Below are 40793 nucleotides of genomic sequence, written 5' to 3'. Positions count from 1 at the left end.
CCGGGGTGGGGAACTTCGACGATCAACTCCGGGGAATCTCACTGATCGCCATCACGGCCGCTTCCTCCGGGGTCTTGTTGTAGTCGGTCGGGGTCACGTCAGTTGGTGCCGCCAAGAGCCCTCGGTAGCTGAATTGCCTCACCTGGGGCGCTTCGACAACGAGAGTGGCTGTCCCCCCGCAGGCGGTGTCAAGTGATGGTGCCGCAGCCATCACTTGACTCTGGGCCATCAAGCGGCTGTGTTGAATCGCCGGATAATCCAGGCTCGGCGCACGAACCAGTCTCTCGAGACCGCCCGCCGATCGCGCCTGATTGATGAGCTCCACTATCTGTGTCTCCAGTACAGCGGCGTCGATCAACGGGAGAGCCTTCCCGTGTTTCGTAACGTACTGCGAAACCGAGGCGGCAGTCGGTGTAGGAGTGGGATCCTCCACCGGCGAGACGGTAGGACGAGCGAAGATGAAGGTGGACGTAGGAACTGGCGGGGCCGGCGAGGAGAGCTGAAAGCCGGGGATGATCGCCGCAACGTTGTCCCGCTCGGACCAGACACCCCATCCCAGTGCGACTAGCAGGATGACCGCCCACATCCGCCCCCGTCCACCACGGGCCGGGGGCTTCGGGCCTGACCTGTTCCTCTGGCACTGCACGCAGGTACAGGCAGGCGGATGGTCGTAGTACCAGTTAGGGCGATTGGACATGTGCTAGCCCTGATTCTTCATGTTCCCGTCGCTCCACTGCAAAGTGCCATCTTAAGGACCCAATAGCGTCTCGTTCGGCGTTGATCGCTGAAGCGGGGTGTTCGACGATGCGCAGGCGCCTCGTCTAGCAAGGGCCTATGTCAGGATGGAAGCGGAGTCGCGGAAAGCGGCACGAAGATCCAGGGCTTTTCCCGCGGGACGCGGCCGGCGTGCGACCACATCTGCAACGACACAGGATGTGGGATCTCTTGAAGGGAAGGGGCCAAGCCGCGCGCCTTTGCCGCCTCACTTGAGGCGAAGCACTCCTCGCAGCTAGCTCATCCCGAACCGGAACGGGGTCTACTGTTGCCTTAAATGGGGCTCCCCCTCGTTAGCTCCGGAGGTGATGATAGAATAGGGCAGGCAAAGAAAGGGCATAGGTCTGGTGGCTCCTTCTGTAGGGTATGTGAGGGTCAATGTTGACGTCGAGGGTGTGGCGGTTTCCGAGAAACGTCAAGCTATCTTCGATTATATAGATAAGTTCAACGAGTCGAATGACTATATGACAGGTCGGGAGACACAAACACCCGTAAGTGTCTATAGCGAAAACGTGTCTCTGACGAGTCCTCAGGGCATATTCAAGCCTCAGAATATGAACCATGTTTTGTCCATCAGGACCGGATATCCAAAGGACTCGGACAACCCACAGTACAAGGATCAGGTCAGAATACGCAAGGCACTCTTGAGGGATGACGATCTCGAATACGACTTTCGAGAAGACCCAGATATGGGAGATAATCTGCGGCTTCGTGATGTCTGCATGAGGCGTATACCAGTAATTTGGTTCCTCGGTATGGAACCAGCCAGTAGTCGCGGACCCGTTCGTTATCATGCCATAGTACCGACATACATTGTTGAGTGGAATCCAGACGAGCGAAACGTAAAGCTTTTTCTTGGACCTCGTCGACGAGTTGTACCTCACACTAGAGATCGGCCACCTAGATATAGTAGGGATAGGCCGGTGTATCGACTACCTACTCTACAAGAGCATAAGGACCGCATACGCGAGGTTAAGGTAAGAGATCAGCAGAGACCGTTTCGGGAAAAGCTCTTGAGAGCCTACAAATACAGCTGTGCCATATGTAGGCTTCCAGACCAAAACGTATTAGATGCCTGTCATATCAAACGCTACGAAGATGGCGGTTCGAGTGAAGTATCTAATGGCTTACTATTGTGTAAGAACCATCACGCAGCATTCGATCGTTGGCTGATCGGTATAGATTCACAGTTCGTACTGCATTCCGACCACCTAGACACCAAGGGACATCGGTGGCATGAGGAACTCAAAGAAAAGCACGGTACTCCACTGAACCTACCAAGGTTGACGAGCCAACACCCGAGCCCGGCATTGCTTGGAGAGCGCTTCCTGGAATTCCAAGGAGAGCTTCGGAAGCGCAGCCGCTGACCGATCATGTCTCATGGCTGGTAGCAGACAAGTCGGCAAGTGGAGATACTGTGCTCCCTGGTCTCGGAGAGAGACAGCCAGTCAGCTTGCAGATCCTCGGTGAGGCAATGCAAATGGCGGGCCTTGATGAATACGACCTCTCCGAGGCTTAGAGGAATAATCTCATCCGCTGTTCGAGGATTGGACGGCTGAGGATTCCGGTCATGTTAAGAACCTCGAGGTTGAAGCGATCATCAGGACTGCGCGACCACCATTCTTCCGCGACCCAGCCAAGGTCCTCAGCGGCCGGTTCGGACGAGGGTTCGACCCCGGCCGCTTCCATCCATTTCGTCTCGTTACGAGCGGGCCTAAACGCGCACTCCCGGCGGGTCCGGGCTCTCGTTGGCTGCGAACCAGGTGTCTGGTCGGGCGACACCCGCCAGTTGTTTGACCCCGGTACGACCTAGAGTGATCTGCCGTGGAAACCCCTCTCCGGTCGGCTACCCGTGTCGCTTCGTCGCCTTTGTGGGGAGCGCAGGGATCCGTGCGCAGGTTGCTGGCGGGCCTGTTGGTGCTCCTGATCGCTGTTTCGGGATCCGGGGTGGGAGTATCACCCGCAAGAGCTGACGATGTGCCGGTGCCGGCATGTTCCGACCTCACGGTCGTGTTCGCCCGCGGCTCGGATCAGGTGCTGGCGGCCGGCACCGGTCATGGGGGTATGGCCCAGGCCTATTTCGATCATGTCGATACCCGTCTGCCGGGGTATTCGATCAACAAGTACGAGCTGGGGACTCGAGCCTACGGGGGTTACCGGTATCGGGCTGTCGGGATCTCAGCGATCCTCGATCTGTACCGCACCAACATCATCAGGATCATCTGGTCCTTGATCTGGCGGATCTCCGGTCAGGATGCGGGCAGTTCGTCTTCGGGTAGCGATCTGCTCGAGATCAACCGTTTGGGGGCGGTGGAGTACAGGGACTCCGTTATCGAGGGCATCGGCGAGTTCACCGCGTATCTCGAGGATCGGGGGACCGAGTGCCCTGACGAGGTGTTCTTAGTTGGTGGGTTCTCGCAGGGTGCGCAAGTCATCAGGCGGAGTCTGTTCCTGCTCGGCAAAGGAGAGAGGGATCGCGTCGCCCACGTTGCCCTGTTCAGCGATCCGACCCTGCATCTTCCGGAGGGGGGAAGCGCGGGTTGGGTCGAGGGCTGCCGGCAGGGGATTGCGGGAGCGGTGTCGCCCTGGAGACGTGGAACCGTCGGGTGCTCGACCAGCAACGGACTCCTGAATCTCGATGGGTTGACGTTCCTCAGGGTCGGTCCTCGTGCACCCTACGTTCCGTCCGATATCGAGTCCCGCGTGGGGTCGTGGTGCGAGGGGACGGACGGGGTCTGTACCGGTAGCGTCCTCGACCTGGTCCTCGGCATACATTTCCATGTGGGAACCCGACGCCTCCACGTGCCCATACACAGCGTGTATACGGACAAGTATTTCGACGAGGCGGCGAGCGAAGCCATAACCCGCGTGCTGGAAGCGCCCAAGTAGCAGCGGGGTCCTCGCGGCACACGAACGAAGGGGCTCTCCCGTTCGGGTGTCCTGCCCGACTCATCCCGCGGCTGCGATAAGAATGACGTCACCAAGCCCGAGGAAGTTCACGTCGCCTATTCAGCCAGACGGTCGAGGATCCGCCGATATCGTGCTATCGACTTGGCAAGCCGCTCTTGGAACGCATCATCGGCCCGGCGGTTGTCGATGTGGCTATCGATGGCGTCGCGGACCGCCTGAGACACACTCACACCATCGACCTGAGCGACCATCTCCAGTGCGTCAGCCTGGTCAGCAGGGAGCCGCAACGTCATCGCCTTCTGTGTGTCTGCCATGGGACCCCTCCAGGCGCTCGGTCCGTACCACCCTACCGACCTGGTCGCTATATGCAAGCCACCATGCCACTGAGATACCGAGGGAGGGAGTTTCAGCGGGCCAATCGGGCTCCAAACATCAGATTGTCGTGAGGCGGCGCGATAGCCCGATCCATAGTGCCTCCACCGGTACCTCCTCGCGGACGGCTGACGGCAGATGCATGTGCCGTCTTGCCGGCCTATGAGCCGTGCCGGTTCACGTCCAGGTGGTGACTATGACGGCCATGACGGTGTGGCCGATGATGCCTATGCCTCCGTTGGCGCGGACGATCCACCGTCCCCGGCCTTCGTAGATGGCGTTGACCATGGCTTGGAGGGCTACGAATGCGAATCCGGTCAGCAGGCCCAGGACCAGTCCTTCACCGAACGTGGAGGCGCCTGTGGCGCGGGCGATCATGGCCAGGACGGTCGCCATCACGAAGTAGGCGACGAAGGTGACCACGAAGAAGATGGGCTTGGGTCCGTCGGTTGGGGGTTCGATCCCGGCGCCTTCCATCCATTTCGTGCCCATGACCTTCGGCTGGTACCAGATGGCGGCCAGGCCGAAGAACGCGATGGCCGCGACGATGATTGCCAGCCAGTTCAGTCCGCTGAGTGAGAGCACGGTCCTCCGTTCGTAACGTGCTCGCAGTGTAGGAACGGCCGGGGACAAGAAACCTCGCTGCGCCCGTGACGCGCCGGCGGGCCGTGACGGAGTGCCCCAAGCGCGGTTGGTGCTTTGATACCTGCTTCCACCTTCATAACGTGTGACCGTGCGGCGCAGGACGAAGATCGTGGCGACGATGGGCCCGGCGGTGGCCGACCTGGACGCGGTCCGGGGCCTGGTACAGGCCGGGATGGACGTCGCCCGGCTCAACTTCAGCCACGGCGACCACGAATCCCACATCCGGATGATCAAGTGGATACGCCAGGCCGCCGCGGAGGTGGGCCGCTCCATCGCCATCCTCCAGGACATCCAGGGGCCGAAGACGCGGGTGGGTCACTTCCGGGACGGCTCTGTCGATCTGCCGCAGGGGGCGACCGTCCGCCTCGCAGTGACCGGGGACGAGGGCGGCCCCGACCTGATCCCGGTCGACTATCCACGCTTGCTCGACGACGTGCGCACGGGGGCGCGGGTGGTGATGGCCGACGGCCTGATCGAGGGTCGGGTCACCGGCTCGGACGGCGGGGGGTTGACGGTTCTCCTCGAACGTGGTGGGGAGCTGCTCGACCGCAAGGGGATCGCCTTCCCCGACAGCGACCTCGAGCTCGGGCCGGTCACCGAGAAGGATCGCGTGGATCTCGAGCTGGGCCGGCAACTCGGCGTCGACTACGTGGCCGCCTCGTTCGTCAAGCGGGGCGAGGACATATCGCAGGTGCGCGAGCTGGCCGGCGGCTCCACGCCGGTCATCGCCAAGGTGGAGCTGGCCCTGGCCTATAGCAATCTCGACTCGATCCTGGATCAGGCCGACGGCGTGATGGTGGCCCGCGGTGATCTGGGCGTAGAGTTGCCGCTGCAGACGATCCCCAACGTGCAGGCCGACATCCTGCATCGGACCAACCAGGCCGGGCTCATCTCCATCACCGCCACCGAGATGCTGGAGTCGATGGTCACCGCGTTGCGGCCCAGCCGGGCCGAGGTGACCGACGTGGCCAACGCGGTCGCCTCGGGCACCGACGCCGTGATGCTCTCCGCGGAGACTGCGGTGGGACGCCATCCGGTGCGGGTGGTCGAGGCCATGTCGTCCATCTGTGTGGAGGCCGAGCGCTACCGGGACCAACAGATGACCGGTGCCGATGCCATAGATTTCCTGGAGAGCACCATGACCTTCGCCTCGGCCACCGCCAAGGCGGCCACCGAGGCGGCCCGCAACCTCGGGTTCAGGACCATCGTGGCCTTCACCGAGTCCGGCGGCACGGCCCGCCTGCTGTCGAAGTACCGGCCTTCGGCGGACATCATGGTGTTCGCGCCCAGCGGGAGGATCCGGCGTCGCATGGCCCTTTTCTGGGGAGTCACCCCGATCCGGTTCGAGCCCAGGGCGTCCACCGACCTGATGTTCGCCGCGGCCGAGAAGTACCTCGAGAAGGAGGGGGTGTGCGAGCGCGGCGAGGGGGTGGTGATGATCGCCGGGACGCCTCCCAACACCCAGGCCAAGACCAACCTGGTCAAGCTGCACGTGATCGGCGAGCGCCTGAGAGCATCGTGGAGAGCCGGCAGGCGCGGCCGTCGATGAGGCGCCGGGACAGCGAGCCCCCACGGGCCGGCTCGCGGCCGATGACCCGTACCGGGGTCGGCTACCATGCGACCGCCTCGGCACAGGGTTGCTCAGCACCTTCTGTGGTTCCGGGGCGAGATGGGAGAGGAGCGAGTTGGGCCAGTTGATCGAGGTCGATCACCTACTGCTGGGGGACGTGGCGGTCTTCGACACCGACCGGAGCCTCTCGGGTCAGGAAGGTGAGACGTACCGGAGCGCCGAGGCGGCCGGGCAGGCCGATACCTACCCCGCTCGTCTTGCGGCCGCGCTGTTCGAGGTGACCCCTTCGCTCACCTCGGTCTACGTGTTCTCCAACACTATTTCGGTTCGTCGCTTCGGAGGCTGGACCGATGACCTCTTGGCGGCGATGTCCGACACCATCCGCAACTCGCTCGCCTTCTACGTGGACCACTCCTAGCCGTTTCTCTCGAGAAGCTGCGTGTAGCAGTCGGGGGTCCGGTCGTCCCTACCTACTGTCCAGGTTCGGTGGTTCATCATCCACACCCGAGCCGACGAGAACGCGAAAATCGCGGGAACACGCCCCAACCCGGCGGGCCCATCCCCCAGCCACCACCTCCTTCGGTCCGTGCGCGTTCCGCTATCCCCTGGCGGGTCCGCTCCCGAATTGATCCCGGTTCCGGTTCCCTCGACGTCGAAAGCAAGAAACCGGTGGTGCTTGTGACTGCCGGGCATTATGCGGCGGGTTCGTGACATGTTCAACCCCCTTGTTGGGTGCCGCGCCCGGGACACCTGCCACGGTCACGGGTCGTAGAACACGGTGAACCAAAGATACGGGGCGCTAGGTGGTCGGCTCCTCGCCGGCCTCGCCGTCCACGGCCTCGCCTTCGACGGCCTCGCCTTCCTCGGTCTCGCCTTCCTCCACCGGCACTTCGGCGTTCGGGTCGATGGGCAGGGTGGTGGGGTAGCCGTCCGGGAAGTCGGGATGGGCCGGGCATGGATCCCCGGTGTAGTCCTCCGCATCCTCCGGCAGCTGGCACGGATGGACCTCGAACCGGTGCGCCCAGGGCCGGTAGCGAACCTTCCACTCCTCGTGGGAGGTGGTGCCATCGGTGAAGGAGATGTCCCTCGTGACGTTGACGCTCCATCCGTCAGCGCCCTGCTGGACCTCCATCGCCGGGTCCCAGGGCATGACCTCGGGGTTCGGGACGAACTCGGTGGGATAGGGGACCGGTTCGTAGGGCTCCGACACCCACGCCGTCACCTCCCGATCCGAGTTGTTGCCGTAGAACCTGACGGTGATCGAGGTCCTGGTGTACGACGTCTTGATGACGAGAGGCACATCGGTGTCGTTGCGGAACACCAGGTCGGGCACCGGCCAGCTGACCGTGGCCTCGATGCCCATCGGGTAGCGCGAGAACCAGTAGCTGTGGGGCTTGTGGTCGATGACCTCCAGCCCGGCCCAGAACACCGCGTTGTAGAAGGTGCTGGCGAACTGGCTGACTCCGCCCCCCACCTGGTCTTCGATCTCTCCCCGGATGATGGTGGGAGCGGGCAGGAAGCCCCGTTCCAGGGTTCGCTCGCCGACCGCCTCGTTGAGCGACAGGGTTTCCCCCGGCAAGACGTTGACGTTGTCCATGACATCGGCGAACAGATGGATGTTCTGGACCCTCGGCTGGCAGCAGTTGTGCTTGGTGGTGAACTCGCTGATCAGGCTGATGGGACCCATGGCGGCCAGGTCCTCGGCGGATATCTCGGGCTCCACGCCGGTCTGGAGGGGCAGGGTGGACTGGCGCGACTCCCGCCGGGTCGCCTGGGTGATCGCCCTTATGACCAGATCGACATCCAGGAGAGCGCCCGAGAAGCCGGGAACGTACGTGATCGTCTCCTGGTCGTCGATCAGGATGTAGGCGTTGCGCGGCGGCGCTTCGAACCCCGTCCGGAGGGGGTTCAGATACTCGTTGATCACATCCCGATCGAAGGCGACCCGGAGACCCGGGGCCGGGTCGTTCACGACCTCCGTGGTGAGGGCGCGGCCCAGCTGGCCGACATCGAGATGGAGGGTGGCGGCGGGATCGCTGCGGGTCAGGGTGACCGGTCCCGCCAGCAGCACGGAGGCTTCTGCCAGCGCCGCGTCCACCGCGGCCCTGGGCAGGACGGGTTGCACCTCGACCGTCGGCAACCGCACCGCGTCGGCACGGGGCTGGCCGAGCAGCGCATCGACGATCTGGTTACGCGCCGCGGCCCGATCGATCACGAAGCCGGTTCGGGGGTAGCGGGCCACGGGACCCGAACCGCGGATGTCGACACCTCCCTCGTCCGGTGCCACCAGGGCCGATTCGTAGAGGTCCAGCAGTCCATCGAGCGCCGTCTCGTCGATGGTTCCCGAGATCGACCAGGGCAGGCCGGCCCCCGAATCGTCCCCCCGGCGCCGGAGGTCCTCGAGAATCGCATCCAGCGAGCGGTCCGCCAGCGCCGTGTCGAGCGTGGCGTTCTCATCCAGGTCGAAGCCGATGGCCGCCGGGAGCAGGCTGAAGCTCGACTCGCTCACCTCGATGCGGATCGGGGTGAGCGCCAGACTGTTCTCCAGGTCGGTCAGCGCGGATATCGCTTCCATGCGGGAGGGGTCGAGTCGGGTGGTTGCGGTACCGCCGCTACCCGGTGTGGTGCCGGCGCCGTCCTGGTTCATGATCACGACGACGAGGACCCCCAGAGCGAGGATCGGTACTCCCAGGAAGAGGACTAGACGGCGCGAACCGGACATGGGGACTCATTGCCAACCACCGCGCCGGATGTTACCCGTCATCCGGGCCTTTTCTGGGAATGTCGTCGGGTCCGGACCGCTCCGTGGACCCGGGCTTCAGCACCCGGAGGTGGTCGGGGCGGGCGGCGACCGAGAACCTCACCGGGGATCTCAGCAACTCGCCGTCAGCCTGCGCGGGGAACCCGCCGGGCGCGGACACCTCCACCGAGGTGACGCCGGTCCAGACCTCGAATCCGTCGGCGCCGGATAGCCCCGCGCCGGTGACGATCCGCCGCAGGATCGAGACCAGGCGTCGCCTTGGCAGCTCGCGGGCCACGAGCACGGACAGCGTGCCGGCCTCGTGAGTTCCGAAGCGGACGGGGATGCGCCCGAAGTAGGTGTAGCGGTCGTACAGGCTGACGAACACGGCCACCGCCTCGGCCGACCGGTCCCGTGCCGTCACCTCCAGGTCCGGAGACCGCTCGGAGAACCCCGTCCAGGCGACCGAGGCGGCCGAGCGGGCGTAGTGCAGCCCGGAGAAGCGATACTTGCGATGAGGCTCCTGCTCGGCCCGCTCCACGACGGCGGCGTCGAACCCGGCGCCGCACGAGAACGTGGCCAGCCGGCTCTCCACGCCCGATTCCCCGTGGTCGAGGGTGAGCATGGCGGTCGGCACGGTCTCCACCGGGGGCTGATCGCAGATGAACTCGGTGGCGGCCCGGGGTTTGCGGGGTAGGCCCAGTATCCGGGCGAGCACGTTGGTGGTGCCGGCCGGGATGATCCCGAGAGCGGTGCCGGTCCCGGCCAGGCCGTTGGCGATGTGGTGGACCACGCCGTCCCCGCCCATCGCCACCACCACGTCGAACCGGTCGGCGGCGGCGGCCGCGCTGATCGATCGGGCCTCGGCGGTGCTCTTCGGCCACTCGGTCTCGACCTCGTAGCTCTCCCGGAGCCGGGCGACCACCGATCGGTGGAGCCCGCCGGTGAACCCGGAGGCGGAGGGATTGGTGCACAGCAGGATCCGCGCCATCCGGCCAGGTTAGGAAGTGCTGGAGGGGACGGGGTTGTCGGCGCACGGAAGCTTCGGCCGGCACACCCGTCTCCGGCTGTCGGGCCAACCCGACACCCTTGGTTGCCTCCGGGCGTCCTGACTCGGTGGTTCGTGATCCATACCCGAGACGGCGAGAACGCGAAAATCGCGCGAACGCGGCCCAACCCCGCGGGCCCATCCCCCAGCCACCACCTCCTTTGGTCCGAACGCGGTCCGCTATCCCCCGGCGGGTCCGCTCCCGAATTGATCCCGGTTCCGGTTCCCTCGACGTCGTGAAGCAAGAAACCGGTGGTGTTTGTGACTGCCGGGCAGTATGCGGCGGGTCTGTGACGTGTTCAACCCCCTTGTTCGCGCGAAGGGCCCGTTCCGCCCACGACGGGCGGAGGTCGCGGAACGCGACGATCTGGCTCGAGATGCGGGGAGTTAGGGCCGTATCGCCTGCTTGCCGGCTGGTCGGGAGCGGGTCGCTACCGCGGCTGTGCCGTCCGCGTTGGTATTCTGAGAGGCACAGCCCGATCCCGAGAACGGAAACGCGCGCCCATGGAAGTGATACATCCGGCCGACCTCGACGAGGCCGCCGGTGCGCTTGCCGCCCATCCCGAAGCCGTGCTGCTGGCGGGGGGGACCGACCTGATGGTGGAGGTCAACTTCGACCAGATCCGCCCGGAGACGGTGGTGGCGTTGCGGAGGCTGGATGACATCCAGGACGTCTCCCGGCGCCGCATCGGGGCGGGCGTGACCTTCCGGCGTCTCGAGTCGGGTGACCACAACGCCTTGGCGCAGCTGGCCCGCACCATCGGCTCTCCGCAGATCAGGGCGGCGGGGACCATCGGTGGCAACATCGCCACCGCCAGCCCGGCCGGCGATTCGCTGCCCTTCCTGGCCGGCCTGGACGCCGAGATCGAGCTTCACTCCACATCGGGAACGCGCCGGCTGCCCTGGGACGAGTTCTTCACCGGTGTGAAGCGGACGGCCCGGCGGCCCGACGAGCTGATCACCGCGGCGGTACTACCCGAGGACCTCCCCGACTTCCAGGAGTTCGCCAAGATCGGCCAGCGCAGCGCCATGGTCATCTCCATCGTGGCCGCCTGCGTCTTCAGGTGGCGTGACGGCCGCACCCGCGTGGCGCTCGGCTCCGTGGGCCCCACCCCGATCCGGGCCCGGCGGGCCGAGGAGATGATCTCGGAGGAAGCCGATCCCGGCCCGGCGGCGCTCGAGGAGTTCGCCCGGTTGGTGTCGGAGGAGGTGACTCCGATCACGGATCATCGGGGAACCAGCGACTACCGGCGTCACGCCTCGGGCGTGCTGGCCCGTCGCCTACTCGAAAGGTGCCTGTCGTCATGAGGGTGCAGATGACCGTGAACGGCGAGGCGCGGGTGTGCGATGTGAAGGGCTCCGAGAGCCTGCTGTTCGCCCTCCGCGAGTACCTGCAACTGACCGGCTCCAAGGGGGCCTGCGAGCAGGGGGAGTGCGGATCGTGCTCGGTGATGCTGGACGGAGAGCTGGTGTGTGCCTGCCTGGTCATGGCCGCGGACGCCCACGGGTCGGAGGTGGTGACCGTGGAGGGCCTGGGAGGGTCCGAACTCCATCCCGTGCAGAAGGCCCTGGTGGACTCCGGAGCGGTGCAGTGCGGGTTCTGCACCCCGGGTTTCGTGGTGGCGGCGGCGGCGCTCCTCGAGGAGAACCCGACCCCCTCGTCCGATGAGATGCGCGAGGCCCTGGCCGGCAACATCTGCCGCTGCACCGGTTACGGCGCCATTCTCCGCGGCCTCGAGACGCTGGTGGCGGGCCGATGACCACCCGGGTGAGGACCCGCACCGTCCGGGACGGCGTCGGCGAGTCGACCTCCCGCACCGACGGGATCCCCAAGGTGGACGGCACCTACCTCTACTCGGGCGATCTCTACATGGACCGCATGCTCTTCGGCGCCACCCTCCGGAGCCCCCATCCCAAGGCGAGGATCACCAGGCTGGACATCGGCCCGGCCGTGGCCATGACAGGCGTCCACGCCGTCCTGGTCGGCGACGATGTCCCGGGCCTCAATGCCTTCGGTCTGGAGTCCGCGGACCAGCCGATCCTCGCCACGGATCTGGTCGAGTACTGGGGCCAGGCGGTGGCGGTGGTCGCGGCCGACGATCCCGAGACCGCCCGCCTGGCGGTGGAAGCCATCGAGATCGAGTACGAGGTGCTGGAGCCGCTCACCGACCCGGAGGAGGCCGACCGCCGGGATTCCGTGTTCCACCGGGCCAGGTGCCGGCGAGGCCCCCAGGATGCGTCCGGCGCCGTGGTCGTGGAGGGCTACTACGAGGTGGGGATGCAGGACCAGGCCCCGCTCGGCACCGAGTCCGGCCTGGCGATCCCCGACGGGCAGGGCGGCGTCGATCTCCACATCGCCACCCAGTGGACCCACGTAGACCGCGACCAGATCGTGGCAGGCCTGGGTGTGGACGAGGACACGGTCCGGGTCCACCACGCCGGGGTGGGGGGCGCCTTCGGGGCGCGGGAGGATGTCAGCCTCCAGATCCACCTCTGCCTGCTCGCCCTGTACACGGGGCGGCCCGTGAAGATGGAGTACAGCCGGGCGGAGAGCTTCGTGGGCCACGTCCACCGCCATCCGGCCCAACTCTGGATGCGCCACGAGGCCGACCCCGACGGAACCCTCCGGCGTATCGAGGCGAGGATCATCATCGACGGGGGCGCCTACCGCTCGACCAGCGATTCGGTGGTGGGCAACGCCGTCTACCACGCCGCCGGTCCCTACCGGTGCGACTCGGTGTCGGTGGAGGGGGTGGCAGTGCGGACCAACAACCCGCCCTGCGGTGCCATGCGGGGCTTCGGCGCGGTGCAGGCCTGCTTCGGTCACGAGGCACAGATGGACAAGCTGGCGGATGCGCTCGGCATGGACCGGGTCGAGTTCAGGATCCGCAACGCCGTGGGCCGCGGGGACCCGCTGGCCACCTCCGGGCAGGTGATCGACACCTCGGCGCCGGTCACAGAGATACTGGAGAGGCTCCGCCGCATGCCCTTGCCGGACGAGAACCGCAGCGACGACCCGCGTCTGCTCCCGGGCGGTACCGGTCTGACCACCTCCCGCCCGATGGTGAAACGGGGCGTCGGGTATGCCGTGGGGCTCAAGAACCTCTGCTTCTCCGGAGGCTTCGACGACTACGCGGAGGCCAGGGTCGCCATCACCCCGTTCGGTGTGGAGGTGCACACCGCGGCGGTCGAGGTGGGCCAGGGTCTCGGGATGGCGTGCGCGCAGATCGCCCGCACCGTCCTCGACATAGAGGACGTGGTGGTCTACTACGACGACACCTCCAAGATCGGATCGGCCGGCTCAACCTCGGCCTCCCGCCAGACCCAGATGACCGGGGGAGCGGTCATGGAGGCGGCGCGGATGGCGCGCCGGATCGCCCTGGAGCGGGGCGGGGGCGACGAACTCGACGGCGAGGGAGTCTGGAAGGACGGCATCCTCATCACCCCGATGGAGGACCTGGTCGGACGGGAGAACATCGAGTACCACACCCGGTTCCACCATCCGCAGACGGACGCGCCGGACCGCAACGGCCAGGGCGACATCCACGTGGACTTCGCCTTCGCCGCCCATCGGGCCGTGGTGGATGTGGACCGGGAACTGGGATTGTTCCGGGTGGTGCAGGTCGACACGGTCCAGGACGTGGGGTTCATGATCAACCCCCGGTCGGTGGTGGGCCAGATCGAGGGCGGGACCATGCAGGGGATCGGCCTGGCCACCCTCGAGGAGATCGTGGTGGAGGACGGCGTGATCAAGAACCCGACCTTCACCGACTACCTGCTGCCCACCTTCCTGGACGCGCCGCCTATAGAGATCGAGGTGATCGAGGAACCGAGCTCGTTCGGTCCCTACGGCGCCAAGGGAGTGGGGGAGCCGCCCACCGTCTCCTCAACGGCAGCCGTGGTCGCCGCCATCCGCGACGCCACCGGCCTGGAGCTCAACCGCACCCCCGTCCGTCCCGAACACGTCGCCCTGGCTCCCGGTGGATGATCCGCGGCATCTGTCCGCCACCTGACGAAGCGTGTTGGAGGATTCGCACAGTCTGCGCAATGGGCCGCTCTACAGGTACGTTCGGCGTGACCGGACAGCCCGAGAGGCGCGAAAGCCCCTGGTATCTCTGAAGGACTCTTAGGTACCGCAGAAGGCACCATGGCTTCTAGGTAGGCGGTCAGGCTTGTGGTCTGCTCACGCTTCTACGGGCTCAGGGTGTGGAGATCAGACGGGCTGGACTGTCGCTCCCGTGGATTCCTCGGACGGTTCGGTGGACGGTTCGGTTGGTTGGGGGGTGAAGGGGTTGTTGCCGGGTCCCCACATCTGGGGGCGGGTGGCTACTCCGTGGATGATGGTGGCGGCTTCGGCGCGGGTGGCGGGGCGGTCAGGGCAGAACATGGCGGTGTCGCATTCGCCGATGACCTCGAAGTCGGCCAGCCAGGCCACTCCGGTGGCGTGGGTGCTGGTGGGTTTGACGTCGCTGTAGCGGTCTTGGCGGCCCTGGTGGACAGCTTGCACGTGCCGGTACATGAACGTGCCCATCTGCCCTCTCGTTACCGGATCGGTGGGGCAGAATCGCCAATCGGGATCACCTGGTTCGCCCTCGGTGCATCCCGCGGTGACACCCCGTGATACTGCCCAGCTGATCGCCTGGTCGGAGTAGGCGCCCTCGGAGACGTCGGAGAAAGCCGCAGACCCCGAATATTGGGGGGTGGGTTGTCCGGCTGCTCTCCAGAGGAAGGTGACGAACTGCTGGCGGGTGAGTACCCGGTCGGGACAGAACATGCGGGGACCGCAACCAGCGGTCACTTCGTGGGCGATCATCCACGACACGGCCTGCTCGTACCAGACCCCGGTCGCCACGTCGTCGAACCGCGCCGAAGCCTCGGAGGGTTCGGTTGGTTGCGGTTCGGCTGGTTGGGGCGTGAAGGAGTTGTTGCCGGGTCCCCACATGGCGGGGCGGGTGGCTACTCCGTGGATGATGGCCGCGGCTTCGGCGCGGGTGGCGGGGCGGTCAGGGCAGAACTGGGCGGTGTCGCATTCGCCGATGACCTGGTAGTCGGCCAGCCAGGCCACTCCGGTGGCGTGGGTGCTGGTGGGTTTGACGTCGGTGTAGCGGTCTTGGCGGCCCTGGTGGACAGCTTGCACGTGCCGGTAGAGGAACGTGCCCATTTGCCCTCTCGTTACCGGTTCGGTGGGGCAGAATCGCCAATCGGGATCACCTGGTTCGCCCTCGGTGCATCCCGCGGTGACACCCCGTGATACTGCCCAGCTGATCGCCTGGTCGGAGTAGGCGCCCTCGGAGACGTCGGAGAAAGCCGCAGACCCCGAATATTGGGGGGTGGGTTGTCCGGCTGCTCTCCAGAGGAAGGTGACGAACTGCTGGCGGGTGAGTACCCGGTCGGGACAGAACATGCGGGGACCGCAACCAGCGGTCACTTCGTGGGTGATCATCCACGACACGGCCGCTTCGTACCAGACCCCGGCCGCCACGTCGTCGAACCGCGCCGAGGCCGGCACGGGCTGCGCCACCTCCCCTTCGCCGCCTCCCCCGACAACTCCACCACCGACTCCACCACCGACTCCACCACCGACTCCACCACCGGAGGGCGTGGAGGGCGGAGGCGAGGGGGCGTTGACGGTGAGGGTGAACGTGGCGGTGGCGGCGGTGAGCGTGCCACCGCCGGTGGGGGTGCCGGTGGCGGTGACGGTGATGGTGTGGCTGCCGGACGTGGCGTTGGGCCAGGTGATGACGGCGCCCCAGTTGCCGCTGCGTGCGCTGCCGCTGTAGCTGACGGTGAGCCCGTCGGCGGACAGGGCGAAGCCGCTGGTGGGCGACGCCAGCTTGAGGCCGGCGGGCAGCGTCCCGGTGGCGGCGGTGATGGCGAGCGCGGCGGCGGTGTGGTCGTCGGCGGCGATGACGCCCAGCGGCACGCGCAGCGTCGCGCCCGCGTGGATCGTGATGTCGTCGAGGTCGCACAGCGCGAGCGCGCCCGCGGCGACGGCGGGCTGGGCGGTGTTGTCCACGGGCTGGGCGGCGAAGCTGTCGGCCGGGTTGGCGTCGTCGTCGGCGAGCCTGACGGCGGTTTGCGCCGTGGGCTTGGTGTAGGCGACGGTGATGTCGTCGTCGGTGCAGATCACCCGCTGCTCGAGCCGCAGGATGACCGTGCTGCCGCTGGCGTAGGGGGCGCTGGACAGCCGGATCTCCTGGCGGGCGGCGCCGGCGGGGGTCCGGTGCACGCTGAACGTGTCCGATGACAGGATCCCGCCGAGGGTCGTCCCCACGGCGGTTTTCACGGTCTCGTCGAAGACGACCGTCAGCGTCCTGCCGTCCACTCTCGCGCTCACGAACCTGGGCGCAGCGGCGATGCGCACCTCCTCGTCGGCGAAGGAGTCGACCTCGTCGCCGCTTGAGTCGGCGAGCTTGTCGGCGGTGCCGGTGGTGGTGGGCTTGGTGTAGCTGACCTTGATGTCGGTGTCGGTCTCGACCACCGCGGAGGCCAGCGTGAGCGTTACCACTGCGCCGCTGATCGACGGCGTGCCGGTGAGGCCGACGATCTCCTCGGCGCTGCTTTGCGGGGTCTTCTTGACCGCGAACGCGCTGTTGGCCAGGTTGGCGGCCGCGGCGAGGGTGTGGTCGAAGGTGAGCTCGAGGGCGGTGCCCTCGACGGTGGCCCCCGACAGCGACGGCGGCGTCACGTTGCGGACCGAGGCCCTGGTGAACGCCACCACCTGGTTGTTGGCGGCGTCTCGGAGCCCGCCGCTGGCCGGCGGGCTGTAGCTGAGCCTGCCCAGGGCGGTCTCGCCGGGGGGCCGTGCTGTGACCAGCCTGAGAGTCACCTTGTTGCCGCTGATGCTCACGCTGTTCGTCACGGTGGGCAGCGTCGTGTCGGCGGAGTCTTTGACCAGGAACCGCGATACGGCAGGCACCGAGCTCTCGTCGAGGGACTCGTCGAAGACGATGGTGATCACGTCGTGCTTGACCGACGCGCTCTGAGCCGAGGGCGCGGTGTCGTCGGTGACGGTGGCCTGCTGGTCGGTGAAGTCGGCCACCTCGTTGCCGTTCACGTCGGCGAGCTTGTTGGCGGTGCCCGAAGTAGGCTTGGTGTAGCTCACGGTGACGGCGGTGTCGGTGGCGAGGATCGCCGCGGCCAGCGACAGGGTCACCGTGGCGCCGCTGATCGACGGCGAGCCGGTGAGCGTGGCGGCCGTGGGGGTGCCGCCCTGGGGGGTCCTCTTGACGGCAAACGCGCCGTTGGCCAGGTTGGCGGCGGCGGCGAGCGCCTCTGTGAAAGTGATGACCACCTTGGTGCGGTCGGCGGACACCCGGGCCGACGAGAAGCCGGGCGCGGCGGTGTCGAGTTGGTTGCGCGCGTACTGGTCGGCGAAAGAGGCCGCCTCGTTGCCCGCGGTGTGGTCGCGCAGCGGCTCGGCCCCCTCCGCGGTGGGCTTCGTGTAGCCCACCAGCACCGTGTCGGCGGCGGTGGTGGCCGAGGACAGCGTGAGGGTGACCACGGCGCCGGCCACGCCCACCCCGCCGTCGGCCACCGCGCGCACTGCGCCGTTCACGGTCACCGCGAAGTCGCCCGGCGCGGGCACAGAGCCGGCGTCGAGGGCCTCGTCGAAGGTGATCGCCAGCGTGGCGCCGTTCACCGTCGCCGAGGAGAACACCGGCGCGGCGGTGTCGCGGTCCACGGCCCCGTTCACCTTGTGGCCGGTGTCCTGGCCCAGCCCGTCGTGGGCCAGGTTGGCGGCGGCGCCGGTGGCCGTGGAGGTGATCGACCCGCTGTTGGCGGTGAGGCTGTTGGCGATCACCAGCACGCCTTGCCCCGAGTTGCCCCTGCCGTCTATCTCGATGCCGAAGACCAGCTTGGTGGTGCCCGTGCCGCTCTCATAGGCCGGGAACTTGTCCGGCTTGACCCCCGTGTCGAACCTGATGGTCAGCCGGGGCGTGCCGCCGGTGGTGTCGACGGTGACGGCCTCGCTGAACGTGACCTGCACCAGGATCTTGTCACCGAACTGATAGGTCTGATCAGCGCCCGGGAACGACACGATCTCCACCCGGGTCACGCTGGCGGGGGCGGGCAGGTTGTTGGTCACCGCCACGCCGGAGAAGTTGGCCACGGCCAGGTCGTCGGTGTCGGTCAGGTTCGCGCCCGCGCCCTTGCCGTAGCTGACCGTGGCCGTGTCGCCGTGCAGCACCCGGTGCGCGGCCGACAAGGTGAGGTCCACCTTGGCGGCGTCGCCGGTGCGCAACGACGCGCCGGTCGGCACCCGGTTGCTGGTGCCGACCACGACGGTGAAGTTGGCCGCGTCGCCCACGGTCTTGATGTCCTTGTCGAAGGTGACCGTCACCGTCAGCCCGTCCGTCGACGATGTGGCGGCGCCTGTCGCCACAGCCGGGCGCAGCACCGCGTAGTCGGTGAAGCTGGCGGTCTCATCGCCGTCGCTGTCCTGGAGCGGCCCGTTGGGATCAGAGCCCGCCGCGGTCTTGTCATAGCTCACCGTCACCGCCCCCGCGCCGGGCGCGGAGGCCAGCATGAGGGTCAGGGTGCTGCCGCTGATCGCCACCGCATTCGAGGCCGCCAGGCTCTGGGTCACCGGGTCGGCGTCGCCCACCGTCAGCTTCACCGTGAACGCCCCCGACACCGGCACCGTGCTGGCCAGCGCCTCGTCGAAGGTGATCGCCAGCGACGCCCCGGTCAGCACCGCCTTCGAAGGCGACGGCGCGTCCGACACGGCGTTGGTCACCGGCCACTGCGAGGCCTCCGTGGTGGTCTCGGCTACCTGCGCCGAGTCGGCGTCCTGGAGCCGAGTGCCCGAAATCCAGGAGTAGGCCACCTTGACGGCGTCGCCGGGCTGGATCGTGCCCGCTGGCAGGCGCAGCCCGAGAACGTCCATAAGAGCTTGGGCCGTCGTCGCCAGGGTGGACGTGAGAACGCCGCTGCGCGTCACGTGCGCGATGAAATTGCCGGCGTTGTAGACCCTTGCGGGCATGGTCTTGGTGAACGTGATGGTGATGATGTTGCCGTCCTTGCTCGTGGTGGCCGACACGAACCGGGCCGGGCCGGTGTGGCCCGAGCCCGCGTCCGACCAGTCGCTGTTGCCGACGGCGTTGGTGGCGCGCACCCGCGCCTGGTAGCTGGCGCCCTGCACCAGCCCCGTCACGGTGGCGGTGGTGGCGGTGCCGCTGTGCGCGGGGTCCAGGTCCACCCAGGCGGCGTCCTCGGTGGTGCCGGGCACATTGGTGCGCCGGTACTGCACGCCGTAGCCGGTGATCGCCGAGCCACCCGTCGACGGCGCCGTCCAGCTCACCGTGATCTGGGTGCCGTCGCTGGTCGACACCGTGGGCGCGGCGGGCTTGACGGGCGCCGTGGCGGCGGCGCCGTCGTCGTCGTTCACAGTCACGCTGGCCGATCCGGCGGTGCCGGTGTCGTACGCGCCGCTGGCGGTGATAGCCACGGTGACCGAGCCGTTGGGCTCGTCGGTGGTGTCGGCCTGGGTGGTCACCGCATAGGTCTTGCTGGTCGTGCCCGAAGCGATGGTCACCGTCTTGGCGCCCTCGTCGCCCGACGCCACGAAATCGCTGCCCGCCGCCTCGGTCACCGTCACGTTCACCGTCAGATCGGCGCTGGGCGCGGGGTCGGCGGTGAGGGTGAACTGCGCCGCGGTGCCCTCGGTCACCGCCGACCCGCCGCTGATCGTCACCGTCGGCGTCGTGTCCAAAAGCTGCACCGTCACCTTGCGGCCCGGCGCGTAGCTGACGATCGCGCCCGGGGTGCCGGTCCACCGGTAGTTGCCCGCCACGTCGCCGCCGTCGTTCACCTGGCTGGCGCTGGACAGCGCGAAGGTGTGCGAGTCCACCTTGAGGGTCATGTTGGCCAGCCGCGCGGCGGGGAACGCGTTGTTGACGGTCCAGTGCAGCTTCGAGCCGGTAGGTGTGCCATCTTGGCCGCCCGACGGGCCGGCCCAACGGACCGAGCGCACCGTGTAGTCCGCGCCGCCCAGCGTGAGGCTCGTGTCGCTCAGGCTGCCGTAGTGCCCCGTCGGGGGGCAAATGGGATTGAAGTCGGCGCAGTACCCCCGGGCCTTGTTGCCCGGTTTGGGGCCCACGGTCAGCGTCGCGCACCAGGCGCTGCCCTCCTCGCACGCCGGCGCCGCGGCCACGACCGCGGCCGTCGCCGTGCTGGTGGCCGCCTCGTCGTTGCCGAGGTCGTCCCGGAACGTCACCTTCACCTTGACGGTCTTGCCCGAGTCCGCCGCCGCCAGCACATAGCTCGCCGACGTCGCGCCCGCGATGTTGGTCTCGGTCGTCCCGTCCACCCGGATCCACTGATAGCCGAAGCTCACCCCGGTCAGCCCGTCGGCGTCCGCGATCCCCGCCGTCGCAGCAGTCAAGGTGTTGCCCACCTGCGCGAACCCCGAGATCGTCGGCGCGCCCGTCGCCGCGTTGTTCGCCGCCGCCGACGGGAGCGTGCGGAAGTAATGCCACCTGCTGTGAGAGGTGTAATCGCTTGCTTTGAGCAGGATCCAGTAGTCGGAGTCGGGCATCAGATCGCTGGCGATCGTGCGGGTCCTGTTCGTGGAGATGAACGAGACCGTCACGTCCCGGCTCATGCCGGTCGAGTCGCAGATGGTGAACACGACATCGACATCCTGGGGAAAGGTGAGGGTGATCGACGTCGCGGTCACTACCACCGAGCCGCCCGAGACTTGATCGCCGCCGAAGAACGAGGCCGACCCCGCTGCCGGGCAGCCCATCGGGAGGACACCGGTGGTGTTGGTCACTGATTGGTCGGTGAAGCTGGCGGTCTCGTTGCCGGTGGCGTCGGCGAGCTTGTTGGCGGTGCCCGAGGCGGGCTTGGCGTAGCTGACCTTGACGCCGGTGTCGCCCGCCGCCACCGCATTGGCCAGCGTCAGGGTCACCGTCTTGGCGTCGATGGCCGGCGCCACGCTGCCGCTGAGCGACACGGCCTCCTCGACGCTGCCTCCCGCCGGGGTCTTCTTCACCGCGAACGCGCTGTTGGCCAGGCCCGCCGCCGCGGCCAGGTCCTCGTCGAAGGTGATCACCAGCGACGTGCCGTTCACCGACGCCGACTCGAACGAAGGCGCCGTCGTGTCGCTGGGCGCTGCCGAGTCGGTGGTGCGGATGTAGTGCCAGGCGCCAGAGTTGCCGGAGCTTTGGTTCCTGGTTGACACCCAGTAGTCGGTCTCCGCGGTCAGCGCGTCGCCGCCTTGGTCGAATCCGATCTTGGTGATGGTCGCGGTCGCGCCGGCGCTTACGGTATCGCCCCAAGGGCTGCCGGCAAAGCTGGTCGTGTAGGTGGCCGCGTCGTTCGGGTCCGGGTGGCACAGACGCAGGCTCAGATGGGAGCCGGTGAGCGAAGGGCTGGGCAGCGTATCGACGACGGTGACGGTGATCTGCGAGGCGGTCGAGGTCACTGACTCGATCCATTCCTCTCGCGTCTCCGACGCCGCGGTGCAGCCCGCCGGCAGGGTGGGCTGGGTGTTGTTGGTGACGGATTCCAAGGTGAACCCTGCGGCGGCGTTGCCGGCCGCGTCCAGGATCTCGACATTGCTGCCTCCGGCGATGTATTGCAGCTTGACGGTGTCGCCGACCTCGACGGCCTGTTTGAGGGTGACGGTGACCGTGGTGCCCGACGCGGCGGCGGCATGCGTTCGCGTGCTCGTGTGCGAGGTGCCGTTGATGGTGAGAAAAAAGCGCGATGCGTGGGGCGCGTTGGTGGTGAGGGTCTCGTTGAAGGTGATGACGAGCTGGTCGCCGTTCACGGCGGCGCTCTGGGCGACCGGCGGGGTGCTGTCGGTCTGGGCCGCGGCGGGCGGCGGCGCCAGCGCGGCGATCAGCGCCACGACGGCGAGTGCTGCTGCGGGGCGTCTGGGGGTCATCGGATGCTCCCTCCGAATCCGGCCACCAGCACGACCTGGCGGGGCCAGTCGGTGTTCGGGTCGGCGCCTTCGGGGAGCGGGGTCCACAGACGGAGCCGTCCGGCGATCTCTCCTGCGTCGGGTCCGTAGGCGGCGGCCCGCCAGTCGCCCCGGAAAGCGGCGCCGGCGGGCATCTCGGTGGGCGCGTCCTCCGGTTCGGGGCCGACCTGCAGCAGGCCCGACCAGGCGCCGTCCTCTCCGATGGGTGCGCCTTGGAGCCCGAGCGAGCGCCACCTGAGAGTCGGGCCTTCCAGGGGTTCGAGGCTGTCGGGGTCGAGCGGGACCAGCATCACGTCGGTGATCCGCCCCTCGAGGAGCGGTTCCCCGTCGATCCGGTCGAGCGTGAGGGCCAGGTCGGCGGCCAGGGCGAAGCGGCGCTGGTCCCAGAACAGATGGCCCGCTACCCGCCCGCTCCATCGGGTACCGGCCTCGGGAAGCCCCGGCGCCGGGTCGCCGAAGGACAGGCCGCCCTTGGTGGCGACGATCCGTTCGGGGAACATCCCAACCGGCGCGACCGCCCACCAGCCGTATCCCGAATGCGCCAGCCGCCGGTCGCCCGCCGCCGCGTCAGACAGCGCGAGGGCCACGTCGTGGGTGGCGTCCGGGTTGTCCCGGGGCGGGCAGCCCTCCCGCTGCCAGAGAGCCGGCCCGAGCGCGGGGTGGGCGGGATCGTCCCAGCCGGCCACGGCGTGCTCGGCCCGGTAGACGTAGTCGGCGCCGAACGGGTAGCTGGTGTGGAGGCGCAACTCCCAGCCTTCGGGGCCGGGACGCAGCAGCGCCTTGGTACCGGCCGCGGCCCGGGCCAGCGCCGGCAGCGAACGGTCGTCGGCGATCTGAGCGGCGGCGGCCTGGCGATCTTCCGGGTCGCCACCGGCGTCGAGGGCCTCTCGCACCGTGTCGCCGTCGAGGCCGGCCTCGTCGAAAAGGTCCGCCAGGGACGGCGGCTCCGGCCACTCCGGGGCCGCGGCCGGGTCACCACCCGCGCTCCAGCCCCGCCCCGGGTAGTGGGTCAGATGAGCGGCCGAGACGATCTCGGCGCGGCGCCAGGGCCGACCCTCCGACGCGTCGCCCACCCCGTCGCCGGGCCCGCAACCCTCCACCAGCGGCCCTTCACCGGTCACGGCCCGTCCCGCACCGGGCGGCCCCGCCAAATCCTCGGTGACTGCCACCCGCACCCGCAGCGCCCGCTCCGGCCACGGGATGGCCGGTTCGCCCGCCACCTCCGCCACCACCTCGAAGTCGTAGTCGCCGTACTCGGGCAACCCCGCGACGGTCCGAGAGCGGGCGTCGGGCGGGCTGCGCAGCGGACTGCAGGGAACCGCCCCCGACACCCCCAGACGCAGATGAGCAGGCGTGCGGTAGACGCAGGTGAAGGCGGTGACGCTCTCGGCTAGGGCCTCGTCCACCTCCCAGGTGAGCAACACCCCGTCGGGACCGGCCGCCGCCTCCAGGGCGGTCAGCAGCCGCCGCGACCGGAGCGGCGCGGGGACCCCGTCCACGGTGGCGCCGGTGGCGCCGGTGTCGGCGGTGGCGGGGTCATCGTCGGGCGCCCCGTCGGCTTCGGGGGCCGGTGCTGCCAGCAACTCCGCCAGCACCACGAAGGCCAACACGCCCACCACGGCCACCAAAGCGACAACCGGCGCCACACGAACGGATCGGCCCACCCGCAAACTCACCGCGGCAGGAGATCCCGGTCGGTTGGAACGGCCCCTAAATGGGGGGGGGGTGGCCTCGTTGCTTACATCACCACGACGTCTGCACCCACACATAATATGTGTAGTACGTGTGGAGAATACGCGCCACCTTCGCATAGAGTGAACATTCTATACACACAATCAGCCCGGTTAAGGCCATAGACGGCCTCGACAGCCACGATCAAGAAGCAGATAACGAACACCGGTCAACAGATAATGTAAGAATCTACACCAGACTGCTGGTTCCAAGGGGCTTCAGGAAGTCGCCGATGGCCGGCGGCCATCGACAGTTCGGGTCATCGCGCCCAACCCGGCTAGCGGTGTCCGGTTCCCGGGTCACGTCCAGAGACGGGTTACCCGATCAGCGAGGAATCACGGATCCGCGCCGAGAACCTAGAGGCCGGGCGGGCCTTCCTGGACGCGCCGCCCATAGAGATCAAGGTGATCAAGGAACCGAGTTCGTTCGGTCCCTTCGGCGCCAAGGGAGTGGGGGAGCCGCCCACCGTCTCGTCAACGGCCGCGGTGGTGGCCGCCATCCGCGAAGCCACCGGCCTGGAACTCAGCCGCACCCCTGTCAGGCCCGAACACGTCGCCATGGCGAACCACTGACCACGGGCGAGCGGCGATCGACCGAACTCCCACCGTGATCGCCGCCCGTTGCGGTGCTGGGAGCGGGTTATGTAACAGTTATGACATACTTGTTTCGCACCTATCCCCGTGCAAGAAGTTGACATAACTTCGTCCTCTCAGCTCCCTGACCAGGCGTTTCTCCCCCCGTATCGACAGTGGCTGAGCTGGAGAGGGCTCGCACAGGCAGATGCTGTATTGCCACGTGGGCCTCAAATGTGCGTTGGTTACAGTGTTTTCGGTGACAAGTTTGACAAAACGACGACCGTTCCTGGGCGGCGGTGGGAGAGTGTGCGCTGCGGTGGGGGATTCATAGTTGGTGACCACTGCGCGACGTTCGAGTGCGGTTACTCGCCGCCGCTTCTTGGCGCTGGCGGGAATGGGAGCGGCAGCAGGGATACTCCTACCCGGAGCCGTCGTTGCGCCCGCCGCTGCTCAGCGCGATGGCGTTCGCATTGCTGAGGACCATCTGATCCATCCTCGGGACGTTTGGGCTGCTGACCTGCCGCCAAAGAGGGGCATGTTGGTGGAAGCGCCGGAAGATGTGCGGTTCTTGTTGGTGCACCACAGCGCATCGTCCAATGACTACGAACCGGAGGAGTCCGTCGAGTACCTGCGTAGCTTCTACCGCTACCACAGTCCTCCGAGAGGGGCTGGCCGGACATTGCCTACAACTTCTTGGTAGATCGTTACGGGCAGGTTTTCGAGGGAAGGCAGGGGAGCATCGATTCGCCGGTGCGGGGTGATGCGACCCGCGGGAGCCAGGGCTTTGCCCTGCTCACGTGCTTCATCGGCGACCACAGCGAGGTCGCCCCCACCGAAGAGGCCCAGGCCGCCATGGTTGCTCTCCTGGCCGGGCGGCGGGTGAGTGTCCCGGGTCTCGCATCGGGGCCTCGCCCGCTGGGTTGACGAGGCGACCTGCCTCGTCCCGCATCCTCAGGTCCCGGTAAGCGACAGTTCTCCAGCCCACACCCAGGGCCCATGCGCTCAGGCGAGGCCAGAACGGTTACTGTCCATTCTCACCCGGTGGGAAGATGTGGAGTCCTTGCCCAATCAATTGTGGAGTCCTCTGGGTAGGGTTGCAGAGGCCCAGGTCTGAGGTGGTGTAGAACTCCCCACCCCCACCACCACGGTCTCTTCGGGTTCTTGGGGTGTTGAGCTCGCGGGTTAGGGGGCCTGGCCGGCGCCGTATCGGCCTGTCACCTAGGTCTCTCACCTAGCCCAGCTAGTCGTCTAGCGCGCCCATCTCATCGTGCGGTAGTCGGCGCAGAGATCTTCGACACGGGCGTAGGCCCAGTCACGGCTGCTCTTCGTCTCCTGGTAGCCCAAGTAGTCGTCGAGCATCTCTCTGAGCCCCGCTGGGCTGGTCAGCCCGGTTTCGCGCATGAGCAGGAATATGTCACTGGTGTCCGTTTCGCGTCCAGCGAGGAGCTTGAGCGTGAGCAGTGCGCGCAGGCTGAAAGATGTGACAACGAGCCGCCGCCCGGCGAAGAGAGGCGATGGGTCCGTGTCGAACCCTTCCGTGTCGATACCGAAGTGGGCGATGTCGTTGTTCAGCCAGTCGGCAGGAAGTCCTTCGTTCTTGGCGACAGCGGCCGCGGCCCGGTGTAGCTCGTCTGGGTACGAACGGTCGAACACGTCCACGTCCTCCGTGAGCCGGTGGGGATTGACTCTCATCATCCCGACACCGCCCCCAACTCGGATGTGTATGGGCGGTCCGTCTTGGAGCTGATCGTCGACAGCCTGGAGCAGTGCCAACACTCGATCCATGTGGAAGAGGGTCATGCGACTTGGCCGGTCCAGATGCCGTGCACCCGGTAGTCCATTATGTGATGCTGCGCGAACCAGACGCGATGGTATTCGCAGGCAGGCGACGCGTTGAGCCGGTCCCGCTGGTTGAGGGGCCGGCCTCCGTATATCAGGATGTCTTCGTGCCATCGGTGCCGCCACACCCAGGGCGGTATCGCGACAGCGTCGCGGTCGCATAACGCGTGGACGGTGGCAGCGATCCGGACAAGGTCCAACCGATTCGGACCGGTCGGTTCCCGTTCGCACATCGCGACCCGGTTGTCGGGCCAGTGCGCCCAGTCTTTGATGAACTGCGAAACGGGCACAACCCGGCCCCGGCCGTCTTCGCCTGTCTGGATCAGGGCAGGCAGATGCGCCGCTTCCAACACCGCGGGGCGGCCCGGCCAGACCGGAAGGGGTTCCCTACGGGCAGGGGGGGTGACGTGCCCTTCGACCACGTCGCAGACTTCGGCTATCCGGGATCGCAGCTGCGCCGCGTTGTCGCAACGCTCTGACCGGGCGGCCCACATGAGAACATCCGGGCGTACCGTCCGATGATGCTCTACGGTGGCAGCTGTTATCCGCAACGCTTCTTCCCATCCGACTTCTGGGCACGTGTCGAAGAACCGAACCGCTTCCAGGTAGGCCACCTCGACGGGGTACAGTTCCTGCCGCCGCTGGTTGGACCGCCTACGTATGACGAAGCCGGGCATTGGACGTGTTGTGGGGGGCGAACCCACCGCGGCTACACCGACCAGTTCTTCGCCGCCGTGTGTCAGCCATCCGACGGCCCGACCGGCCGCGTGGCCCGCGACACCGAACCCCGGCCCTGCGACCTTCCGCATCACTTCGTCGAACGGGGGCAGCTGCGGGCAGCCGTAGATGTCACGGGTCGGTTTCCAGTACAGGTCAGGGCCGAGCCGGTCGCACAGAGCAGCCTTGGGGCCTTTTGCTGTCTCGCGGCTCAAGAACGCGTGAACCGCGGACCGCGACCGGCCTGGCACTTCTCCCGACCGGAACACCGACCCGACCGGAAGGGCTTCAATCCACCGACGCTGCGCGCACGAACCCATAATGTAAGTAGCATAGTAGGTAGAGAAGCTTACATTGGTTTTGGCCGCCTCGGCGCCCTCTTCTGCGAGAGGTCCACGATCTTGCATGCCTGCTCCGTAGTCGTTGCTCTCCGCTGTTTCACGGCCCCGAAGGGTCGGCCCCGTACCCGTCTGCCATCAGGAACCGGAAACCACCTTCCTCGACAACCGTCGCCTCCGTAGCTGTATAGAACCTGATCGCTGCCGAAAGCATGTCCACTTCCCGTCGTCTGTATACGGCTTGGCTCCCGTCCTGGCGGCCGGGGTCGGTGAGGGGCATCGGGAACTGTGCTGACCGTCACGAACCAGGCAGCCCTTGACACCGACGACCGCCTACGGGCCCGTGAAGTGAGTGTCGGCCCCTTTCCACCGAGGAGACAACGTCCGGGTTCGGCTTGCCGTTGGTCTGGGGCCGGTACGGTCGGGTGAGTTTGTGGGATACCCGAGGGTGGCGAACGTTTGGGCGGCTCGACGGCGCAACACCGCATAGATCGTGGAACGGGGCACACCGAGCCGGCCGGCCATCAGATGCGGCCCCTCCCGATGCTCTATGCGGTCGGCACCACCCGGTCCTCCACCTAGGTGAGTATGCGTCCCGGGCTGCGATGAGGCCTCGAGGAGCGGTCCCTAAGCCCCACTTCGCCTTCTGTCTCGAAGCGGCGGAGCCATCAGGGGTTCGGATGGGCTGGAAGTCATCGGTCGGGTTGGATTAGCGCTCTGACCTGGAACGATACGAATTACTCAACGTACTGAGTAATTTTACTCAGGGTATTGAGTAATTCGACATCCCAGGGTTCTGTCAGGCGGTTCCCAGGAGGTCTTGGAGCCTGGTGAGGCCGGTCACGAGGTCCTCGTCGCCCAGGGCGTAGGAGAAGCGGGCGTAGCCGGGAGCGCCGAACGCCTCGCCCGGAACGAAGGCCACCCCGGCCTGATCTATGCAGACGTCGGCCAGCTCCAGCGAGGTGGCGGGGTGGGCGTCGCCGACGCGGCGGCCCAGTGCTCCCCGGACGGACGCGAAGCAGTAGAAGGCCCCCTGCGGCTCGATGCAGTCGATGCCCCGGGTCTCGTTGAGCATCCGGTGCATGATCTTGCGGCGCCGGTCGAACGCTTCCCGCATCATGTGGACGTCGTCGAGGGGACCGGACACGGCCGCGACGGCGCCGGCCTGCGCGATGTTGCCTACGTTGGATGTCAGGTGGCCCTGCAGCTTGGTCGCCCCTCTGATCACGTGGTCCGGCGCGATCATCCAGCCCACCCTCCAGCCGGTCATGGCGTAGGTCTTGGCGACCCCGTTGACGATCACGCAACGTTCGGCCAGCTCCGGGACCTCCACCGGCAGCGAGGCGAACGAGGCGTCCCCGTACACGAGGTGCTCGTATATCTCGTCGGTGAGGACCCACACGCCGCGGTCCACCGCCCAGCGGCCGATCTCAGCTACCTCGGCCGCGCTGTACACCGCACCGGTCGGGTTCGAGGGGGAGACGAAGATCAGCAGCTTGGTCCGGGGGGTGTATGCGGCCTCCAGCTGATCGACCGTGACCTTGAACCCGCTGGTCTCATCGGTGTCGATGGGGATGGTGACCCCGCCGGCCAGCTCCACCACCGCCGGGTAGGTGACCCAGAAGGGCGCCGGTAGCAGCACCTCGTCACCGGGATCGACCAGGCAGTGGATCCCCGTGTAGACGCCCTGCTTGCCCCCGTTGGTGACTATCACCTGCGACGGCGCCACCTCGTAGCCCGAGTCCCGCAGGGTCTTGGCGGCCACCGCCTCCCGCAGCGCGGGGAGGCCCGGCGCCGGGGTGTACTTGTGCATGCCAGGGTCGGCGGCGGCGGCTCTCGCGGCCGCCACGATCGGTTCGGGGGTGGGGAAGTCGGGCTCGCCCGCGCCGTAGCCGATCACGTCGTGACCGGCGGCCCGCAGGGCCCTCGCCTTGGCGGTGATCGCCATGGTGGCCGATTCGGCCATGGATTCGATTCGCTGCGATAATCCTGACATCACGTTCTCCGTATCGGGTCCTGGAGAGGGAACGATATACATGCCAGAAGACACCCCGATCCGGATACCCCGCCACCTGCTGCCCGCCGACGGCCGGTTCGGGTGCGGCCCCACCAGGGTCCGCCAGGGCACCTTGGACCGCCTCGCGGAATCGGGCCGGTCCTACATGGGCACCTCGCACCGCCGGCCCACGGTGCGGCACATGGTCGGACGGGTCAGATCCGGGCTCACCGACCTGTTCGGCCTGCCCGACGGCTACGAGGTGGTGCTCGGTAACGGCGGCGCATCGGCCTTCTGGGACGCGGCCGCGTTCGGCCTGATCGAGCGGGCCAGCCAGCACCTCAAGTTCGGAGCGTTCTCCTCGAAGTTCGTCGGGGTGGTCACCGGGGCCCCGCACCTCGAAGCGCCCGAGGTGATCGAGTCGCCTCTCGGCACGCATCCCGTGCCGTCTCCGTCAGACCGCATCGATCTCTACGCCCTCACCCACAACGAGACCTCCACCGGGGTCACCATGCCCCTCCGGCGGGTGGAGGCGGACGGCCTGACCGTGGTGGACGCCACGTCCGCGGCCGGGGCGGTGCCGGTCGATCCCGGGCAGTTCGACGTCTACTTCTTCTCGCCCCAGAAGGCCTTCGGAGCGGACGGTGGGCTGTACGTGGCCCTGTGTTCGCCGAGAGCGTTGGAGAGAATCGAGGGGATCGCCGGGTCGGGCAGGTGGATTCCCCCGTTCCTGTCGCTGTCGTCCGCGGTGTCCAAGTCGGTCAACGACCAGACCTACAACACGCCCGCCCTGGCCACGATCTTCATGCTGGCCGACACCGTGGAATGGATGAACGCGCAGGGCGGCCTGGCCTGGTCCTCCGAGCGGTGCGCCGCCAACGCCGCCATGCTCTACGGATGGGCCGAGCAACACCCGATGGCGCAGCCGTTCGTGGCGGATCCGGCCATGCGCTCACCGGTCGGGGGCACCATCGACTTCCACCGGCCGCTGGCGTGGGCCAAACTGGCGGCCACCCTGCGAGCCAACGGGATAGTGGACACCGAGCCCTACCACAAGGACGGCAACCATCTCCGTATCGGGCTCTGGCCCTCCATACCCCGCTCGGACATGGAGGCGCTCGTAGCCTGCCTGGACTACGTGATCGAAGCGACCCTCAGCTAGATATAGTTTCTAGTCAATAGGTGCTAGTCACTAGTTGTCTACAATAGATTATCTTTAAGTAGCGGGATTGTCGAGCGTAGTTGGCAGACCCTACCCCGCCACCGCAGGCGATTGCCACCGCGCTCAGAACTGCCGCCACCGCCATCCGCTTCATCTGGGGGTGAGTGCCACTAGCCGTCCGGCTTGACGAACGGGTGGACAGAACCCAACAGCGCCTTCGCCACCTTCTCGCCCTCGCGGACCTGCTCGGGCGCCAGGTGGACGGCTTTCTTCCGGCGCTCACGCTTCTTCGGCTTCGCCATCGCGGAACACCCCCCGTCACTTCTTCTTTGAATCGGGCCGCTTCACACCCCCCGCGGGCCGAGTCGAGAACTTCAGCTTCGACAAGTCGGCCTTCTTGGTGGTGGTGTAGCCGCGCTTGTCCAACGGCCTCGCCCTGCTTGTGCGCTTACGACCCATGGCTCACCTCCCTACTCGGTTGGCACAAACTCTAGGTATTCGATGTCCCGCCATCTCAGCAAAGCGCCCTGATCCAGCACCTCCGCTTGCCCGTTGGCGTCAAGAACCAACTCACCGGACTCGGTGTCGATCCGGAGTATGGCCGGCAGGTACAAGTCCTGTGGATCAGGGTAACCCGAGGCGAAGGGTCGTGTCCCCTCTGATGTCTCGGCATAGAGGCCTGCTATCCACATTCCGGACTTCAACTTGCACCGAATCCCTCCCGTTGGCTGGTCTTGGAACAGGTGATCCCAGGCAGAAGGCGCTCGATCCCTTCCGACTATGAACCGCGCCCAACGCCAGTTCCGCTTCCAACCAAGACCCGGCAGGCTCCCCGCGGCCAACGGCACGAAAATGTAAAGGATCGGGAGGCCCCAGAACCACCAGGGCAGGGTCTCGCGGCGGACGAAAGCATCCCAGTAGTTCGTATATACCCAGTACAGAGGCCAAGCAGCGAAGGCCAACAGCACGGCGGATACTCCCATGAACCGCAAGGCCCTGTCCTTCAGTCCGATCCCGAACCGGCCGGCCAGGCGTTCGAACATCCACGAGCACATGGCTCCAGGAAGGAGAAGGACGATGAGGATCAGGGTGGCGGCACCTAAGCCCGTCACGCTACGACCCGACCCCGGTCATAGGTGGGCAGGTACCCGGCCTTCCTCGCTCGCTGACCCCCTCCTACCTGCATGACAACCGTTGTCGGCATGGGGTACTGGGGATCGCTGCAGGTCTTCGCCGCCGCTTTGTCTGGGATCAGCCGGCTGAACTCGATCACAGATAGGGTGCCTCCCCCCACTGTTTCCCCCTTGGTTGGATGCCCCCACACTTTAGCAGGCATCAACCAACCTTGTCAATACCTAAGTAGCAGATTGTTCCAGGGCCAGGGCAGGTGGAGGAAGCTCCAGGCAGCCTTGGCTGACAACCCAACCAATGACGAGTTGTACTAGCAACTAGTCCCGGCCGAGGAGTTTCTTGGCGCCCTTCTTCACGCTGGAGCCCACCGTGGACGCCACCAGGGAAACGCCTTTCACCTCGCCGGCCTCGATCGCGGCGGCATCCTCGGGATCCTCCGCCCCGAGCTTCGCCTCCAGGCAGTCCACGAACTGCTGGATCAGGCGCTGGGTGATCTGGTTGAGGAGCCCGGTGCGGCCGAACTGCGCCGCGGTGCCGGAAATCGTGATGTCGGCATCGACGGCCACCGTGGTGCCACCATCCGAGGCCGCCAGCGCGTAGTCGACGGTCACGTTGCCTCGCGAACCGCCCCGCTTGTCCACACCCTTGCCGACGATGTTGCCGGACATCGTCTCCGGGTCGGACGTGATGGTGGCCCGGCCCTCGAACCGAGCCGTCATCGGGCCGAGCCTTACTGAGACCGAGCCGGTGTAGCTGCCGTCGCCGTGGTCGTCGGTGAGTTCGGCGCCCGGCATGCATTGGGCCACCGATGCCACGTCCTGGAAGAAGGCGAACACGCCTGCGGGCGTGCCGGCCACCTGGAACTCTTGTGTGATCTTCATCTGTACCTCCCGAGACTCGGGCATGGTAGTGGCGCTGACCGGCATGGCCGCGGCCGGGTGACCCGCCGGCCATCCGAGCGGTCTCAGCCGGCGGTCCACTCCTTTGCCGAAGCCCGCGCCTCGTCCACGTTCACTCTCGCCAGCAGGAAGCCTCCGATCACGAAGAACGCCACGATGGAGAGAACGGCCGGGCGCCCGGACCCGGTCCGGTGGCTCACCACGCTGAACACGAGCGGCCCCCAGATGGCCGAGAACTTGGAGAAGACGCTGTAGAAGCCGAAGAACTCGGCGGCGGCCTGCTCGGGAATCATCGACGCGTACAGGCTACGGCTCAGCGCCTGCACGCCGCCGAGCACCCATCCGACCACCACGGCGATGATGTAGAACGGCATGGCCTGCCCGGCAGGCAGGAAGTAGGCCGCCACCACGATGAGGGTCCAGCCGACCAGAGACCAGATTATCGCCCGCTTCGCGCCGATCCGGTCGGCCAGCATCCCGAAGAAGAGTGCCCCCCCGAAGGCGACGAACTGGACGATGAGAAACGCCGTGGAAATCTCCGCGAGTTCGAGATCCAGGGTCTCGGCTGCGTACGACCCCGAGATGTTGATCACGGTCTGGGTGCCGTCGTTGTAGAAGAGGAAGGCAACCACGAACAGCAGCAGTTGCGGGTACCCGACCAGCTTCCTGGCCGTGCGGATGGTCCTGCCGAAGCCGATGGCCGCGTATGCGCGCCAGGGTCGCATCCCGCGGTAGCGGGAGGGCAACTGGGAGGCCTCGCCGACCTCCGGCAGGCGGCGCAGGGCGTAGGCCGCGAACCCCATCCACCACAATCCGGAGCCGAAGATCACGACGCGGGCGGCACCGCTGGTCGACAGCCCCGTGAAGCCGCCGTCGCCACTGGAGAGGATCAGAGCCAGGCCCAGCGCCAGATAGAGCCCGCCGCCCACGTAGCCGAACGCGTAGCCCTTGGAGGACACCCGGTCGATGGTGTCCTCCGTGGTCAGGCCCGGCAGGAAGGCGTCGTAGAACACGTTGGCCGCCACGAACCCGATGTGGGCGGTGACGGCTATCACGAGGAACCAGGGAACCGCGCCGTCGGGTACGAAAGGCAGCACCAGCGCCAAGATTCCCCCCGCCACGGCGCAGTTGCGGAGGAATCTGCGCCTGGCCGAGTTGAAATCGGCGATCGCCCCGAGGATCGGCATGCTCAGGAACAGGATCGTGGAGCCGATGGACACCACCGCCGCCCAGATGGTCTCGGCCGACCAGCCGTTCCATCCTTCCTCCGGCACGATCACCGAGGCGAAGAACGGAGCGACCACCGCCCCGAGAGTGGTGATGAAGGCAGAGTTGGCCCAGTCGTACATGGCCCAGCCGAAGATGGTCTTGCGGTCGTTTCGCACCAGTTCGGCCAAGGTCGGAGTCCAGGATCGGGGACCATCGGACGGTAGCACTGGCGGAGCTGGCCTCGGGTGTCACGCGTACCCGTGGCGGACCGGACGGACGGGACTTAACGTATCTAGTTTGACACCCAGATCGGCGAAACAATGTTACCATGCTGGGTAGTGGGTCCTCCGGCACCTGTACCAGAGCACTTCTTGATCTGTTTCTCCCTAACGGGGTGATTTTCCCCGCCCCCGTGACCAAAGGCCCGGAGGGTCCAGTTCCAGCAGTTCGTACGGGCGTGGCTCTCTGGGTGTGTCGTCTCCAGGGGTGTGTCTGTCGCACCCAAGGGGTTGTCTGAAAACGTGGAAGGGGGTTGGGAGGGTCGAAGGGTTCGGGCGGCAACCGTAGCTGCCGCCCGTCACCTTGAACTTGGTGGGTATTGCCTGTCGGTACAGGACCGGGCCTGAGACACCCGGAGTCGGGAGAGAACCCTCCCGGCTGTGGTTCGACTCCACTGCCCACCGCACAGCTTGGGCAAGTTTAGCAGCTTGCTACATGATTGACTGCTGGGACGGTGCGTGTCGCACTCCACTGCGGTTAGGTGGCTTGGGTGACGATACTGTTTACTCGCATGCGCCGATGGATGACGGCACCGCTCGTTCTCGTATTGACGCTGGTGGCGTGCGGCGCTCCCGAGCAGCCCGATGTGGTTACGGCGCCGACCACTACGACGTCCACCCCTACGTCGACCACGGCGGCGCCCGTTCTGGCAAGCACGACGACTTCCGTGGCAATGGCCGAAGTAGACACCACGGAGCGGAGGCCGGAGGAGGCACCCGAGCCGACCGTCACGACCTCGCCTACGTCAACGGTGGCGGTTCCGGAGGTGGTGACCACCACGACCCTCCCGCCGCTCCGATCGCTGGCCTATCGCGAGGTGGCGAACCTACCGTTCCCGATCGATCTGGCGCCGGTGCCCGGAACCTCCCTGCTGTTGATCGCCTCGAAGGAAGGCCGCCTTTGGACGTACGGGGACGGCGGGCTCGCTGACGCGCCGTTCCTCGACATCAGCGATCGGGTCCGCAACCGGGGCGAGCAAGGCCTGCTGGGATTCGCCTTCCATCCCGACTACCCGGATTCCGGCCGCCTGTTCGTCCACTACTCGGCCCTCAACGGGGACACCGTCCTGGCGGAATACGCGGTTACGGACGATGCGGTGGACCCGGAGGGGACCGTGCTGTTCCGCCTTGCCCAGCCCGCCCCCAACCACAACGGCGGGACTGTCGCCTTCGGCCCCGAGGGCTACCTCTATCTGGGCCTCGGCGACGGGGGAGGGGCGAACGACCAGTTCGGCCACGGCCAGGACGACCGGACCCCCCTGGGCGCCCTGCTCCGGTTCGATGTCTCCGTGCCAGGTATCGCGTCTCCCGCCGACGGCAATCCCTTCCCCGCCCCGGATGTGTGGTCGATCGGCCTTCGCAATCCGTGGCGGTTCGTGATCGACCATGCGTCCGGCCTGATCGTCATCGCCGACGTGGGCCAGAACCACTTCGAGGAGGTGTCGGTAGCGCCGGTCGCTGCGGCCGGGTTGAACTACGGCTGGCCGATCACCGAAGGGCTCCACTGCTTCGATCCCCCCACGGGCTGCGATGCCTCAGGTCTCACCCTGCCGGTGCTCGAGGTTCCTCACACCGACTCCGGGACTTGCTCGATCACCGGGGGAGTGGTGTACCGGGGTGAGGAGATCCCCGAGTTGTACGGGCACTACCTGTTCTCCGACTACTGCGGGGGATACCTGCGCAGCTTCCCGATAGAGGAGTCCTTCGACGAGCCGCACGACTGGACCGAGCAGGTGGGCAACGCCGGCCAGGTGGTCGCCTTCGGCACGGATCACGCCGGAGAGGTGTACGTGCTCACCGCCTCCGGTTCGGTCCTCCGCCTGATAGCCGACCGCGGATGACCGAAGCAGTTCTACTTCAACAGGTGCACAACTGCGCGAATCAACCAACCGGGTGAGACTTCTATCGGCCTGCTCCGGAGCGTTAGTCGCTGCAGGAGGCGGAAACGCCGGTTAGTTCGATCCTGAATCGCACTAGGCCAAGCCCGCGTTCCGCCGTACTCCTGCTCCGAACCACCGCCATCTAGGGGTGGAACCCTCCGGAGGGTACACCGGGGCTCGACTCAACTCGGACAACGCCCTCTTACCGTATATATCGTCCGTTGAACGTATATGCTCGGGCCATGGCGAAGCGCTTGATCGATATCGACGAGGAGGCTTTGACCGCAGCGCGAGCGGAACTCGGTACGGCGACGATCAAGGAGACCGTGAACCGGGCTCTTCGCCTTGCGGCGGCAGACCGCGATCCTCGCGTAACCAGGGCGCTGGACATCCTGGCAGTGGCCGACCTTGTCGATCGCAGTGACGCATGGCGGTGAGCTGCCTGCTCGATACGAGCGTCATGACCTCCCCGGCCGTGGCTGTATATCACATTCGCTATAGTCAGGTTTGCTATGTATCGAGAGCTAAGGAAGATTCGCACCGATCGGGGCATCACGCTTTCGCAGTTGTCGGCGATGACAGGTATCGCTCAGCCCAACTTGTCGCGTATCGAAACAGGAAGGGTGGATGCCAGATACTCCACGCTGGCCCGCATCGCTCGTGCGTTGGGGGTGAAACTTGTGCTGTCTGCGCCGAGCGTTATGACTATGTCGGATGTCAGGCTCCGGATGGACGAGGGCAGGAAACGCCTTGCCGAACACGGCATTCATGGCCGTGATGCGGAGCAGAGACTGGCGTGGAAAGAGGAGCGCGGGATCGACACGAGCGTGGAGCGTCGGATCCTGGGGTGAACCCGTCCGGCGTCTCGTGGCGGTCGCGTCGGCGCTCCACCGAACGATCCTCGCATCGGTGCAGTGGCCAGTGGGCTAGTCGAATGCCGGCAGTGGGCGACGGGCGGACTGCTCCCTTGGTGGCACCAGCGTCTCGGTGCGTGCCTCAGGCGCGAGCAACCACTCCTTGATGCTCCGTCGTGTGGAGCGCTCCATCCGGCGCCACTGCTCGATCGGGACTACGACCGCTGTCTCCACGCCGCGGTAGGTGACGATCTGAGGACCCTCGGCAAGGGTCTTCCGGAGCAGTTCGCTGAACCGGGCCTTCGCTTCCCGCATTTGCCATGTTCGTTCCATCGCATCCTCCTTCGCTCCTCGAGTGACCTCAGGATATCCCGGAGCGCTGCTCAAGTCCCGTGTCCAGCGGCGATTCGTAGAGAGCGTTCCAGCAGGTGCGCATCGCCGAGTCGCCTGCGCAGTTCTCGCTCGATGCCGCTTATCGGGTACAGGTTCTGGGGCGCCCTTGGCTCCTTGTGGGGCTCGCTGGCGAACTGCGGTAGGCAGGCGCTGACGTGCTCGGCGCGTTGGACAGCCTCGGCCGCGGTACCCGTCCCCGGGAGTTCGAGCCGGACGATCCCCGACATCGGGTGGACTCGTGGGCCGGGTAGGCGCAGGTACCAGGACCAGCGGCCGCCTCCCGGGCCACCGCTGAGGAAGAAGAGGGGCGTTCGCTGCCCATCGCCCAGGTCGCCGAGTATCGCCCGGACGGCTTGGGGGAGGTAGACCTTGTGGTGGGTCTTGATGTAGCCGACGCCTCGCTGGTCGGTGGGGCCACGCAGCGGACCGTCGAACACGATGAGACCGCAGGAGACGGAGCGGGCCACGCCGACCTCGAGTTCGGTCCGGCGCCCGTGAATGGCGAGGTAGGTGGCTTCGGGCGTCTCATCCTGGGCGGGCACGAATTCGTAGGTGGCGTGGCGGGTGCCGATCGGGCCCGCGGTGGACGCGGCGGGCGCGACCAGCGAACGCGCTACCCGGATGCCTGTGGTGATGGCGGTTCCGGGCGCGCAGACCGTTGCGCCGGCAGCCATCGAAACGCAGACGGCGGGCGTGGAGATACCGTTCTCGTGTATCCAGATCCGGGCGTCGATCCGCTGTATGCCGTCGATGAACGCGATCTCATCGGGTCTGCGCGCAGGTGCCGGGTCGATCGGAGCCCAGTTGTCCAGCTCTCGCTCGACCGTGGCGTCGGCCAGGTCCTCGGCGTCCTCGCTGGACGACACGTTGAGAGACGACCCGTATTCGGGCGCCCACGACTCGACGCTGAACTCCATCAGGTCTCGATCCGTTCCACGGTGGCGGATCCCCCCGTCTTGGTTACCTCTAGGCGTACCGGCATGCGGTCGGCGAGTTCCCGGATATGGGTGACGATCCCCACGAAGCGCCCGGTAGTCCCGAGTTCCTCGACCGCGGTGGCGACGGTGTCGAGGGTGTGGGGGTCGAGCGTTCCGAATCCTTCGTCGAGGAAGATCGATTCCATCCTCGGCGCGCCCTCGGCAGCCAGTTCCGCAGTGGCGTCGGCCACGGCCAGCGCAAGCGACAGCGACGCCAGGAACGTCTCGCCGCCGGAGAGGGTCCGGGCGCTGCGTACCTCGTCGGCGTTGGTGTGATCCCGCACCGCGAAATCGCGCTTGTGGAGCGTGAGCGAGTACTGGCCGTCGGACAGCTCGAAGAGGCGTCCGGTTGCCCGATCGACCAACTGTTCGAGCGCCGCCTCCATCAGCCAGCTCTCGAAGCCGTCGGTGCGTAGGAGCCGGCCCAGATGGGTCGCTACCACGGCCTGGTCGTTCAGCGCGCCGATGCGTTCCCGCAGTTGCTCGAGTTGGTCGCGTCGCCGGTCGAAGTGCGCGAGTTCCGTCGCGGAGTTTGCTCGTTGCGTGGTGAGCATCTCGCCCAACTCCGCCACCGACGTGTCCGGATCGACGCCTTCGATGACATCGGCGCACAGCTCCCTGAGGGCGGAGACGGCCGCGGATCGGCTGCTCATTCTGGCGGTCCGCTGCTCCACCGCAGTTCGACGTCTGGTTGTGGCCGCCCCGGTCTGGTCCTGTGTCCAGTCGGTCAGCACCGCCCAGGCTGTCACCAGGTCAGTCGTGTCGATCGCCGGAGCGCCGAAAGCGGCGACGCGGTCCCGGCTGGCCAGCAGATGCTCGGTTGCCCGCGCGTGGCTACGGTTCACTTCCTCCAGTTCGGCAGTTACCCGTTCGTATCGTGCTTCGGCCTCGTTGAAGCCCGAATCCGCCTTCTTCAGGGTGGCTCCTAGATGCTCGGCTTCCGCGAGTTGGGCCCTCAACTCGTCCCTGCCGGGCAGCTCGGCGGCCCCGGCTCGGAGGGTCGTGACCTGTGTTCGGAGGGTGGTTTCGGATGCGGACAATCCGGTTACCCGCTGATCCGCGATGCGCTCACTCCCGAGGGCGTCGATGTAGGTCGCCGACTCCCGGTGCCCGCTTGCCGCGGTTTCGGCCTGCCGGGTCGCTCCCTCCGCGGTGCTGACGGCCTCGGTCAACCCGGTTGCCTGTGCCCGTAGCGCCGCGAGTTGGTCGGCCGGCGGGATCGAAGCGATGTCGGATTCGGACTCTCTCAGGGTCTTCGTAGCCGTGTGGGCGCCGGCACGTCGCTGGATCAGGACCGCTTGTGCCGCGTCGCGTGCTTGCTTGGCGTCAGCGCTGGCGGCGAGATCTCGCTCGTTGTCGGCTTCGGCCGCCGGCAACTCCGCGCCCATGTCGTGAGCTGGGATTTCATGCACTTCCTGGAGGCACAGCGGGCAGTCCGAACCCACCTCGAGCAGGTGGACGTGCCCGAGGACAACGTCTCGGCCTCGCAGTTCGGCCAGCCGGGCCGAACTCTTCACAGCCGCCGATTCGGCTTGCTCGAGCGCCCTTTGGAGCGGTCCGATCGATGCCTCGGCAGACCGAGCGGCCTCGGCTGTCTCACGGGCTTCCTTGGAGGCAGCCTCATGGCGGGCGTGTGATCTCGACCATGCTTCGACCTGGGCGTCCGTGGTACCGACATCGCGGGCCGCGCGAGCGGTTGCTTCCTCTTCTCTGGCCTCGCCGACGCGGCGGTCTAGTCCCGCCTGCTTCTCGCGGACCTGATCGGCGGTTCGCTTGGCCGACTCGTACTCTTGTACCGCTCTGTCGAGTCGCGTGACGACTTCGTCGTGCTCCTGGATCCGTCGCGCTAGTTCGGCGTGAAGCTCCAGCCGTAGGCGAACGGCGGCGACATCGGGACCGTTCGCGACAGCCTCGTTGGCAAGTCGTCTCTTCTTACTCATCTCCCTGCGGTGGTCTTCCGCCTCGACCCGAGCCCGGGTCGCGTCCGTGATCCGACCAGCCAACTCGGCGAGGCCGGGCGGTGTGGTGACCGCGTCCATCCGGTCGATCTGGTGGTCGAGTTGTTCGATAACGCCATCGAGGTCGCGCAGTTCGGCATCGAGGGAGGTGATCGTTTCTCTGTCGGTCCTGATCCGGGCATTCGCCGCGTCCAGTTCCTTGATGCGACTCTCGAGAGCGGTACGCCGCTCGTCGGTGAGTTCGCGGGTCTCCCTCTCGAAGTCCGGTCGCAGCGCATCGACGTGATTGCGGGCCTGGGCGGCTCGCCGGCGTGCTGCCCGGCCTATCCGCCGGTACAACTCCATACCGAGTAGCCGGACGAGAGTGGATTGCCGGTCGCTGGGCTTGGCGTGGAGGAAGGTGGCGAACTTGCCCTGCGGGAGCACGACCGTCCGGTTGAACTGCTCCACATCCAGCCCCAGAATCCCCTCGACCTCCTGAGACATGGAGGTGGCGTCGTCGGCGAGAACACTGGCGCCCCGCTCGAGGCGTGCTTCCCTGGTGGTCGCCCCGCCGCCGGAAGTCCTGCGCACGATGCGGGCAGCCGTCAGGACCTGCCCGTCGAGTTCGATGTCGAGCGCCACCCGGGCCTCGTTGCTGGTCTGGTTGATCACCGGCGCCACCAGACGGTTGTTCTCGTAGCGGGCGACCGTGCCGTAGAGGGCGAAGGTGATGGCGTCGATGATCGTGGACTTGCCCGACCCGGTGGGCCCCACCAGCGCGACGAGGTCCACATCGGCGAGATCGATGTCGGTCCCCTCGCGGAACGCCCCGAAGCCCTTCATCGAGATGCGCAGCGGTCTCATAGGCCAGGCCCCACCG

31 protein-coding genes and 1 tRNA gene (1 of these 32 cut by a window edge) are annotated in these 40793 nt (G+C 66.8%); 13 read left to right on the top strand and 19 right to left on the bottom strand.

Going from position 1 to position 40793, the window contains the following annotated elements; genetic code table 11:
• Positions 1-22: 22 nt before the first annotated feature.
• Positions 23-358 (bottom strand): hypothetical protein, encoded by a 336-nt coding sequence (locus OXM57_13990; protein MDE0353789.1) that lies wholly within the window; start codon positions 356-358, stop codon positions 23-25.
• Between the two features lie 2240 nt (positions 359-2598).
• On the opposite strand from OXM57_13990, the gene OXM57_13985 reads away from it, so the two are divergent.
• A complete protein-coding gene (locus OXM57_13985; GenBank protein MDE0353788.1) occupies positions 2599-3663 on the top strand; it encodes a cutinase family protein in 1065 nt (354 codons plus the stop codon).
• Positions 3664-3779: 116 nt separating this feature from the next.
• Here the strand turns inward: OXM57_13985 and OXM57_13980 are convergent, their stop codons facing one another.
• Both OXM57_13980 and OXM57_13975 read right to left on the bottom strand, forming a co-directional pair.
• On the bottom strand, positions 3780-3998 hold the full coding sequence (locus tag OXM57_13980; GenBank protein ID MDE0353787.1) for a CopG family transcriptional regulator: 219 nt from the start codon (positions 3996-3998) through the stop codon (positions 3780-3782).
• Between the two features lie 235 nt (positions 3999-4233).
• The gene (locus tag OXM57_13975) at positions 4234-4641 is read right to left on the bottom strand and encodes a DUF1761 domain-containing protein (GenBank protein ID MDE0353786.1); all 408 of its coding nucleotides are present in this window, start codon (positions 4639-4641) and stop codon (positions 4234-4236) included.
• 148 nt (positions 4642-4789) lie between these two features.
• Here OXM57_13975 and pyk point away from each other — a divergent pair, with 148 nt between their 5' ends.
• Together pyk and OXM57_13965 are read left to right on the top strand one after the other, a co-directional pair.
• Positions 4790-6250 (top strand): pyruvate kinase, encoded by a 1461-nt coding sequence (pyk, locus tag OXM57_13970; GenBank protein MDE0353785.1) that lies wholly within the window; start codon positions 4790-4792, stop codon positions 6248-6250.
• A 136-nt stretch (positions 6251-6386) separates the two neighbouring features.
• Positions 6387-6689, top strand: a complete 303-nt coding sequence (locus OXM57_13965; protein MDE0353784.1) for a hypothetical protein — start codon at positions 6387-6389, stop codon at positions 6687-6689.
• 381 nt (positions 6690-7070) lie between these two features.
• Here the strand turns inward: OXM57_13965 and OXM57_13960 are convergent, their stop codons facing one another.
• Both OXM57_13960 and OXM57_13955 read right to left on the bottom strand, forming a co-directional pair.
• Positions 7071-8993, bottom strand: coding sequence for a VanW family protein (locus OXM57_13960; protein MDE0353783.1), 1923 nt, complete (start codon positions 8991-8993; stop codon positions 7071-7073).
• 31 nt (positions 8994-9024) lie between these two features.
• Positions 9025-10002: a diacylglycerol kinase family protein gene (locus OXM57_13955; GenBank protein MDE0353782.1), complete on the bottom strand. Its 978-nt coding sequence runs from the start codon at positions 10000-10002 to the stop codon at positions 9025-9027.
• Between the two features lie 561 nt (positions 10003-10563).
• On the opposite strand from OXM57_13955, the gene OXM57_13950 reads away from it, so the two are divergent.
• Genes OXM57_13950 through OXM57_13940 form a run of 3 tightly spaced genes read left to right on the top strand, consistent with a single transcriptional unit; the run spans position 10564 to position 14047 of the window.
• A complete protein-coding gene (locus OXM57_13950; GenBank protein ID MDE0353781.1) occupies positions 10564-11367 on the top strand; it encodes an FAD binding domain-containing protein in 804 nt (267 codons plus the stop codon).
• A complete protein-coding gene (locus OXM57_13945; GenBank protein ID MDE0353780.1) occupies positions 11364-11819 on the top strand; it encodes a (2Fe-2S)-binding protein in 456 nt (151 codons plus the stop codon). The genes OXM57_13950 and OXM57_13945 overlap by 4 nt, the downstream gene beginning before the upstream one ends.
• Complete coding sequence (locus OXM57_13940) at positions 11816-14047, top strand: molybdopterin-dependent oxidoreductase (protein MDE0353779.1); 2232 nt, start codon at positions 11816-11818, stop codon at positions 14045-14047. The genes OXM57_13945 and OXM57_13940 overlap by 4 nt, the downstream gene beginning before the upstream one ends.
• A 225-nt stretch (positions 14048-14272) precedes the next feature.
• On the opposite strand, the gene OXM57_13935 is transcribed toward OXM57_13940, so the two are convergent.
• Together OXM57_13935 and OXM57_13930 are read right to left on the bottom strand one after the other, a co-directional pair.
• Complete coding sequence (locus OXM57_13935; GenBank protein MDE0353778.1) at positions 14273-21955, bottom strand: SwmB domain-containing protein; 7683 nt, start codon at positions 21953-21955, stop codon at positions 14273-14275.
• Positions 21952-23640 carry a hypothetical protein gene (locus tag OXM57_13930; GenBank protein ID MDE0353777.1) on the bottom strand — a complete coding sequence of 563 codons (1689 nt, stop codon included), beginning with the start codon at positions 23638-23640 and terminating at the stop codon, positions 21952-21954. The genes OXM57_13935 and OXM57_13930 overlap by 4 nt, the downstream gene beginning before the upstream one ends.
• Before the next feature lie 489 nt (positions 23641-24129).
• On the opposite strand from OXM57_13930, the gene OXM57_13925 reads away from it, so the two are divergent.
• Positions 24130-24297, top strand: a complete 168-nt coding sequence (locus OXM57_13925) for a hypothetical protein (protein ID MDE0353776.1) — start codon at positions 24130-24132, stop codon at positions 24295-24297.
• Between the two features lie 696 nt (positions 24298-24993).
• A complete protein-coding gene (locus tag OXM57_13920) occupies positions 24994-25224 on the top strand; it encodes a hypothetical protein (protein MDE0353775.1) in 231 nt (76 codons plus the stop codon).
• A gap of 324 nt (positions 25225-25548) precedes the next feature.
• Here the strand turns inward: OXM57_13920 and OXM57_13915 are convergent, their stop codons facing one another.
• The 4 genes from OXM57_13915 to OXM57_13900 form a co-directional block, all read right to left on the bottom strand.
• Positions 25549-26073, bottom strand: a complete 525-nt coding sequence (locus OXM57_13915; GenBank protein MDE0353774.1) for a hypothetical protein — start codon at positions 26071-26073, stop codon at positions 25549-25551.
• 23 nt (positions 26074-26096) lie between these two features.
• The gene (locus OXM57_13910; protein ID MDE0353773.1) at positions 26097-27071 is read right to left on the bottom strand and encodes a hypothetical protein; all 975 of its coding nucleotides are present in this window, start codon (positions 27069-27071) and stop codon (positions 26097-26099) included.
• A gap of 223 nt (positions 27072-27294) precedes the next feature.
• A complete protein-coding gene (locus OXM57_13905) occupies positions 27295-27474 on the bottom strand; it encodes a hypothetical protein (GenBank protein MDE0353772.1) in 180 nt (59 codons plus the stop codon).
• Positions 27475-27993: 519 nt separating this feature from the next.
• Positions 27994-29190 carry a pyridoxal phosphate-dependent aminotransferase gene (locus OXM57_13900; protein ID MDE0353771.1) on the bottom strand — a complete coding sequence of 399 codons (1197 nt, stop codon included), beginning with the start codon at positions 29188-29190 and terminating at the stop codon, positions 27994-27996.
• Between the two features lie 40 nt (positions 29191-29230).
• Between OXM57_13900 and serC the strand changes: the two genes are divergently transcribed.
• Entirely contained in the window at positions 29231-30352 is a 1122-nt protein-coding gene (serC, locus tag OXM57_13895) for a phosphoserine transaminase (protein ID MDE0353770.1), read from the top strand.
• Positions 30353-30522: 170 nt separating this feature from the next.
• Here serC and OXM57_13890 read toward each other — a convergent pair whose 3' ends face one another.
• The 4 genes from OXM57_13890 to OXM57_13875 all read right to left on the bottom strand — a co-directional run bounded on the left by OXM57_13890 (position 30523) and on the right by OXM57_13875 (position 33779).
• Positions 30523-30654 (bottom strand): hypothetical protein, encoded by a 132-nt coding sequence (locus OXM57_13890; protein MDE0353769.1) that lies wholly within the window; start codon positions 30652-30654, stop codon positions 30523-30525.
• Positions 30655-30822: 168 nt separating this feature from the next.
• Positions 30823-31464 carry a DUF6338 family protein gene (locus tag OXM57_13885; GenBank protein ID MDE0353768.1) on the bottom strand — a complete coding sequence of 214 codons (642 nt, stop codon included), beginning with the start codon at positions 31462-31464 and terminating at the stop codon, positions 30823-30825.
• Between the two features lie 336 nt (positions 31465-31800).
• Positions 31801-32364: an SRPBCC family protein gene (locus OXM57_13880; GenBank protein ID MDE0353767.1), complete on the bottom strand. Its 564-nt coding sequence runs from the start codon at positions 32362-32364 to the stop codon at positions 31801-31803.
• Between the two features lie 83 nt (positions 32365-32447).
• Positions 32448-33779, bottom strand: a complete 1332-nt coding sequence (locus OXM57_13875) for an MFS transporter (protein MDE0353766.1) — start codon at positions 33777-33779, stop codon at positions 32448-32450.
• A gap of 402 nt (positions 33780-34181) precedes the next feature.
• Between OXM57_13875 and OXM57_13870 the strand changes: the two genes are divergently transcribed.
• The 4 genes from OXM57_13870 to OXM57_13855 all read left to right on the top strand — a co-directional run bounded on the left by OXM57_13870 (position 34182) and on the right by OXM57_13855 (position 36600).
• Positions 34182-34274: transfer RNA gene (locus tag OXM57_13870), tRNA-OTHER, on the top strand.
• Between the two features lie 119 nt (positions 34275-34393).
• Positions 34394-35710: a PQQ-dependent sugar dehydrogenase gene (locus OXM57_13865; protein ID MDE0353765.1), complete on the top strand. Its 1317-nt coding sequence runs from the start codon at positions 34394-34396 to the stop codon at positions 35708-35710.
• A 281-nt stretch (positions 35711-35991) separates the two neighbouring features.
• The gene (locus tag OXM57_13860; protein MDE0353764.1) at positions 35992-36186 is read left to right on the top strand and encodes a hypothetical protein; all 195 of its coding nucleotides are present in this window, start codon (positions 35992-35994) and stop codon (positions 36184-36186) included.
• Between the two features lie 75 nt (positions 36187-36261).
• On the top strand, positions 36262-36600 hold the full coding sequence (locus OXM57_13855) for a helix-turn-helix domain-containing protein (protein ID MDE0353763.1): 339 nt from the start codon (positions 36262-36264) through the stop codon (positions 36598-36600).
• A 75-nt stretch (positions 36601-36675) separates the two neighbouring features.
• Here the strand turns inward: OXM57_13855 and OXM57_13850 are convergent, their stop codons facing one another.
• The 4 genes in view from OXM57_13850 to OXM57_13835 are tightly spaced (at most 50 nt apart) and all read right to left on the bottom strand, a layout consistent with a single transcriptional unit that may run on beyond the window.
• The gene (locus tag OXM57_13850) at positions 36676-36936 is read right to left on the bottom strand and encodes a type II toxin-antitoxin system Phd/YefM family antitoxin (protein MDE0353762.1); all 261 of its coding nucleotides are present in this window, start codon (positions 36934-36936) and stop codon (positions 36676-36678) included.
• A 50-nt stretch (positions 36937-36986) separates the two neighbouring features.
• Positions 36987-37913: a hypothetical protein gene (locus OXM57_13845; protein MDE0353761.1), complete on the bottom strand. Its 927-nt coding sequence runs from the start codon at positions 37911-37913 to the stop codon at positions 36987-36989.
• Positions 37913-40777 (bottom strand): SMC family ATPase, encoded by a 2865-nt coding sequence (locus OXM57_13840; protein MDE0353760.1) that lies wholly within the window; start codon positions 40775-40777, stop codon positions 37913-37915. Before OXM57_13840 ends, OXM57_13845 begins: the two co-directional genes overlap by 1 nt.
• On the bottom strand, positions 40774-40793 hold the final stretch of the coding sequence (locus OXM57_13835; GenBank protein ID MDE0353759.1) for an exonuclease SbcCD subunit D. It continues 1138 nt past the right edge of the window; only the last 20 of its 1158 coding nucleotides appear in the window; its start codon lies beyond the right edge, outside the window — the gene reads right to left on this strand; its stop codon occupies positions 40774-40776. Before OXM57_13835 ends, OXM57_13840 begins: the two co-directional genes overlap by 4 nt.

The organism is bacterium (assembly GCA_028820935.1).
Classification (GTDB): Bacteria; Actinomycetota; Acidimicrobiia; order Spongiisociales; family Spongiisociaceae; genus Spongiisocius.
The sequence above is the reverse complement of the archived record's forward strand: the minus strand, read 5'-3'. Positions and strand labels throughout refer to the sequence as shown.

Excerpts from the sequence above, each read along its gene's own strand:
- OXM57_13960 (MDE0353783.1), bottom strand. The coding sequence starts at position 8,993 with ATGTCCGGTTCGCGCCGTCTAGTCCTCTTCCTGGGAGTACCGATCCTC.
- OXM57_13945 (MDE0353780.1), top strand. The coding sequence starts at position 11,364 with ATGAGGGTGCAGATGACCGTGAACGGCGAGGCGCGGGTGTGCGATGTG.
- OXM57_13935 (MDE0353778.1), bottom strand. The coding sequence starts at position 21,955 with ATGACCCCCAGACGCCCCGCAGCAGCACTCGCCGTCGTGGCGCTGATC.
- OXM57_13855 (MDE0353763.1), top strand. The coding sequence starts at position 36,262 with ATGTATCGAGAGCTAAGGAAGATTCGCACCGATCGGGGCATCACGCTT.
- OXM57_13890 (MDE0353769.1), bottom strand. The coding sequence starts at position 30,654 with ATGGCGAAGCCGAAGAAGCGTGAGCGCCGGAAGAAAGCCGTCCACCTG.
- OXM57_13880 (MDE0353767.1), bottom strand. The coding sequence starts at position 32,364 with ATGAAGATCACACAAGAGTTCCAGGTGGCCGGCACGCCCGCAGGCGTG.
- OXM57_13900 (MDE0353771.1), bottom strand. The coding sequence starts at position 29,190 with ATGTCAGGATTATCGCAGCGAATCGAATCCATGGCCGAATCGGCCACC.
- OXM57_13840 (MDE0353760.1), bottom strand. The coding sequence starts at position 40,777 with ATGAGACCGCTGCGCATCTCGATGAAGGGCTTCGGGGCGTTCCGCGAG.
- serC (MDE0353770.1), top strand. The coding sequence starts at position 29,231 with ATGCCAGAAGACACCCCGATCCGGATACCCCGCCACCTGCTGCCCGCC.
- OXM57_13955 (MDE0353782.1), bottom strand. The coding sequence starts at position 10,002 with ATGGCGCGGATCCTGCTGTGCACCAATCCCTCCGCCTCCGGGTTCACC.
- OXM57_13850 (MDE0353762.1), bottom strand. The coding sequence starts at position 36,936 with ATGGAACGAACATGGCAAATGCGGGAAGCGAAGGCCCGGTTCAGCGAA.
- OXM57_13980 (MDE0353787.1), bottom strand. The coding sequence starts at position 3,998 with ATGGCAGACACACAGAAGGCGATGACGTTGCGGCTCCCTGCTGACCAG.
- OXM57_13950 (MDE0353781.1), top strand. The coding sequence starts at position 10,564 with ATGGAAGTGATACATCCGGCCGACCTCGACGAGGCCGCCGGTGCGCTT.
- OXM57_13860 (MDE0353764.1), top strand. The coding sequence starts at position 35,992 with ATGGCGAAGCGCTTGATCGATATCGACGAGGAGGCTTTGACCGCAGCG.
- OXM57_13845 (MDE0353761.1), bottom strand. The coding sequence starts at position 37,913 with ATGGAGTTCAGCGTCGAGTCGTGGGCGCCCGAATACGGGTCGTCTCTC.
- OXM57_13940 (MDE0353779.1), top strand. The coding sequence starts at position 11,816 with ATGACCACCCGGGTGAGGACCCGCACCGTCCGGGACGGCGTCGGCGAG.
- OXM57_13865 (MDE0353765.1), top strand. The coding sequence starts at position 34,394 with ATGACGGCACCGCTCGTTCTCGTATTGACGCTGGTGGCGTGCGGCGCT.
- OXM57_13905 (MDE0353772.1), bottom strand. The coding sequence starts at position 27,474 with ATGCCCCTCACCGACCCCGGCCGCCAGGACGGGAGCCAAGCCGTATAC.